Genomic DNA, 57,671 nt, shown 5'->3' on the forward strand with positions numbered 1-57,671 from the left:
AAAAGAAGAAGCAGATCGCTATGTCGTTTATACATATATGGTTGTTGGCGATTTGATCACTTTAAAATTGAGAAGAGAAACAAGTCCAGCACAGGCATAACAAAAACTTGAAACTGGACGGCACTACGTGCCGCCATTTAAGTAAAAGTTATGCAACTTATCAATTAATGAGGTCTATATGGCTGTAAGCCAGCAAAAGTTAATATCACTTAATGTCGTAAAATTGAAAAACCTGGTTAACTTAAATATAGATTTTAATGATTCATGAACTTGCCCCGCTTTAGTGGACACGCATCACTAACCGAAATTGAGGTCAATGATTCCTGCTTACATCACAGCACGTAGGTAAATATCAAAAAAGAATTGGAAGTACTGCTGGCTGATCTGGCATTGGCATATGCACAGTCGGATATCAAACAATATTGTGCTCGGCATCATGTGCAATGGCATTATGAACTGCTGACTTCGCCGCTCGTCGCCAATCGTCCCTTGATTGTCGGATTTAATTGGGGCGCTCGCGCCGACTATGTTTTCAATGCGCCAACCGGCATTAATGCCGAAAATTTCCTGAAACAGGATTTGGCCTCGTTGCGCAGGGTTGTGCCGTATTTATCGCGTTTTCTGGGCGATGACGAATTAAGGGCGATCAGCCAGAGCAATATTTGTTTTTTCCGTTCACAACGGGCATCACAAATCTCTACCCATGATCTCCAGTTGTGTCAGCCGATCTTTGCCCGCCTGGTCGCAATATTAAAACCCTCTTACCTGATTGGCTTTTCCGCACAGCTAAAAGCCAGCCTGTGCCAGCAGGATCTGCTGGAAGATATCCAGACTACTGCTATCCGTTGGCAATCGGGTACCAGGACCCTCACTTACACAGCCTGCAAGGCGTATTTAAAAGGGGGCGCTCGGATCTATTTTTTGCCACATCCAAACTATCCTCTGCCCCGCGCCGCACGCGAGCAGGCCTGGGCATTCTGCTTTGCCAATACGCATTCATCCCTCGCACTTGAGGCATCAGCACCCGACCAGCACGTAGGTTGGGCTGAATGAAATGAAGCCCAACGTTTACCGCGCGACGTTAATGCTGTCGATTGGTCGGAAGTGGATTATTTCAGTCCAAGAGGAAATACCACCTCGGTAAATATTTGGCCTCGCAAATTCAGTTCAATTTACATTACGCTCAAGGAAACGTATGCCCTGGGTTATATCCAACACCAGCACAAAACAACCGCAACTCTATTGTTTCGACGTTTTGTCTTTACATCCTGACTGGAAGCTGGCTGCGCTTCATTCTGCTCAATATGATATTGATGGCTCATTACTTCTATATCCAGAAACGCTGGCTGAACTCTCAACACTTGGCGTAGCCGTATTTGAAACAAAGAAATCAGCTAAACAAGCATTCAAGCAGTTAGGAATAGCCACCTGTCGATATGTAGAGCTGCGCTCAGCCATCACAAAAGAATTTATGACCAGACCATTCATCGGTGAATCGAGCTGGACTGATTTAAATAAAAACACCTAGCATGTATGAACAAATAATCGATACACATACTTCATCTCACATTTAAATTAAGTCAACCGACTATGCCTATGTCTTATTTAACGCTGCTGCTGACCTATGCCGCGCTCCCACGAACCCAGGCCGACACCACGATATTTGACGTTTCCGGCTACCCGCATTACGAAAATGTCTGCAGTAATGTGCTGGCCTTCTATTTCGACCCGCAACGCGAACACGGTCTAGGAAGTTTGCTATTAGATGGGCTGCTCAACGCGCTGGATTACCCGCAAACCGAACCAGTGCAACTTCAAAATATCTGGCGTGAATATTCAACCCTGCGAGGTGGCCGCCTCGACTTGCTGATAAAGACCGACCGCTACCTGATTGCCATCGAAAACAAGATTTTTCATGGGCTGAATAACGATCTGAACGATTACCGCGAGACTGTTCAACACCTCGCCGATCCTGATGTGCAACCGATTTATCTGGTACTAAGTCCGCGGCCACTCACCTTGCCGCCAGATAGTGGCTTCAAAAACCTAACCTACGGGCAGCTCTGGCAAGAGGTAAAACGCCTGCTGGGTTTTTATGCCTCAGCAACGACACAAAAATGGCTGAGTTATCTCTATGACCTGATGACGGTCACTACAGCAACAGGAAACGAAGCGATGGAATTCACTGAGCGTGAACAATTTTTCATTGAACACCACCCGATGCTGGTCCAGTTACAACAGGAGTACACCGCTTTTCAACGAAAACTGGCGTCACAGCTGACTCAGCTGCAACAACAGATGGATGACGGGATTAAGCACCTGACTCAGTTAGATAAACGCTGGATTTATGCCAGCAACTGTCTGGTGCATGATTTCGTGCTGACGGGCCACAAGATCGCCTTCGATCTCTATATCAAGCCTGACGGCTGGACCCTGCAACTCTTTGGTCGCAACCAGACCTCACAGCAATTTCTCGGTAACCGGATCGCTCAACGTCTGCAGACGCCGATTGTCGATAATAACCGTTTTGTCATCGGCACATGGCCACTACAGACTCCCCTTGATCCGATCCGAGACACCCTCAGCGAATGGATGAACTGGCTGGATGCACAGTAACCTTTTGCTCGCCAGCGCCTCCGCCGTCAACGACTAGCGGAGGCGCTGGCGACCAGGCTTAGTCCCGATCGATGGCGAACGCGGACCAGGCCTGGCGGGTGGGCATCACTTCGACGCGGTTGATGCAGATGTGGTCCGGCAGCGTGGCGATGTAGAACATCTGTTCGGCGATGTCCTCGGCCGACAGCGCCGTGGTGCCGCGGTACAGGCGATCCGACGCCGCCTGATCGCCCTTGGTGCGCACCAGGGTGAATTCAGTCTCGGCGATGCCGGGGGCCAGATCGGTGACGCGCACGCCGGTGCCCAGCAGATCGCAGCGCAGGTTGTAGCTGAACTGTTTGACGAACGCCTTGGTGCCGCCGTAGACGTGGCTGCCCGGATAGGGCCACTGGCCGGCGATGGAGCCGATGTTGATGATGCTGGCGCCGGCACCGGTGGCGATCAGCGTCGGCAGCAGCGCATGGGTGACGTTGACCAACCCCTTGACGTTGGTGTCGATCATGGTGTGCCAGTCGTCCAGATCCACGGACTGGGCCGGGTTCGGCGACAGCGCCAGTCCGGCGTTGTTCAGCAGACACTTCACCTGGCGGAACTCGGCCGGCAGCGCCGCCACCACCGCCTTGACGGCCGCGGCGTCACGCACATCGAGGCTGGCATAGTGCACCGGCACCTGGGCGCCCAGCTCATCGGCCAGCGCCTGGAGGCGATCCTCGCGCCGGCCGGTGATGACCACCCCCCAGCCGGCGGCGGCAAAACGACGCGCCGCGGCGCGACCAAAACCCGAGGTAGCCCCGGTAATAAAGACGATATCAGTCATCTGGTACTCCTTGTCCCGTGTTCCAAAAACGATCCGCATGGGGCTGCCAGCCTAACGCAACAACACCCACAACGACATCAACATCAACAGTGGCGCCACGCCACGACGAAAACCCTGGGGCCGGTAGCGGCGAAACAGCCACTGCCCCAGCTGGTTGCCCAGCAGTGACGGCAGCAGCATCAGCGCCGCCATGTGCCACACTTCGCCACCCAGCAAACCGCTGCAGCCTAACCCCAGCAACACGGCCGCGCTGCACAGCGCAAAAAACAGGATCGCCGTCGCTCGCTGCACCGCCGCGGGTAGCGGCTGGTTCAGCAAATAGACCATCAGCGGCGGCCCACCGGCCGAGGCGGTGGTCATCGCCAGCCCGGAGGCGATGCCGGCACTGATCGCAAAGCGCTGTGCCAGCGCCGGTAGCGGCCGGTTCAGCAGCAGCAACAGGCCACCGAGCAGGGATATTCCCCCCACCAGCTGCGCCATGACCCCGGCCGGCAACCAGCTGACGAACCACAAGCCGGCCGGCAGCGCCAGCAACATGCCCAACAACAGCCGCCCCAGCAAGGGCCGGTGGCAGTGGGCGGCGGCCTCACGCAACAGCCCCAGGCAGCAGGCCAGATCGAGCAGAATCGCCGTCGCCAGCGCCGCCTGCGGGCTCAGCAGCAGGTTCAGGCCGAGCACGACGATCACCGCGTAACCAAAACCGGCAAATCCCCGTACTACCCCGGCCAGCAGGGCCAACATCGCCGCGGCCACCATGCGCCTCTCCCGTCACATCCTGTCATCTGTGCCCACTCTACGGGCCGGCCGTGCCTGGCCATAGGGCCAGATCCGCGCCACCCATGGGACACAGGCTCGCGCCACGGCACGGGCCGCACGCTAAGAACACCGGGGCGGCATGCGCGTGGCCGCGATTGGCCACGCCATCTGACACGGCGACTGCCGACAACTGGCTCTACCGGTCGCCGCGCCGCCTTCTTAGTCTGGAGCCACTGGGGAGTGGCAGGCTCACCCCCCGTTATGGAATGTCATGCCAGGGGCGTGCTGGGCGCGCCGTGCGCTCTATCCCCCCGGCGCAGGGCGTGACATCACTCACCGGACACGAGGATAATTCAATGAATCAGGCACTCTCATGCGAACTGGCGGTCAGCAACAGCGATGTCTATGACCTGGATCGGGCTTATGTATTTCACTCCTGGTCGGTGCAGAGCGCACTCAAGCCGCTGGTGATCGCCGGTGGCGCCGGCTGCCGGCTGTGGGACTACGACGGCAAGACCTACCTCGACTTCAGCAGCCAGCTGGTCAACACCAACATCGGCCACCAGCATCCGAAAGTCATCGCCGCGATTCAGGAACAGGCTGGCCAGCTAACCACCATCGCCCCGGCGACCGCCAACCTGGCACGCGGCGAAGCGGCCAAGCGTATCGTCGAACGGGCCCCGGAGTGCTTTAACAAGGTGTTCTTCACCAATGCCGGCGCCGATGCCAACGAGAATGCCATCCGCATGGCCCGCCTCTACACCGGCCGCGACAAGGTGCTCTCCGCCTACCGCTCCTACCACGGCAACACCGGCGCTGCCATCGTCGCCACCGGCGACTTCCGCCGCCTGCCGAACGAGTATGCCCGTGGTCATGTCCACTTCTTCAACCCCTACCTGTATCGCAGCGAGTTCGGCGCCCAGGATGAGGCCGAGGAGTGCAGCCGGGCGCTGGCCCACCTGCGCCGCATCATCGAGTGCGAAGGCCCCGCCTCCATCGCCGCCATTCTGATGGAGAGCATCCCCGGCACCGCCGGCGTACTGGTGCAACCGGCCGGTTACATGCAGGGCGTGCGCGCGCTGTGCGACGAGTTCGGCATCGTGCTGATCCTCGACGAGGTGATGTCCGGTTTTGGCCGTACCGGCCGCTGGTTCGCCTTTGAACACTTCGGCATCCAGCCGGATCTGATCACCTTCGCCAAGGGGGTCAACTCCGGCTATGTACCGGCCGGCGGCGTGCTGATCTCCGATCCGATCGCCGCGTTCTTCAACGACCGCTACTTCCCCGGCGGCCTGACCTACTCGGGTCACCCGCTGGCGATGGCCGCCATCGTCGCCACCCTGGATGCGATGGCCGAGGAGCAGGTGGTGGAAAACGCCGCCGCTATCGGCGAACAGCTGCTCGGCCCCGGCCTGCAGGCGCTGGCCGCCAAGTACCCGCTGATCGGTGAAGTGCGCGGTCTGGGCGTGTTCTGGGCGCTGGAGCTGGTCGCCGATCCGGTCAGCCGCACGCCGCTGCCGGCCGCCACCATGGCTGCCATCAAGAGTCAGCTGGTTGCCGAAGGCCTGCTGCCATTCATCGTCGACAACCGCATCCATGTGGTGCCGCCCTGCACCGTCAGTGCCGACGAGGTACACGAAGGGCTGGCCATCCTCGACAAGGTGCTCGGTCAGATCGCCTGATCCGGCACCCTTGATCGGCGTCAAAAACAGCTCAGGCTCCCGCGGGAGCCTGAGGTTTATGCCGCAATCCGCGCCTAGAACCCGTACTCCCAGGTCAGCGCGAAGGCCACCGCCTCGGGACGGTAGTTACCGACGTTGAGCAGATAGAGCCGCTTGTTAAGGTCCTCATCCAGCAACCCCAGCAAGTTGTAGCCATTCAGTCCGAAGCGGCCATAGTCCGCGCTCTGGTAGCTCAGCCCCAGGTCAAAGAACGCCGCCAGCTTGGTGGAGTCGTAGTTGCCGGCATCGGTCAGATTGGTGGCCGACGAGTTCGGGTTATCCTCGCGGGCATCATTGGTCTGTTCAATGATGTCATGCGCCCCGGGGTAGCCCCAGAACAGCCGCAGATCGCTGTTGAGTTGCCAGCGTGGCGCAAACTGCCACTGGGAATAGAGCTTGGAGATGTGGTTGCTCCAGTTGTTCAGATCGTTGCCATAGCCGAGGTGAGAGGCGGTAATGCGCGTCGAGGCGCCATCGGCCAGGTTGAAGTCATCCAGCTTGCTCCAGGCGTGAGAGAAGCCGAGCAGCAGAGATTCGATACGGTAGTTGACCTCGAACTCGGCGCCTCCGTACTTGAAATCGCCGACCGGCTGGGTGCGCAGGGTGTTGAAGTTGATGCCCAGCAGCTCGGCCCGGTTGTAGAAGCCGGTCAGCGTGGTCGACAACGCCGGCGTGAAGGCGTGATCGTAAATCAGCTCGGCACTGTCGAGCTGCTCATCTTGCCCGCGCTCTCCCGCCAGGTGCTGGGCACGCAGCTCCTCGGCATTGTTCTTGCGCAGGGAACGGCTCAGGATCGCCTTGACGGTATCCTGCTCGCTGACACTGGCCACCCAGGCCAGGCGCGGTGACCACATCCAGCCGGTGTATTGATCCTTGTCGGCGCGCAGGCCGGCAAACTGCGTCAGCCAGCCGTTGAGCTGCCACTGGTGCTCGCCAAATACACCGATGGCCAGCGTATTCCACTCGCTCATCGCACCGAGCACCGACGAATAGGGCTGGTCATAGCCGGGGCTGGACAGCCCCCAGCGCGACAATGTCAGCTCACTGCCGAACGCGGTGGCGTGGCGGGCATTGTGGTTCCAGTTCAGGGTGCCGCGCAGCTGGTACTCCTCCTCGCGGTGGTTCTCCGGCTCGTGGTCAATTTGATACAAATTCCACAACTCGCGCACATAGACGGTGGTGTCATAACCGCCCTTGAGCTCGAACCAGCGCTGCTCGTCCAGCACCCATTGCCGCGACAAGTCCAGGCTCAACTGCTGATAACCGACACCGCCGGTGGCATAACTCTCCTCGCTGGCGCCCGGGGTTGCCGAGCCATTCGGCTTGGCATAGAGCAGCTTGTGTTCCCAGGTCAGCTGCTCACCGCCCTGGGTGTAGCGCAGCCAGGCGTTGAAATCCTGTTTCTGGTAGTGGGCATGCAGTTTCATCTTCGGCCGATCGTGGAACGCCTCGTGGTTGTTCGGCACGCTGAACGGCACCGGTTCGCCACCGGTTACCTTATCCCCCCAGACGGTGCTATCGCTCAGGCCGTAGATCAGCGGCGACGCACTGCTACCGGCGCCCTGATATTGGCTGATGCCACCGTACAGCCAGAGGCCATGGTCGCCACTGTCACTGAAACTGTGGGTCTCCCGGAATTCGACGGCTCGAAACTGCTCGCCCTCGCCCCACTGCACCTTGACGCCATCGGCGCCATGCGCGCTGAACGAATCGGTCTGGATGTTGATGACCATGGAGACGGCACCCGGGCCATACACCACCGAGCCGGGGCCGCGCACCACGTCGATCTTGCGGATATCCCCCAGCAGCGGCATGTCACGTTCGGAGAGGGCGCCAAAGTGGGTCTTCTCGTTCAACACCCGGCCATTGACCACCAGCAGGTATTTGTCATCGCGATCGCCGATCAGGCCGCGCATGCCCATGTGCGGCGCCTCCCAGTGATGTGGCAGATAGTGAAAGTTGGGCACGAACATCTCGAGCAGGTCGAACAGGCTGCGCGCGCCCGAGCTGTCGATCATGCGGCGGTCGATGCTGGTAATCGACGCCGGCATGCGCCGACTGGCGGTCGGGGTCAGCGTCGCCGAACCGTCAACCTGGACGCGCATCAGCTGTTCCAGATCCATCTGCAACAGCTCGTCTCCATAGGCCGTCTGCATCATAGCGATGACAGACAGCAGACACCCACTCCACCGCAGCTTCGACATTCCCTGCCCCTAATTGCTGACCAACCCGGCTTCTTGTGGACTGTTATAGCCCACTCTCGACGCCATACCCGCCCTCTGCGCCACAGGAAATGGCAAGGCTGTGATCCGGCTCAGCGAGCGTACCTTATTGAGTCTGTGTTTTGTGGAAATCGCCTCAAGCCTTTGAACTGGCTCGCGCTGCCGCATGCGCAAGCAAGCCGATCCCGGCAAGATCATTTATAAATAGCGGGCAGTGTGGTGAGTTGTTCACGAGCAGACGACAGGGAAGTACGATGACCAGACAGTGCCCGGGCAGGAAACGCGGCATTCGGGGCACGCCACTCGGCGGCGCCTTGCTGCTGGCATTCAGCTGCCTGCTGCTGGCCACCGGGGCCGGATTTCGCAGCGAGAAACTCAAGGCCGCCTATGTCTTCAACTTTCTGAAATTTACCCAGTGGCCGGAGAGCCTGCGTCCCAAGCCCAAGCTCACCCTTTGCCTGGCCAATGCCACCCCCGAGCTGGAGCAGGCCTTCGCAACGCTGGAGGGGCGCCAGATCAATTCCCAACAATTGGCGGTACGTAATCTGGGTAACCATTACGAATCTGCCGGCTGTCAGGTGCTGTTCCTGCATCAGGGCGGCGCACCGCTCTCCTTGCATCAGCTCAGCCGGCGCAATCCGGAGCTGCTGACGATCGGCGATGACGAGAACTTTATTCAGCAGGGTGGCCTGATTGCGCTGATCGAAGATCAGGGCCATCTGCAGTTCGATATCAATCTGGCGCAGCTGCGCCATGCCCACTTTCGCATCAGTGCCCAGCTCCTGAAGCTGGCGCGCAATACCAGGAGTCAGGGTCAATGAGCTGGAACCTGAGACAGATGCTACATCGGCCGATACACATCCGTTGGGAGTACTGGCGTCACGCCTCGCTGGCGCGCAAGACCAACTGGGTGGTCGGTATGGTCTGCGGCCTGGCGCTCTCCCTGTTCGGCCTGGCCTTTCTGCCACAGCAGTATCACCTGCTGTCGCAGCAGAACGAGGTCGCCCTCGAGGTGCTGACGCACAGCGTCGCCTTCAACAGCGCGGCCGCGGTGACGTTTCAGGATCGGGACTCGGCCCGGCAGACGCTGATGTCATTGCAAGCGGCCCCCGAGGTGGTGTTTGCCACCATCACCCTGGTACAGGGTGGCGAGCTGGCGCGTTATGTCCGCCGCCAGGCCACCCCGCAGAGCGCCAAGATAGTGCTGCGCCAGCCCATCAAGGTACAGGGTGAAACCCTCGGCTGGCTCGAGGTCCATGCCCGTAACGACGCGATCCGCACCCTGATGCAGCAGAGCCTGCTGCTGGCCCTGCTGCTTGGCTTGCTGGCTCTCGGGCTGGCCATAGTGCTGGCACGCTGGGCCGCCAACGTGCTGGTGCGGCCGCTGAACCAGCTGGCGTCCATCGTCAAGACCATCGCCGAGAACAAGGATTACAGCCTGCGCGCCGATCTGGGAGACGATCGCGACGAAACCCGCCAGCTGACGCTCAGCTTCAACGACATGCTGAGCCAGATCGAACAACGCGAACGCATCCTCGAGCAGCACAGGGATCACCTGGAGCAGATCGTGTCGCTGCGCACCGTCGATCTGGTGCAGGCACGGGATGCCGCCGAGGCGGCCAACCGGGCCAAGAGCGAGTTTCTGGCCATGATGAGCCACGAGATCCGCACCCCGCTGAACGGCGTCATCGGCATGACCGACCTGCTTTCCGCCACCCGTCTGGACGACAAGCAACGCCGCTTCGTGCGCATCATCCGTCGCTCCGGCGAAGATCTGCTGACCATCATCAATGACATCCTCGACTTCTCGAAGATCGAGGCCGGTAAACTGGAGCTGGACCGCAGCACCTTCAACCTGAATCTGCTGCTGGAGGATCTGGTGGAGCGTTTCGCTCCGGTCGCCCACGGCAAGGGGCTGGAGATCCTCTGCGCCCCGCCGCCCCACCCGTTGCTGCTACTTGGCGACAGCAAGCGCCTGAGCCAGGTGCTGACCAATCTGCTCGGCAATGCCATCAAGTTCACCGAACAGGGCCAGGTGGTATTGCGCGTCGAGGTGCTGCATCAGGATGGCCAGCATGCCCAATGCCAGTTCAGTGTGCAGGACACCGGCATCGGCATAGCGCCGGAGCGCCAGTCCCAGCTGTTCCAGGCCTTCATGCAGGCCGACAGCTCGACGACCCGCCGCTTTGGCGGCACCGGGTTGGGGCTTGCCATCTCGCAACGGCTGATCCAGTTGATGCACAGCCGCATCGAGGTCATCAGCCATCCCGGTGAAGGTAGCGAGTTTTTCTTTACCCTGAATCTGCCGATGCAGCCACAGAAGCGGGCGCCGTTGAGCCATCCGCAGCTGCACCAGCTCAAGGTGTTGCTGGTCGATGACAACCCGACCAACCTGGAAATCCTGACCCACCAGCTGACCGCCTGGCACTGCGAACTGGCACTGGCACACAGTGCCGACCAGGCGATGACGCTGCTGCAGCAGGCCATCATCGTCGGTGCACCCTATGCCATGGTGATCACCGACATGATGATGCCGCTACAAAACGGTAATGATCTGATCCGCCGCATCCAGCAGCATCCGACTCTGGCCTCGCTGCCCATCCTGCTGCTGAGTTCGGCCGGCACCGACCGTCCGCTCGAGGCCTGCCCGGTGCCGGAGCGCTGTCAGGTGCTGACCAAGCCGGTACGCCAGTCCGATCTGTACAACGCCATGGTCCAGGCCCTGCAGGCGCCAAGCAGTGCCGCCCCCGCGCCGCTGAAGGCCCAGCTGGCCAGCGTGCCCCACAGCGCACCTCTGCGCCTGCAGGGACGGGTGCTGCTCGCCGAGGACAACCTGGTCAATCAGGAGGTCGCGCTGGCGATGCTGGAAAACCTGGGCGTCGGCTACGAGACCGTCAGCAATGGCGCCGATGCGCTGGAGATCCTGGCGCGGCAACATTTTGACCTGGTGCTGATGGATTGCCAGATGCCGATCATGGACGGCTTTCAGGCCACAGATGCCATTCGTCAGCAGGAGGCGGATACCGCCGCGCCGCGCCTGCCGATCGTCGCGCTGACGGCAAACGCCGTCGCCGGTGACCGCGAACGCTGCCTGGCGGCCGGCATGGACGATTATCTGGCCAAGCCGTTTACCCAGGAGCAGTTGATCAGCCTGCTGGCGCACTGGTTACCACAGCAGGAGCCGCCGGCCACGGCGGACGCGGCCGACACCGCACCATCACGCCCGCAGGCAGAGGAGGATACCGTGGAATTGCTCGATCAGCGTGTACTCGAGAGCCTGCGCCTGTTACGGCCGGGCCTGCTGCGCCGGGTGCTGGATGTCTGGCTCGAGGAGTCGCCCCAGTTACTGCAACAGATGCTGCAGGCCCATCGTGATGCCGACAGCGAGGCGTTGCGCCGGGCCGTCCATTCGCTGAAGAACAGCGCCGCCAACGTTGGTGCTCGCCAGCTATCCCAGTGCTGCCTGCAGCTCGAACAGCTGGTTCGCCAGGGACAGCTGCGGGATCTCACCCCATTGCTGACAGATATTGAACACCACTTTATGCTAGCCAAAGAAGCCATCGACGCCTGCCGTCACCAGGAGTGCCCATGAGTGAACCGCTCGCCACCCGGCCACGTGTCCTGATTGTCGACGACGAATTCAGCGCGCGCCTGATCATGCGCGCGACCCTCGAGGAGGCCGGATTCGAGGTTGAAGAAGCCGGTACCGTCTGCGAGGCATTGCAACATTTCCATGCCAGGACACCGGATCTGATCATCCTCGATGTGCTGTTGCCGGACGGCAATGGCATCGCCTTGTGCGCCACGTTGCGTCAACTGCCGCAGGGCCATACGCTGCCGATTGCCATGGCCACCGGCCTCGATGATATCCACTCCATCCAGCAGGCGTTCCAGTCTGGCGCGACCGATTTCATCACCAAACCGATCAGCTGGGGCACCCTCGGCTACCGCGTGCACTATCTGCTACGGGCCCACCAAGCCTTCGAAGAACTGGCGATCAGCGAGGCCAAAAACCGCGCCCTGCTGTCGGCGCTCCCGGATCTGCTGTTCCTGATCCGCGACGATGGCCTGATTGTCGACCGCTTGGCCGGGACCGAGGCGCCGGACTGGGCCGAGTGGGATCTGCACCCCGGCGAGCTGCTCGATAATCACCCCAGTGCCGTCGTCGCCCAGATGCTGCGCCTGGAGATCGCCAACGTCCTCGGCAACCAGAACCCGAAAGCCGTGGAAATCGCCCTGCCACGCAATACCCTCGGCGTCTGCTGGGAGGCGCGGATCCTGCCGCGCAGCGAACATGAAGTCCTGCTGGTGTTGCGCGACATTTCGTTGCGCAAGCAGATGGAGAACCAGCTGCGCCTGTCGGCACGGGTGTTTGAGTCGAGCAACGAAGCCATCATGATCACCGACAGTCGCAACCGCATCATCTCGGTCAATCCGACCTTCGAGGCGATCACCGGTTACCGCGAGTCGGAAGTGCTTGGCCAGGAGCCCCGACTGCTGGGCGCCGGACAGGAGACCCGCAGCCTGTACCGCAACCTGTGGGCCCTGCTGTACGAGAACGGGGCCTGGCAGGGAGAGCTGGTCGATCAGCGCAAGAATGGCGACGAGTACCCGGTCTGGATCTCCATCAGTCTGGTACGCGATGGCAATGGCGATCCCGAGTACCACATTGCCAGCTTCGCCGATATCACCGACCGCAAACGACAGGAGGCACAGATCGAGCACCTGGCGTTCCATGACGTCCTGACCGGCCTGCCCAACCGCCGTCTGCTGACCGACCGTATTCAGGTGGCGATCTCGCAAGCGCAGCGCGACAACGACGGCCTGGCGCTGTTGTTTATCGATCTGGACCGCTTCAAGACCATCAACGACTCTCTCGGCCACCAGATCGGTGACCAGTTGCTGCGGGAAGTCGGTTATCGCCTCAGCCGCTGGGTGCGCAGTGGCGATACCGTCAGCCGTGTCGGTGGCGACGAGTTTATCGTCTTGTGCCCCGGTTGCAGCTCGATGGAGGATGCCGCGCTGCTCGGCGAAAAACTGCTGGAGGCCCTCGGCGAGCCGTACGAGTTCGACGGCAAGCAGCTGGTGATCACCGCCAGTATCGGCATCGCCCTCTATCCCAATAACGGCACCGATGCCAACGCCCTGATCGGCAACGCCGATGCGGCCATGTATCTGGCCAAGGAGAACGACCGCAACAACTGCCAGTTCTATTCGCCGGATCTGAACGCCCGCAACCTGGAACGCCTGCAGATGGAGCTGCGGTTGCGCCAGGCGCTGGAAAACCAGGAGTTTGTACTCTTCTTCCAGCCCCAGATCGATGCCCGTAGCGGCCAGCTCATCGGCGCCGAGACGCTGATCCGCTGGCAGGACCCGCTGCATGGCCTGATCCCGCCGGGACGCTTCATTCCGCTGGCGGAAGAGACGGGGCTGATCCAGGCGATCGGTGACTGGGTGCTGACGGCCGCCTGCGAGCATCAGGCGCGCTGGGAACGCCTCGGGCTGCCACCGCTGACGCTGGCCGTCAACCTGTCGGCGCGTCAGTTCCGGCAGCCGAACTTCGTCGAGCACCTGATCGACACCGCCGATCGCAGTGGTATCGATCCCGCCCGTCTGGAGCTGGAGCTGACGGAAAGCATGCTGATGAAGGATATTCCCCAAACCACCGGCAAACTGCAGCAGCTGAAGGCACGCGGTTTCCGCATGTCGGTAGATGATTTCGGCACCGGCTTCTCCAGCCTGAACTACCTGCGCCACTTCCCGCTCGACGTGTTGAAGATCGACCAGTCGTTCGTACGCGAGCTGTTCGAAGATGAGGCGGCGCTGGCGATCATCGACTCCATCATCGCCCTGGCCCGCGCCCTCGGCATGCGCACCGTGGCCGAAGGGGTGGAGACGGCCCCGCAACGCCAGATACTGCAGAGCCACGGTTGCGATACCCTGCAGGGCTACCTGATCGCCAAGCCGTTACCGGAGGCCGAGTTCCTCGCCTGGCGTCAGAGCTATCAGCCCGCCAGCCGCAACAAGGGCCCTGACAGCGAGTAAGCAAACGGGGCCCGCAGGCCCCGTTGTTTTCACCGGACAACTCAGGCTCGCAGCAGTGCCAGGATCTCCTGAGTCTTCTCCTGCATCAATGCCGTATCGCCTCGGGATTCGACATTCAGCCGCACCACGGGCTCGGTGTTCGAACTGCGCAGGTTGAAGCGCCACTCCGAGAACTCCAGGCTGATGCCATCGGTCTTGTCGAAGGTGTGGGCGCCATCCCAGTAGGCTGACAACACGCGGGCCATCGCTGCATCCGGTGCACTGAGCTTGCTGTTAATCTCACCGGAGGCCGGATAGGCCGCCATGCGTTCCGCCACCAGCGCCTTGAGCCCCTGCCCTTTGACGCACAACAGCTCTGCCACCAGCAGCCACGGGATCATGCCGCTGTCGCAATAGGCAAAATCGCGGAAATAGTGGTGCGCACTCATCTCGCCACCGTAAACGGCATCTTCCTCGCGCATGCGCTCCTTGATGAAGGCATGCCCGGTCTTCGACAGCACTGGCACCCCCCCGGCTTGGGAGACCACCTCTATGGTGTTCCACGACAGGCGCGGGTCATGGATGATGCGCGCTCCCGGCTGCTTCTGCAGGAAAGCCTCGGCCAGCAGACCGACAATGTAATACCCCTCGATGAAGTCGCCCTCGGCATCAAACAGGAAGCAGCGATCGAAATCGCCATCGAAGGCAATCCCCATGTCCGCGCCGTAATGACGCACGGCCTGGGCCGTGTCTTCCCGGCACTCGGGCAGCAAAGGATTGGGAATACCGTGCGGGAAGTGGCCGTCCGGCTCATGGTGCAACTTGATGAACCGCACCGGGATCTGCAATGCAGCAAAGCGCGCTTCTATGGCATCGATGACGTGGCCGGCGGCACCGTTACCGCTATTCACCACCAGCGTCAACGGGGTGAAATGCGCCGGGCTGATATAACCCATCAGGTGTTCGACATAGGCCTCCAGCACACTGATCTGCTGATAGCGCCCACGCCTGGCCGGGTCGGCCGGAGCAAAGGCATTCGCCTCAGCCAGTCGCTGGATATCGCGCAGACCGGTGTCACCGCTGATCGGACGCGCACCGTCGCGCACCAGCTTCATGCCGTTATAATCCATCGGATTGTGGCTGGCCGTCACCTCAATGCCGCCATCCACCCCGAGATGGAAGGTGGCAAAATAGATCTCCTCGGTACCGGAGAGACCGATATCCAGCACATCGGCGCCGGCATCCATCAACCCCTCGGCCAGTGCCCGCTTCAGCGCCTCACTGGTCAGGCGCACATCGCCGCCGACCACCACGCGTTGCGGACGCAGAAACTCGCCATAGGCGCGGCCGATCCGGTAGGCGATCTGCTCGTCGAGCTCCTCCCCCAGGCGGCCACGGATGTCATAAGCCTTGAAACAGGTCAGTTTATTCATTCGGCGTGCTCTCCCTTGCCAGACAGATGGTGGTCCATGCCACCAGCAGAATTAGGTTCGTCCGTATCGATCTTCAAACCGGATAATGTCGTCTTCGCCCAGATAGGGGCCGGACTGCACCTCGATCAACTCCAGCGCGACCTTGCCAGGGTTCTCGAGGGCATGCTTTGCACCGAGCGGTATGTAGACCGACTGATTCTCGGTGACGAGGGTGATCTGGTCGCCACAGGTGACCCGCGCCGTACCGGAGACCACGATCCAGTGCTCGGCCCTGTGATGGTGCATCTGCAGCGACAGCTTCTCGCCAGGCTTGACGCTGATGTGCTTGACCTGGAAGCGATGCCCCTTGTCGATGGCATCGTATTTACCCCATGGCCGGAATACCTCACGGTGCACATGGTGTTCCGCGCGCCCCTGCTGCTTGAGCTGGTCGACGATCTTCTTCACCTCCTGCACCTGATCGCGACGCGCCACCAGCGTGGCATCCTTGGTCTGCACCACCACCAGATCCTCGACCCCGACCAGGCTCACCAGCGCGCTCTCGGCGTAGACATAGTTGTTGCGGCTGGCGTGGTACAACACATCGCCCTGCTGCACATTGCCATCGTCCGCCTTCGGGCTGATCTCCCACAGCGACGACCAGGAGCCGACATCGCTCCAGCCGGCATCCAGCGGCACCACCACCGCATCCCGGGTCTTCTCCATCACCGCGTAGTCGATGGAGTCATCCGGACAGGCGAGGAAGGCCTCCTTGTCGACGCGGATAAAGTCCATGTCACTGCTCGGGTTGCCCAGCGCCTGTGCGCAGGCAGCATGAATATCCGGGCGGAAACACTGCAGCTCCTGCAGGTAGCGGCTGGCGCGGAACAGGAACATGCCGCTGTTCCAGTAGTATTCGCCGCACTCCAGATAGTGGCGCGCCGTCTCCAGGTTTGGCTTTTCAACAAACTGGGCCACCGCATAGCCGCTGTCGGCCTGTGGCGCGCCGCGGCGGATATAGCCATAGCCGGTCTCGGGCGCCGTGGCGACGATGCCAAACGTCACCAGTTTACCGGCCTCGGCATGAGGGCGGGCCGCCTCGACCGCGGCGACAAACGCCTGTGGTGAGCGGATGACATGGTCGGCCGCCAGCACCAGCAGCAGAGCATCGTCGCCTTTGGCCAGGGCCGTCATCGCCGCCAGGGCGATGGCCGGTGCCGTGTTACGCCCGACCGGCTCGAGGATGATGTTGCCCGCCAGCTGATCGATGGCACGCAGCTGTTCGGCCACCAGAAAGCGGTGCTCCTCGTTGCAGATCACCAACGGTGCACTGCAGCTGAGGCCATCCAGGCGACGCACCGTCTCCTGCAACATGGTGTAGTCACCCTCCAGGCGCAGGAACTGCTTGGGATACAGCACCCGCGACAGCGGCCATAACCGGGAGCCATTACCCCCGGCCATGATGACGGGAAAAATGTTCATTCTGTCTCTCCTGCTCACTTCGTTCGACATCGATCATCGCAGCGCACAGCCACGGTTCGTTCGGTCATTCATCCCAGTACAGCCTGGCATCAACCTCCTGCCAGCATCACTTTTTGTCTTCGTTGTTCGGTAAAGCGCTGGTAGCGACGCTGCAACCGCTGCTTGGTCCAGCGGCAGAGCGGTAACTCGATCCAGATAGAAAACAGACCGGAAAATAAAATGGAAATCACAAACACCGATACATCCACCAAATACCCTGACAGCTCGAACCTGGTTGCCAAAATATTTGAATAATAGAGAACGAAACCATGAAATAGATACACGCTAAAGCTCACTTTCCCTACCCAGCGCAGCATTTTATTTCCAAACGCCACATCGAAGCATTTAACTCCGGATAAAAATCAGTGGCGTGATAAATAAAAATAATTCATGCATTTCTCAATCTAATTAATTGGACCAAAGCCGCCACATCTTTTCGAAAACAGATAAAGTACATAACGGCATAACTCAACACGCCCAAGCCAGTCAAAAAACCAAGCCGCAGCAATGCAGAATAGTCATCAACGAGAGTCGTTTCTGTGTAAAAAACAATTACCCCCATGACTAAACTTAAAATCAATGGTTTAGAAACATTAATCAACGATCCAAGCAGCTCAATACCAAGATAGCGCTTCAGAATAAAAAATTGCACCGGGACCACTATGGCCATCAAACTTAACAAGCCCAATGCCAAAACAGTCAATCCATATGGCAGCAGAACAAAATATAACAACAATGAAATAGGCAACACAGCGATCTGGGAGTTAATAAAAACACCCAACCGATTATTGGCCCTGAAAAGCTCTCTTACCATGACACTGAAAGGAGTGAGGGCACACATGACAATAAATAACTGTAATAACGTCGTGGCACCAATCCATTTATCGCCAAAAAGACAAGGCACATAGAGAGGTGCTAACAATACTGCAAGCGTAACGAATGGAAACACGACTGACCCGATAGCCAGCAAAAACTGACTAGCCATCAAAGCCTGCCTTGATGGCTCTCCCTTCATTTTTGCGATCGCCGGATACACCACGATCAATGGTGGATTAATAATAATGTCCTGAATGGCAAATTTAATTCTGCTGGCAAAAGAAAAATAGCCCAGCCCTGTGGGTCCAAGGTAAGTACCGATGAGGAAACGAGGAAATTGCTGGTCGGCGAACTCCAGACTTTCAGTGCTCATCGCCTTGAAACCCGGAGGCAACAGACGTCGCACCGCTCGTGCCGACCACGTCCACTTGGGCCGCCAGTCAATCACCAACCACGCAATCAGGCTCATCACCAGATACAACGCCAATTGTTGCCCCACCATAGCGTATGCGCCCAGGCCCTGATAGGCCATAAAGACACCCACTACGGCACTGCACAATGAACCGATAAGACCACGGATTGCAAACAGGCGGAAATCCATATTGGCGTAAATCAGCTTGTTTGGTACCACACCGACACCAAACAACAGGAAGACCGGAGCAAACCACAACAACAGACCGGCCAGATCCGGCAAGGCCAGCCACTGAGCCAACGGCTCAGCCAGCACCAGACACAGTGCGCTCATCAATAACGCCACGCCGAGAATAAACCACAAGAGTGACGAGAGCGCTGTATCGCTCTTCTCCTGCAAGGCGATGATGCCATCACCCAGGCCATTCAGCATGATGCTGCCCAAGGCGAAAATGACAAAACACAGGCTGGCAAGCCCGTACTGTTCCGGGCCGATCAGACGGGCCACGATCAGGAAGACCAGAAACGAGATCCCCTGATTGCCAAACTTGGTCACCCAGGACCAGAGTGCACCACTAAACAAAAGCCGGTTCATATTCATCTGCCACTTCCTGTAACCTGAGGCGGACTAGCGGCCGCGTGCCTGTTGTTTCATCAATTTACGCGCCAACGATGCGGAGAGACGCCGCGCATGAATCAATCCGTTGGCACGATAGCGCCAAAACGCCGAGAACAGCTGCGCCGCATTTTTCTCGCGAACCAGCTTGAAGAGCTGATTACTTTCTTCGGCCAGTTGTAACGACTGCAGGTGTCGCTGCAACGCCGAACGATCGGCAGCCGACAGCTGGCCTGAGGTATGCAGAATCGACTGCTCGACGGCCATCAACTTGCGATGCGCCTCCAGATTGAATTTTCCGGACAGCGAGCTGTTGTAAATGAAGTAGTCATACAGCGATTCATTCAGGTAGCCAATCCGGGCCCCGGCGATCAGACATTCGACGATGAGGATGAAATCCTCGCTGTTTCTCAACTCCTCGCGGTACTGCAGTGCGTGCCGCGCCAGGAAATCACGTCGCATGATCGGCTTGAGAAAACCGAGCAAGGCGGCACTTTCGTAGGGCATGTTCAACGCGGCATACCCCGCCAGTGTCCAGGGCTCCGCCAGCTCGGGAGCCAGTTCCGCAGGCACCAGGTAACCCTCAATCTGCTGTGGTGTCTCGGCCCGGCGCATTGCCAGATTATCAAAGCAGATGTCCAGCCCCTGGGGCTCGGCCAGCGCCAGCATCTGCTTAAAGCGCGTCGGTTGAATACGGTCATCACCATCGACCACGGCAACCCAGTCGCCGCTGGCATGAGACAAGCCAAGATTACGGGCTGCGGAAGGCCCACTATTGACCGCAGTCTGCAACGGCACCAGATTAGGCCAGCGTTCACGCCACTGCTGCAGCAGCGACCAGGTTGCGTCTGTCGAACAATCATCGACGACCAGAATTTCGAGCTGCTCCGGTGTCATCCCCTGCTGCCCCTGCAGGCTGTCGATGCAGGCCTCCAGTGTGGCTGCGGCATTCCACGCCGCTATGATCACGGAAACTTTTACCATGCTCACTCCCTAGACAGCGTTGAATACATCAGTAAATTGCTGACGCAAGATGGCTTTCTGCTGCCAGCATGATGAGGCACTCGCCTGCAGAAAATTCACCAGCTGCGCCGGTTCCAAGTCGGCCAGGCGCTCCCGGGACAGCACGTTACTCTTCAGAGCCAGGTCATCAAACAAGGCAATAATCTTCTTGTTGTGCTCGGTAATCGGAGCAGCCAGCATGGTGTTGCCCACGCTGCCGGCTAACAGCAATGAATGCAGACGGTTGGAGATCATCACATCCGATCGCGAATAGAGTTGTTGTGTCGCCGCTATCGTGTTGCTGCCATCATCCACCTGCACGCTGCGGCCATGTTGTTCGCGCAACCACGACGCCAGAAACTCGTTAACAGCCCGATCTTTCTTGACTTGATAGACACAGAAGATCGGCAGCGTGTCAGGAAAGAAGGCCAGACACTTTTCCACAAGCGTCTGGATATCCTGCCGCTGCTGAGGATATTGATCGTCACGAAACGAGAAGGTAATGGCGCGGTAGCGAGGGCTGCTCTCTCTTGCCTCAAAGGCATTGAAGGCCAGATCGGGAGTCAGGCCATGGATTTTCACCGATAGCGACTCCATCGTCTGCCGACTATGGGTATCACGCACAAAGTGACGAAACATGGCGGCAGAGCGTGAGCGCAATTGCAGCTGCAGCTTGGGGCCGAGATCTTCATACGAGACCCCGAATTGGCAGATCCGCACACCACTGAGTGATAACAGATAATAGAGCGCCGTATGCAACCAGCTGCGCAGGTTCAGACGGCCATCCAGCTCTCCGATCCAGCCACCCGGCGAGAGAAACAGGTAACTCCGTTCACCACCCAGTCGACGCCACAGTATCTTCAACAGGAAGGCTGCTCGACCATGTTGCCGATCAATCTGGAACTGACGGACAAACTCGTTGCCGAGCATGGACTCAAAACTGGCCGGCACCTTGGACATACCGAGCGTAACACTGGCATGTTCATCCATCAGCCGAATCAATTCGCGGTTCAACAAGGCATCACCGAGATTGTCAAACTGGGTCTCGATAAAAAAGTACGCATGCGTCGCCGCCGGCCGCACAGGCGTTGACGGTAACTGGGTATCGGCATAGGCCTGCGGTGCCAGATAGCGGTCCGTGATCTGTTGCCAGTTCAAGACCGAGATACCGACGTTGTTACCAGCGGCAACCGCCTGCGTCAGTGCCTGCTTGATCGAGGCAGCATCGCCGGCGCGATAGCCGAATCGATGGGGATAGTCACCCGTCACCTGCAGCGGGCAAACAGCCGGAACGCCGAAGAAAGCATATTGCTGCAACTTCATCGAGGTATCGGCCAGCGACGGGGGAATCGCCTCAGGCCGGTACGGCGCCAAGCCGATCTGCGCATGCTTGACGTAGCGGATCGTCTCCTGAAACGGCATTTCGTCATAGTGACGGACATTGGCCGGCCACTCCGGCGCCCGCGCCTGACCGCAACCAATGATGTGGAAAGTCATCTCGGGGTGGGCTTGCGCCGCCAGCGTGACAAACTGCCGATCAAACAACATGGAACCCACCGACACCGCATGTATCCCGGCATCATAAGGCGACGGATCACCCTGCTCGCGGATCGACTCGTCGATGCCATGCGGAACGAAGAATCGACGTGTGCCGGGAGCAAAGTCACGCACCATGTCCCGCGAGTTGACGACCACATAATCCAGTTGTGGCGAGATACGGTACAGGATGGTCTTGATGCACTCGGCCACATCGATGGCGTCCAGCTCGTCGGCCGCAACATAGACCTTGCGCGCGGCCGGATTCAGACGTTGCGCCTTGTCATAAAACGCAGGGGCTATGCCACTTTCGAAGAAGATGACATCCGCCTCACGGATCCAGCGATTCAGCAATGCCGGACAGCAGGCGACGTACAGGCGATATAGCCAGGGCTCCAGCCAACGCAACCAGCGACGCCGGGTATTAACCGGGTGCAACGGCGGCTTCCACAGGAAACAATCCACGCCGTTCACTGTCTCCAGCCGGTTCGCCTTGTCGGCGATCACGTGACGGCCATCTGGCCGGTGGCGCGACAACCAGGAGTAGCGCATGGAAAAAAAGCGTACCGGGCCGGTCTGCGCCAGCTTGTCGGCGATGAAATGCAACGACACCTTGCGCGGGGTGCGGTAATCATGGGCAGTCAAAAACAGTACATTCATGCGGACATCCCTTCCTTGTTCATCCAGCCGCCAGCCGCTACTCGGCGCGATAGCCGGCGCTGAAACGCCAGCGCAGACACAACACGAAAAACCAGGCCATCTCGACGGTATAGCGCCGCAGCAGCCGCTTCGGTTCGCCGCATAGCCGGTAGCACCACTCCATATGCAATCGTTGCACCCAAGCCGGTGCCCGCTTGACGTTACCGGACATGAAATCCAGCAGTGCCCCCACACCGACCAGCAGCCGTGCCTGCAACTGGGACGCATGCTGCAGAATCCACCGCTCCTGTGCCGGATTGCCCAGCGCCACCAGGATGGCATCCGGGCGCAGGGCATTGATGCGCGCCAGCAACGCCGGCAGATCCTGCATGGCTCCGAAACCATCGGCATGACCGACAATCTCGATCCCCAGCTCGCCAAAGCGCCGTGCGGCCGCTTCGGCAACGCCGGGCCGGCCACCCAGCAAGAAGGTACGCCGGCAGTGCTGGCTATGCTGCAACAGGTAGGGAGTAAAATCGGTACCGTTCAGGTTGGCGGTAAAGCGGCTACCGGTCAGCGCCACGGCGACCGCATCCAGCGCTATGCCATCATTGGCAATCACAATGCCTGGGCCCTGATAGTGTGCTGCCTCGCGGTAACAGTGCTGCAGCAGGTTGCTGTTGGCGTAGAACAGGCAGACCTGACCGTGTGTCAGCTGTTGATCCAGATGGGCGACCAGTTGTTCCTTCTCGCCATCGAAGATGTCAAAACCCAGAATCCGCTTGTAATGGAGGTGTGTCATCCTGACGCTCCTTCTGTTTAGTTCTTCAGGTAGGGGATCAGCACCGTCATCTGGGGTTTATCAACCCCGTTGAGCGGCTGGATCGAAAAGGGATAACTACCCCACCAACTGCCTGCGGCCCAGTAACTCCAGCCGCGCCAGGCCGAGCCGCTCATGCTGGCCAGCATGCTGTCCAGCACCGCCAGACAGGCATCGCTACTGCCGACGCCGAACTCGCCGAGCAACAGTTGCTGGCTATTACTCTGCGCCCACGCCGTCACCTTGCCGAGTATCGACTGCATCTTGCTGCTGCTGATGCAGTCGGTCTTGGTACCGGAGTAATTGCTGTCGGCATACTGATGCACTTCAAACACCATGCGCGCCAGCGGATCGCGAAACGCGGTAAACAGCTCGGCGTTGGCCGGGTCGCTGCTTGAAGCCGAGAACCAGCTGTGGGCGCCGGACCAGTTACCACCGGGGACCACGATCAACCCGCTGGCACCGGCCGCCCTGAGTTTTGCGACTACCGACTTGGCGATATCCGCCCACGCCTGACGCGTCACCGCAGCCGGCTCATTCATCAGTCCATAGGCCCAGTAATTTTCGTCTCCCGCCAAGGCCTCATGCAGACGGCGCCAAAAATCAAACAGCAAGGCATCCGGGCTCTCATAACTGGACAGCGGCTGTTTCTGAAACTTGGCATAGTTGTGCACATCCACCAGCAAGCAGAGGTCATATTGACGAGCGTATTGCACCAGTTTTTTTAGCTGCGTCAGATTGGCGCTGTCGAGTTCGCCATAGGCTTGAGGCTGGTAGCGTTCCCAGAGAATCGGCAAGCGGATCAGGTTCATTCCTCGCAAACGGAAATAATCCAGCGTTGCCGTCCCCGGGTAGGTGTAATCGGTAAACATTTTTCCCGGCAACTTGCCGGCGTTAAACTCGGCGCCGGCCAGATTCACCCCCTGAATGCGCGCGGCGGTGAGACAGTCCGCCTGCGCCAGCAGACTGCATAGCCACAGTCCGACCCCCAGCCAGCGCATCATGACAGTGCTCCTGCTGGCTGAGCGACTTGCAGTTCGGCATACGCGCTCATGTAGCGGCGAGCCACCTGCTGCCACGAGTAGTGCTGAATGGCCGCCGCTTGCGCCTGGGCCACTGCTGCGTAATCGGCACCGATCTGCTGATGCAGGGCCAGAATCTGTGCCACATCCTGTTGCGTATTTCCACTGAGCACCCGCCCTTGGCCCGTTTCTTCGATCAGACGGACAAACGGCGGTATCGCGCTCAACAGCGGCACCAGACCACCACTCATCGCCTCGATCGCCGCCAAACCAAAGCCCTCATGTCGCGACAGGCAGATAAAGTAGCTCGCCTGCTGCAACAACTCCTTGAGGGTCTGCTGTTCCGGGTTCGGGATAATCTGTACCTGATCGCCGATGCCGAGTTGCCTGGCCTGCTCCCGCAGTTGACGGGCATCGAGGTCGTATTCCCGTCCGGCGATGGTGAGGCGCCATTCCGCATCCTGCTGCCACAACTGCTGGAACAGCTGCAGCGTCTCCGGCAAGCCCTTGTTCTCGGCCCAACGACCAAAATAGATGATGCGCTTTTGTATCTGCTGTCTTGGTGGCAAACGGAACTTGTCGACATCGACCCCGTTTTCGATCACTTCAACACGGGGGGCCGCAGTCACTTGCCGAAATAGATGGCCATCATTGGCACTGGTGGCAAAGATACGGTGGTAAGCCAGTGAGGAGAGCCGGGTAATGGTGTTGAAGAACAGCTTCTTGCCGCCACTGGCAAACGGCGTATGGAAGAAGATGCCATGGGAGCAGGCCACCAGTGGCTTGCGATGCCAGACACGGGTCCAGGCCAGAAAATCGAAGAAGAAATCGACCCCATGCACATGCACGATATCGGCATCGCGGATTGCCCCCAGAACCGACCAGCAGATCGGATAGCGGCTGGAGCCACGGTACGGCAAGCGGATGACCGGGATCCCCTCTCTCACCTCATAGGCCGACAACGTCTCCCCCTGACCACGAAACAGCCGATCGAGGGTAATGATGGTCGGCTGCTGTTCGCCGCTGGCCAGCTGCTGGCGCGCTATGTTGTAAACCACATCCTCCAGCCCCCCGATCGACGGATGGTACTGGCGCACGACATGAAACACCTTGAGGCTCATGGATACGTCTCCTTGGCTGTGATGGCAGCTGATGTACGCGAGTTCAGCGCCACGGCACACAGGGTGCCGAGCATAAACCACAGCAAACCCGCGGTTTTCAGAGCAAACAGCGAGGTGCCACTGATGGACAGAATCATGGTGATATAGATGGAAATCAGGCCTCGAAGCCGAATTGAGCGTGGCGCCAGCAACGGAATACGCCACAACACCAGCCAGGCAAACAACAGATAGAAAAGGCCGAAGCGGGTCAGGATATAGCCGTAACCCATGTCACCGTAATCACGCAGTGGTGACTGCCAACCCAACCACTCCTTGAGCGGCAGCTCAGTCAAGACCTGGCCACTGTGCATCAAACGACCGGCAAACGAATCGGTATAGACGCCATCGAAGAAAACCGCACTGTAGAGATAAAGGAATCCGATCATGGCCCAGGGGGCCAGCGCCAGCACGCCATAACCGGCCAGCGGCCAAATCAGACGCACCAATACAATCAGCCCGCTGACCACCAAACCAAAGCGCGAGTCGGACAGCGCGATCAAAAACGCCGCGGCGAACAGAAAAAACAGCGCCTGGCGTTCCTGCCAGCGATCTCGACTGATGGCCCAGATCAGCGTGATAACGGCCAGATTACCGAGCGAGACCGGCTCCAGCATCACCGAGGAGATGCGGTGTGCGCCAAATAACCAGGGCAAAATGGTGCGGCCTATGCCTTCCGGGCGAAAGCCGTTCAGCGTCAATGCCTGCCCTTCGAAGATGGCGCCGCCGTTGGCACCGATTCCGCTCTGGTTCATGAAATAGGAGAAGGTGTGGAACAGCTTCACGTAGGTATCGAGCGCCAGCCACTCGAAGAGTCCCATGCCGATGGCGAGCAACAGGATGCAGGTCAGCACCTTGTCCACCAGCTGCGGTGTACCATGCCGCCAGCCGAGCCAGAAAAACAGCAGCACGATCAACAGGTCCCGTGCCGACTTGGGTTCGACATAGCCGCGTAACAGGAACAGCAGACAGACATTGACGGCGGTGACCAGCAGCATCAGCCCCATGTAGCGCGGGATCTCCCGGGCCACGCAGGCCAAGGCCAGCGCATACACCAGCATTTCGGCCAGCATCACCAAGGAGCCGTTGATACGAAATGCCACCGTGTTCACCAGGCACAGGCTGGCCTGATAGAGCGTCGCCGCCACAACGATCAGGAACAGGCGACGTTCCTGCGCCGACACAAACAGCCGCGAGCTGAATACGGGTTCAGCTACGGCGGCAGGCTGCCACAGCAGACGGCTAGTCATGTACCACCTCGCCCGCCAAGTGTGCGCGGGTCACGGGGTCAACGGCAGATAGCAGCGCCGTCACAAAACGCCGCTGCACCTCGAATGCGCGGCTGGCATCCCGATCCAGTGTCGACACCCGGAACAGCAAGCCATCCGGAACCTGACGCTGCAAGGCATAATCAAACTGTGCCAGCTTGCGCTGCCAACCGGGGGCGATGACACGGTCACCGATCACCATCCAGTAGGTAATCGGTTCATTGCGCTCATGCAAGCGGGCTACCAGCTGGCGGGCCTGAATCTGGCGCTGCGGAAGCGCGAGCATGACATCGGCTTCGTCATGCAGCTGGAAGCCCTGGGCGACATAACAGATCTCGGGCCTGTGGGCCTGGGACTGATCGTTGGATTGGTCCTCACCATAGGCGATGGAGAGCATGACCTTCTCCCCGTCGGCATTGATATAGGTGCGGCTCAGTTGCTGGTTGTACAGGCTGTCGAGCGAGGCGCGCGTCTCGGCCGGTACCTCGACCAGGCCGCGGGTATCCAGCAGGCGCCAACCGGCAAATTCGACCGGAACCGCTTTTTCCAGCTGCAGGCGGCGTGCCGGCTCCTGGGCCAGCCACTGCTTGTCCTGTTGCATCAGTTGGCTGGCCCCCAACGCCAGGCAAAGACAGCCGCAAAATAACAGCAGCTGCCACCAGGCAGGCTGGGTTCGCGGCATCGCAAGCGGCAGACTCATCCCTGCACCTCCCGAAGTTGTGGCTTGTCTGTTGACGTGGCCCCCTCGGTCACCGCAACGGACTGCCGCACCGGCAGCACCCGATCCAGCACCCCATCCAGGGCAATGATGACACTCAGCGCCACGGCAAACAGCAGCAGACCGGACAGGTCATGCATGAAACTCTGACCGGCATCATTGCCCAGGTAATAGGTCAGCAGCGCCAGGATCAGCACCCGTATTATGTTGGCTGTGATGGAGATGGGAATGATCAACATGCCAATCAGCCAGTTGCGTAATGCCGACTCCTTCTTCATGACATGCAGATAGAGCAGGCCAATGGCCTCCAGACTGAACAGCGAGTTGATGCCGGAACAGGCATCGGCAATCAGCAGCTGGTAATCGCCAAGGATCAGGATGACGCCGTTGCGCGCCACCGGATAGCCGGCGTGATACAGCAGCCACTCGGTGGCATGGGAAATCAGCAACTTCAATGGCTGGACGATAAAGTCGGTCATCATGTACGGCAGGGGGATGACAAACAACAGCAGCGTCAATGGAAACAGGGCCGCGCGAAAGGCCTGCCAGCCCAACAGAAACAGGACCGATGCCGCCAGCACCGGCAGGATGGAACCGACTGTCAGCATCGGCAACAACAACACATTGCCGATGAAAAACAACAGCGAGCCGATCAGCATCAGCAACCAAGCTAAACGCTGGCTTGTCAGCGTCGGCTGCGGACGAAACGCCGACAGCCGATAGAGAAACAGCACAATGGCCATCACCAGCAACAGCGCGCTGGTACTGCCACCCAGGTTCTCACCGTGCTCGAAGTAGGTGCGATGCACCAATGGCAGATAGACGAGTACTAACGTCAGCAACAGGGTGCCGAGTTTGAATTTATAGGTAGTCAAAGCGTCCATCTCGTTTGCAACCACGGCGCACTCCTTGCTCAGGCATCCAGGTAGACACAGCCCAGCACTCGAGCCTGGGTGGTCGCAAAGCGCGCCAGCGCAACCCGAATGTCATCAATGCGCGATACATCCTGACGCACCAGCAACAAGGCGCCTGGCACCGCCGTAGACAATATCTGGGCGTCGGCAAAATCGGCACGTGTCGGCGTGGTGAAGATGATGACGTCATAGTCACGCTCCATCTCGCGCACGCAGCTCGGCAACGTATCTCGCGCCAGCAACTCCTGCGGATTCAGCACCTGGGTTCCACAGCCGAGAAAAGAGAGCAGCTGCAGCGGCGGAACCGCATGTACCACAGAGGCCAGGCGACAGCGGCCGGCCAGCAGGTCGGCCAGGCCCTCACCGTGGGGGACGCCCAATGCCTCATGTAACAGGCTGCTGCGCATGTTGGCATCCACCAGCAGCGTGCGCTTGCCGGACTGCGAGAAGGCGATGGCCAGATTTGCCGCTACCATGGCAGGTTCGTCGTCACCATCGACCCCCGTCACCAGCAGGCTGCGTTGCCCTTTAAGCAACCAGCTGACCTGAATCTGGCTGCGCAGTGCCTTGATGGTTTCCTGCTCATCGCTCGGCAGATTGAACGCCATGTGCAGCCGTGGGCTGATGCTGGTTTGATCCGGGGCCACAAAGCTGAACTCAAACTGCCGACCCAACACCTGGGCAATGTCCTGCGTGCTGACAAACCCCAGCGCCAATGCGACTTCACCCAGCTTGCCGCCGTGCTCCTGCTGATGGCGAATGACCTTTTCCAACTGCAAATCGGTCATCTTGCCGCTTTGTACCAGCAGTTCGCCCATGCGTTCCTGCGCCTCATTGGTCTCCAGCGCCGCGACACTCACAGCGGCATCGATCATCGTCAGGCGTTCTTGCGTTCCCATGGATCGGCTCACATTGATACTCCTTTCACGCTTGGATACTTGGCCGCGGGTCGAAACCACCGGGGCAACAGGTGGTGCTGCTTGGGTTTACGATTCAACTCGGCCAGCACCGGCAATTGCAGCAGGACTTCGATGTCGTCGGTGCAACGCACGCGACGATTCAGCATGTCCAGCAGATAGTTGACGGCGGCGCCCAGGAACAGCCCAAGGAATATGGAGATAAAAATGTTGAACGGAATATTCGGTGACGCGGCACGCAACGGCGGCACGGCACGTTGCAACACCGTGATATTGGTCAGATTGGCATTCGCCTGCAGCACGGATTCGGACCATTTTTGCATGACCAGATCGTAGTTCCGCTGGGCGTTGTCGATACCCCGCAACAGGATGTCGATCTGCGACTGCTGATCCTTCAGGTCCAGCACTTTTTGCTTCTGTAACGCCAACTCTTGCTGCTGGGCTTGCAGACGCTTTTCCATGTTCTCGACCGTACTGGCCTGCATGCTGCCGTATTTCTGCTTCAACGCCTCCAGCTGTCCGCGGGTTGCGGCAATCTGGGTCACCACCTGGCGGTATCCAGGGTGATTCGGCCCTTCACGCTGCGCCAGATCCTGCCGGTTCTTCTCCAGATCGGCCAGCTGCACGGTCAGTTGCTGGATCAGCGGGTTGGATAACGGATCGACGTTCAGCTGGCCATTGGCATTCAACTGTGAACGGGCTGCAATATAATCCGCCTGTGCCGCCGCAACCTGTGCCGCCAACGCCATCAGCTTCTGGCTTTCCAGATCGATGCGATCGCCACCGGTGGCCAATACACCCTGTTCTTTCTGGTAGTCCGACAACGCCTTCTGCTTGGACTCGAGATTTCGCTTCAACTCGTCGATCTGGGTCTTGAAGAAAGCCTCATTCTGGCTGGCGGTACCGACCCGGCTCTCGATCACCATCTGCTTGTAGGCCTCGATAAAGGCGTTGGCGATGGTGGCCGCAAACTGCGGATTCACCGACTTGAAACTGATGCTCAGCGTATTGCTGTCACGCCCGGATTCAACCGTCAGCCCCTGCAACAGTACCGTGGCCAGCCAGTCATCGATTCCGGCCCCGTCACCACCGGCGACCGCCTGGTAATTGGCCTGTACCTCGGGTGACTGACTCAACCCGAGTGTCTGCACCACCTTACGTGCCGTATTGTGGCTGGAGAGCATGCTGGCTTGCGTACCGAGATAATTCGCCACCACCATGCCACCACCGGTCATGGATAACGAACTGACCGGATCGGCACTGCCAGCGTCGACGGCGATCACCGCTTGCGCTATGTACTGCTTGGAGAGGAGAAACGACACCCCGGTTGCCAAGGCGACGACGCTGACAAACACCGCCAGCAACAGGCGCTTTCTGGACAGAATGACACTCAAAAACTGTTGAATGGTCATGTTGCCACCCTCCTAGAACAGGCTCTCGTTGACATACACGACATCCTCGGGCTGCAACAGGGTCGCCAAATCAACCTCCTGATCCTCGACCCCACCCTTGGCGGACGGACGCTGCAGCGCTATGTCATCCTTATCGGCCTTGCCATTAAATCCGCCGGCCACGGCGATTGCCTTCATCACCGTCATCTTCTCGGTGAGCGGGTAACTGCCCGGTCGCAAGACTTCACCGTACACATAAATCATCTTCTGCCGCGGGACAAACACCCGATCTCCGGGGTGTACCACCACCTGATTGATCGCCTGCCCACCCTGCCCGAGATTGGCCAGGTCGTACTCCTGGCTTTGGCCATCGCGGATCAGCGTGACCTGAGTGCCCCCATTGGCGGAAATCCCTCCTGCCGAGGCGAGCACCGCCACCAGTGAGGTATCGCCACTCAACGGATATCGGCCCGGCTGGTTCACCTCGCCTAACACCGACACCAACTGGCTGCGATATTGAGTAATCAGCAGGTTAATGTGCGGATCCTTGAGAAATCCGCCCGAGATAAAGCGACTTCGGATCAGCTCCTCCGCCTGCTTGAACGTCAGCCCTGCCACGTCGACAGCGCCCACCAGCGGAACATTCAGCGAACCGTCGGCGGCAATCTCGGCTTCCAGCGCCAGATCGGTATGGTCATAGACGGTGACACGCACCACGTCTCCGGCACCCAGCTGATAGTGGGTCATGTTTCCCGTTGCCGGGGCCTCGGCTGCGGCGGCCACAGCGCTGCTCACGGCGAGCAGCATGGCGAGTAATATCTGTCTCATTTCAATCCTTCCAGACCAGAAAGAAGATGCTCGTTGGCTTTGTCGATCTTGGCCGGCGCGGCCTGTTCGGCAGAGAAGTCCTGCAGGATCTCGACCTTGGCCTGCTTGCGCAAATCGGCCAGCGTACTGGTACCGGCCTGTTGCATGCGCGTGCCGCGCAATCGATTGGCAATCGACTCTTGCGCCTGGGCCAACGCAATGGGTGACGGCTGGATTTCCAGCAGCTGCAGCAGCACCACCTTGCCCCGTTCCGTCACCGCGGCGATATCACCGATTTTCATCTTGCTCATCTGCTGAATCAGGTCCGGCGGAAAGACTTCGGCCGGGGCCGTGTTCTGCGTATTGGCATACTCGATATGGTGACGCTTGAGGATCTCCATCGTCTGCTGCGGCGTCTGGCTGACGTTCAGGTCGGCTAACACCTCCTGCGGCACCTTGCCCAGATTCAGCAAGAACGCCTCCACGCGGAACAGTTTGCGCTCGGCAAACAAGGGGGCATTCTGCTTATAAAACGCCGCTATCTCCTCGGCGGAGGGCTCGCCAACCTGCGAGGCCACCTGACTGGCCGCGGCCTGCGCCAGCACCTGGCGGCGAGCAAACTCCATGGCCTGCAGCACGTTCGGATTACGATCCAGTTTCTTCTCCTCGGCCAGCTGCACCAGCAACTCTTGCTGCACCAGATCATCCAGAATGGCCTGCTTGCTGCGCTGCTGGGCTGCCGGCAGCGACGCGTTCTGCGCCAGCGCATAGTTCAACTGCAGAACGGTTATTTCCTTGTCATTGACCCTGGCCAGCACCTGGCTCGGTGCACTGGCTTTCCCTTCACCACAACCGGACAACGCCAATGCCAGTGGCAGGCACAGGCCAATCCATCCGCGCGCGCTCATCCCTGTTCTCTTATCCATGATGACCTTCTTGTCTCTCGTCATTTGATGTTGTTTACGCCTAGTAGGCATTGCCTTCGCGCCGCAACACCTGAAATGCGGTCATGAAGATGATTCGGATGTCCATCAGCAATGACCAGTGACGCAGATAGTCGAGGTCATAGCGGACACGTTGCTCCATCTTGTCCAGGGTGTCGGTTTCGCCACGGCAACCATTTACCTGGGCCCAGCCAGTGATACCGGGACGGACCTTGTGGCGAATCATGTAACCCTTAATCAGTTTGCGGTAATACTCGTTATGCGCATTGGCATGCGGTCGCGGCCCAACCAGGCTCATGGTGCCCTCCAGCACATTCAGCAGCTGAGGCAACTCATCGAGCGAGCTTTTGCGCAGAAAGCCGCCTATCGGGGTCAGGCGCTGGTCGTTCTTCTTGGCCTGCGTCACCACGGCGCCATCCTCCATCACCGTCATCGAACGGAATTTGTAGACCAGAATGCTCTCGCCATCGGCGCCATAACGACGCTGCTTGAAGAACACCGGCCCCTTGGAGGTCAGCTTGACGGCGAGCGCGGTCACCAGCATCACCGGCCATAGCAGCGCGAGAATGGCGCTGGCAAAGACGACATCGGAGGCCCGCTTAATCACCGCCTTCAAACCACGGAATGGCGATTCGCAGATGCAAACCACAGGCACACCCGCCAGGTGATCAACATGCGCCTGAATCAAATCGAATATGAAGAAATCCGGAACAAAATAGATTGAGCTGGTACTGTCCTGCAGCTCATCCAGTAGCTTCATCACCCGCGGCTGCGAGGACATCGGCAACGAAATATAGACCTTGTGAATACCGTGCTCGGCAAGGTAGGCCGGCATCTCGGCCAGGCCGCACAGCATCTCGCTCTCGCTGACCCCTTCCAGGCGGTTGAGTTCACGATCATCAAAGAAACCGACAAATTCCATATTCAGGTAGCTGTTAGCCAGTATGCGGTCCCGCAACGCCGTGCCGGCATGGTTGGCGCCGACGATCGCAACCTTGCGGCGCCCCTTGCGTCGGGTGGCGAGCATCAGACAGCCGCGCACCACGGCATGGCTGGCCAACAGGGCCACAGGTGCAACCACGAACCAGCTCAGGATAAACGGGGGGTAAAAATAGCTGGCCAGACCGGACACATAGCCGGTTAACACTAACGCCATGCAGATAAACAACCAGCCACCGAGGAAGCGTCCCAAGCCGCGCCATGAACGCAAACTGCCAGGCATAAACAACACGGTTCCGTCCATGAAGACGATGGTCAGCAAGAAGGCCAGTACCGCGACCAGCACCTCCATGCCGGCGAAGGTGACATCAAAGGCAAAGTGCAGCGCGTACAGTGTTATCACCACCAGAATCGGGTCGAGAAATGACTTGAAAAGCGTGGTCAGAGGCGCGATTTTTTCTAGCTCGCCCAACCAGGAGGCCATCGTCTGGGAAGGCAACTCATGCGCCATTCGGCCGGGACCGGATGCAGCAGGTTGTGCTTCCGTTATCTGTTCACCGCCCAGAACGGCGTTATCCGTCGTGATCTCGAGCATATCCCTTCCTCAATATTTGACCGTCAGGTCAAGTCCAACGCGCTCATCGCTATAAGCAGACGCACTGGAGCTTGATCTTCTGTTCTGCACCACGCCATACAGCTCACTGGCTACCATCGAATACGGTGTCCAATTCACTGACAGGCGGTAACTGTCGGTAACATCATGCTGCGACGGCAGCAAGCTGCTCTCCACCACACCGTACTGGGTACGACGCTGGGTCCAGCTCAATTGGCTCGCCACCTTCTGCGTCATCTGCCAGTCCGCCTGCAGCAGGTAGTTGTTACTGACACTGACACGCGCATTGTTGCCGGCATCGTCGGCATCCCGCTGTGCCGATGCCAGCCAACGCAGCTTGTCACTGGCCCGCCACTGCACCTCTGCGCGACCAAAACGCTCGGTACTGCTTTGATCGCCCAGTTCAAATTGCCAATTAATCCAGCCACTGCTCAACCGGGTCGTCAGCTGCGCCGTCACCGGCCATGACAATTCTGCTGACACCTTGCGCCGCCGATAATCCCGGCTCAGCAGCGAATCTTGCTCATAGGCGATCCAGCGGTCCTGATAAACCAGAGACCAATCTGTCCCCCGGGCTGTCCGCCAGCCGGCGGTCATATCCCAACCCTGCTCCACCAAGTCCAGAGATGGCCGCCGATCATGCTCGCTATCCCGACGCGCCACATCCACGATGATGCGGGCTCTGTGCCCATCACCGAGTTGCAATCCGGCCATCAGGTTTTGCTCATCCACCATGTCCTTGATGCCCTGAGCGACATCGTCAAACGACGCCAGGGTGTGACTCTGACTCAGACTGGCTCCGGGTCGCAAAAGCGATCCTGCGGCGCCTTTCCAGGTCGCAGACCATTGATAACCGCTGTAATCCATACTGCGGTTATTCATATAACGCGGCGAAAACAGTGCCGCCGACAACGCCAGGTTCTGACGGGAAAAATCCTGGTTGTAACGCGTAGAAAGCCGCGGCGTCGTGATGACATCCTCGCGCACCAAGCCGGCGGTCGACTCATCGTCAGCCAGGCGGAACAAGTTGCTGTCGTACAACGCCTCCAGTGATGCCTGCAGCGAGAACCGATCCGCCTCGTCATAGCGCGCATGTACCGGCATCCCCACCAGCAGACAACTGCAGACCCACAGATGCCGGGTCCTATCTCTGTTGCGTTGATATCTGTTCACCGTCCGTCCGTATTCTGGTTAACCGGCGACTGTCCACTGTCACCTGGGTCAGTGCCGGCCTTGGTTAAACCGGTTATCCAACCGGTTGTGTAATGTCTGCTACGTCACAACACTCAGCGCCCAAGACCGTGACTCCCGTTGGCATGCAAGGAGCCATGCGCTATTCAATACCAGGCGTGCAACCCCTGCCGTGTAGCCAGTCGACGCCGGCGCATCAACCACCCCATCAGACCGGCACCAGCCAATAGCAAGAGATAGGTAGCCGGTTCGGGAACGGGCAGTACGGTCCGCATCAGAACTTCCACGCCGTCAAAGACAAAACCCGGCTTCACGCTGACCAAAGAGCCGCTCTCAGGGGTAAACACCACGGCAGCCACGTTATTGCTCGACGCCTGCAGGTAGACCAGCGATCCGACCAGCCTGGTGGGCAACACTTGCGTCTGATAGTTGGTGAATGTGCCCTCAGTCGAAATGGCGACGTCGGTATTCAGCCAGGCCAGCAGGTGGGCATAGCTACCACTAAAGAAGGTAAAAACCAGGCTCTGTCCCAAGGTGCCGTCGGCCACATAGGCGCCCGAGGCATCGGGCTCCACCGATGCCTCGATCACCGCCGCGTGAGACAATGCCGGGCAGATCCCGCACGCTAACAGCAGCGCCAACACCCAAGATTTAATCCGCAACATACATACTCCTTCAGCGCAGCCCATCCTTGCTGCGCCGTGAATCAGAGGCGCTGACTCACCTGTTCCATGGCACGGCGAATAGAGAAGAACGCCACACCGGGATAAAGAAGAGCGGATGGGAACATCCACCCCGGCCAACACTTCGGAACACCACGTACGGCTGCGATGTTCCGGACTGAAATTAACGGTTTCGTCTAGCTAACATCAGGCCGCTCAAAAGCGGCCTATGTCCGCAGAGACCTCATGACGTCCCCAGCGGCGACGTGAGACAGAGATACCCACCAGACCCAGCGCAACTAGCGCCACCAGGCCTGGTTCAGGCAAATCGGTGGCATCCGTCAGCAACAGGGCAACGGGCGAGTCAGTCACCGAGGTTGGCAACAACTCGGACACCATGGGTAACCAGCTCAGATCACTGAAGCCCAGCAGGCTCAAAGAGGGAGAAAAGTGGGTAGGTTCGGCCAGTGTCGCGGGCAAGGTGGTCGCCGGACTGCCTTGTATCAGGGAGGCGATCGTTGACCCATGGCCATTCAGCGCAACGCCATCATAAGTCTGCGCATGACAAACTGACGACAGTGACAGCAGCAACAGCATCAGCATTTTTTTACGCAGCAACGTAGTTGAGTATTTCATCCTTGTACCCTCCGTGTTCTTCGCCACGCTGAACACCCCTCGCTTGACGACGACTGTTCAGGTTGGAATTCGAATGCGGAAATTCAAATTCCGCACTCGCACCTGCAGTAATGCAGGTTCCGTTCCTCTTCTAACGTTTTTGAAACAAAATCGGTGAAATTTCGCTCCAAACCTCGTAGGTCACCTGTCCGGGACAAGATGTGACGTACATCACCCTATTGCCAGGGTACAGAGAAAATTTAACCGAGCAATGTGACCATTTGGCGACGGCATCCTGCCATTTTTCATGGGCACACTTAGGAGGCAAACGCACCAAAAGAATCCACACAGTGCGTTACATCACAGCATCAACAACGAGCCGAGACTCTATCAGAACCAAAATCAATGCGGAAGCATAATTTCCGCAACAGCTTTATAACAAAAGCAGAAAAGGAGAAGGCGCAAACCTTTTCAAAAAAGGTCAGACCAGACAAGGAGTTAGCACAAGAATTGTGGGGATTACGACTCTACAACGCGCGTTGGCCAGCCCATCAGGGTCTGTTTTTTAGCCTCGTCCTGCAGCTCGGATGCACGCAAGTAATGCACCTGCTGCCAACCCGCAGGTAACCAGATAGTCAGGCCATCATCATTCTCACCCGCCGCCTCAAGCCGGAACTCGGGGACTGTGCCCTCGGTGCGCCGCATGCAGAGGATGATCGAGATACGCAACAGGCGGGCCAGGCGGCAGGCTTGCGCCTGGGAGACCGCGTTCTGCCGTTCGAGCGCATCCAGCTTGAATTCGTCGCGCTGATTGAACAGCAGAGCCGATAAGAGTTGCTTCTGAGCCTGGGTAAAGCCAGGCATATCGATGTTATCAATGATGTAGGCGGCATGTTGCGGGGCTTTCTTGTATTCGATACACAGCCCCAGCTCGTGCAGCATCGCGGCCCAACGCAACATGGGGCGTCCATACTGCTCGCTCAGATGCCACGGTAATTGCAACTGGGCAAAGCCCTGTAGCGCCGCATTGCGCACGCGTTCTGCCTGTTCACGATCCAGTTGATAGCGGGTGATCAGGCTCTCGGCGGTACGCTCACGAGCGTCACAGTCACGCTTCCGACCCACCATGCCATAGATGATGCCTTCACGCAGGGCGCCACCGGCCAGCGTCATGGTCTCAATGTGCAGGGCTTCGAAGATGGCAATCAGAATCGCCAGGCCGGATGGAAAGACGGTCAGTCGTTCCGGCGCCAACCCCTGCAACACCAATTGGTCGAGACGGCCGCACTGTATCGCTTGCGCTCTTAGCTCATTGAGCTTGCTCAGCGTCACGCGCTCACTGCGGCCCTGGGCCATCATGATTTCCTGCAGCGCCTGGACCGTGCCGGAAGCTCCGACACATGTGCTCCAGCCGAGAGCCACATACTGCTGGCATACGGCATCCAGCACCTCGCGCGCACCGGCGATGGCGGCATCGAAATTCGCCGCGCTGAGCAAGCCATCGGAAAAATAACGCTTCAGCCAGGTAACACAGCCCATATGCAAGCTATTGAGCAATTTGGCATCGTTCTGTTCACCGATCACCAGCTCGGTACTGGCACCACCAATATCGATCACCAGCCGCTTGCCTTCGCCACTGGAGGTCCAGGAGACCCCCTGGTAGATGGTTCTGGCCTCATCCTCACCGCTGATCACTTCGACATGATGGCCAAGGATGCGCTCCGCTTCGGTCAGGAAACGTTCCACATTTCGCGCCAGGCGCAATGTTGCCGTACCAACGATACGGGTATTTTCCTTCGGAACGTCTTGCAGCTGTTCGGCAAACAGGCGCAAACAATCCCAGCCACGCGCCATCGCCTCGTCGCTCAGGTGGTTATCCGCATCCAGGCCTGCAGCCAAACGCACCTTGCGTTTGACCTTGGCCACAGTACGGATAGCACCAGCCACCTCACGCACAACCAACATGTGGAAACTGTTGGAGCCCAGATCGATTGCGGCATAGAGCGGTGACTGATTCACGAGTGACTTCCTGTCAGGCTTTTTTCGGTCCACGACGACGTTGGCCAGAAGGCTGCCGATCGCGCATATTACGGTTCACACCAGCACGGTGACGATGGATTCGCTTCGGTGCCGCCACATCCTGCAGCAGCGCTTCACGGTCGTATTTACTAACCGGGATCGGATGGCGAATATAACCTTCGATTGCCGGCAGGTTGAACGCATAGTCTTCACAGGCAAAGCTGATCGAATGCCCGCTTTTACCCGCGCGACCGGTTCGTCCAATGCGGTGTACATAGTCCTCGCAATCGTCCGGCAGGTCATAGTTGAAGACATGGGTGACATCGGGAATATGCAAGCCTCGAGCCGCAACATCGGTTGCCACCAGAATATCCAGCTGCCCCTTGGTGAAGTCATCCAGGATCTTCAGGCGTTTCTTCTGCGGCACGTCACCGGTCAGCAACCCGACGCGATGGCCATCGGCCTCCAGCCAGGCATGCACCTCTTCGCAGCTGTGCTTGGTATTGGCGAAAACGATGGCCTTCTCCGGCCACTCTTCTTCAATCAATGTCAGCAACAGGCGCATCTTGTCGTCATTGGACGGGTAGAACAGCTCTTCCTTGATGCGCTGGCCAGTCATTTGCTCGGGCTCGACCTGCACATGTTCCGGCTGGCTCATGTGTTCATACGCCAGCTCCTGCACCCGCAACGACAAGGTGGCAGAAAACAGCATGTTCTGGCGTCTTGCCGGTGCCGGCATGCGTCGGAACAGATAACGGATGTCCTTGATAAAGCCGAGGTCAAACATGCGATCGGCTTCGTCCAGGACAACGACCTGGATCCGGGAGAGATCGATGATGCCCTGCTTGAGATAATCGATGATTCGCCCTGTGGTGCCGATAAGAACATCGACCCCTTTCTCCAGAGCCGCCAGCTGCTTGTCGTAGCCGTCGCCACCATAGGCCAGCCCGATGCGCAATCCGGTGGATTCAGCCATCGGCTCGGCATCGTTGTAGATTTGCACCGCCAGCTCGCGAGTGGGCGCCATAATCAGCGCACGCAACTGCTTGGTTTGCCGCTCTTCGCTATCCGGGTGCGTCAGCAGATGATTGAAGGTACCCGCCAGAAACGCGATGGTCTTACCGGTACCCGTCTGAGCTTGGCCAGCGATATCCTTGCCTGCGAGCAGAACCGGAATTGACAGCGCCTGAATCGGCGTACAGTAATGGAAGCCCTTGGCCTCCAGCCCGGCCAGAACCTGGGGTTCAAGGCCCATTTCGGCGAATTTTTGGTCAGTTAAGTGTGTTTTGCTCATGGCAGACAGGTTATCAGGTTGGACTTGCAATAATAAACAGGATCATTTCAAATAGGGCAACTATTTGCCTTTTATTTACATCTATTGGTGCTTTTTCCCAACAGATGATCAACATCAGACTGGAGTGGTAGATGAGTGACAAGATTGTTCAACTGACCGATGCCAGCTTCGAAGCAGACGTGCTCAAGGCTCAGGGCCCTGTACTGGTCGACTTCTGGGCTGAATGGTGTGGCCCATGCAAGATGATCGCACCGATTCTCGATGAAGTAGCAGATGAATATGCAGGCAAACTGACTGTCGCCAAGTTGAACATCGACCAGAATGCCGAAACGGCGCCGAAATATGGCATCCGCGGCATTCCGACCCTGTTGCTGTTCAAGAATGGTGCTGTCGCAGCCACCAAAGTAGGTGCCCTGTCCAAGAGCCAGCTCAAAGATTTCCTGGACGCCAACATCTGAGCGCTTCACAACAAATTTTAAAAGAGCGCATTCGCGCTCTTTTTCATTTAATGCCATCACCAGGCGTGGACGCTCTGAGTATTTGGTGCTAACTTATACAACGTTTCGACAACATCTGCGCTGATATCGTGCGCTCCCCCGTTGAACGCATTCTCAATCCAGCGACCCTAACCGCCTCACTTTCCAGATACACATCCATCAATCATGAATCTGACCGAATTAAAGAACACCCCTGTCTCCGAGCTGGTTCAACTCGGCGAATCAATGGGCCTCGAGAACCTGGCCCGTCTGCACAAGAAGGACATCATCTTTGCCATTCTCAAGGCTCATGCCAAGAGTGGGGAAGATATCTTCGGTGATGGCGTACTGGAAATCCTGCAGGATGGATTTGGCTTCCTGCGCAGTGCTGACAGCTCCTATCTGGCCGGTCCGGATGACATTTACGTCTCCCCCAGCCAGGTGCGCCGTTTCAACCTGCGTACCGGCGATACCATTTCCGGCAAGATTCGTCCGCCAAAGGAAGGCGAGCGCTACTTCGCGCTGCTCAAGGTTGACACCGTCAACTACGACCGCCCGGAAAACGCCCGCAACAAGATCCTGTTCGAAAACCTGACCCCACTGCACCCGACCCAGCGTCTGCGTCTGGAGCGTGGCAACGGTTCGACCGAAGACATTACCGCTCGCGTACTGGATCTGGCTTCGCCAATCGGCAAGGGCCAGCGTGGCTTGATTGTCGCACCGCCGAAGGCCGGTAAGACCATCCTGCTGCAAAACATTGCCCAGAGCATCACCAGCAACCATCCCGAATGCGAATTGATCGTTCTGCTGATCGACGAACGTCCGGAAGAAGTGACCGAAATGCAGCGCATGGTCAAGGGCGAAGTCGTCGCATCAACCTTTGATGAACCGGCAACCCGTCACGTGCAAGTTGCTGAAATGGTTATCGAAAAAGCCAAGCGTCTGGTCGAGCACAAGAAGGATGTCGTCATCCTGCTGGACTCCATCACCCGCCTGGCGCGCGCCTACAACACCGTCATCCCGTCATCCGGCAAGGTATTGACCGGTGGTGTGGATGCCAACGCCCTGCACCGCCCGAAGCGTTTCTTCGGCGCCGCCCGTAACGTGGAAGAAGGCGGGTCATTGACCATCATTGCCACTGCGCTGATCGACACTGGCTCAAAAATGGATGAAGTCATCTACGAAGAGTTCAAGGGCACGGGTAACATGGAGCTGCATCTGTCTCGCAAGATTGCCGAGAAGCGAGTGTACCCGGCTATCGACATCACCCGCTCCGGTACCCGTCGCGAAGAGCTCCTGGCTCCGCAAGACGAATTGCAGAAGATGTGGATCCTGCGCAAGATTGTCCATCCGATGGGCGAAATCGAAGCCATGGAATTCCTCATCGACAAGCTGTCGATGACCAAGACCAACGACGAGTTCTTCGAAGCGATGAAACGTCAGCAGAAATAATCCCGGGTGGACTGCCTCCCGAAATAAAAAACCGGCCAGCTGGCCGGTTTTTTTATTTTCAGTGCACCATCAGGTCGTTGCTGCCGCGGAGCGGATCCGTTGCAACAGAAATTGACCAAAGTCATGCCCATGGTGCTGCAACATCTTCGGAAACATGGAGATCGGTGTCATACCTGGGAAGGTATTGATTTCATTCAGCAAAATCTCACCTTCTTCAGTAAGAAAGAAGTCGATGCGCGACAAATCCTTCAGCTTCAGATGGGTAAAGGCTTTCAGTGCCAGCGAGCGAATCGTCTCGATCTGTCCGTCGGTCAGGTCGGTCACATCCAGCCGCGTGGTAGAGTGGCTGCCGGAGCTGTACTTCTCGTCATAGCTATAGAAAACATCACCCGGAGTACAGATTTCACCGGGCCGGGTGGCAACCAGCTCATCACCGTACTGATAGACGGCAACCTCCAGCTCGCGCGGTTTGACCGCTTTCTCGACCAGCACCTGCTCTGAATAACCAAACGCCTGATGGATCGCATCGGAGAGCGCAGCCAGCTCGCTGACCTTATAGCAGCCCACTGAAGAGCCCTGGCTTGCCGCCTTGACAAACACGGCTCCCCAGCGTCGCATCGCCTGATGCGCCTCGGCGTGAGCCGAACTGTCATCCGCAGACAAAAACACATACGGGGTATTGGGGATGCCCAGTGCAGTCAGCCACAGTTTGGTACTGATTTTGTTAAAGCAGAGCTTGCTGCCTTCTGCATCACAGCCCAGATACGGCAGACCCGCCAACTCGAGAAACGATTGGATATCGCCCGTCTCACCCGGGTAACCGTGAATACAAGGCACCACATAATCAATTAACTGCTGCCGATCACCCACATGCAGTAGCCGATCCAACCCCAGATGACATGCCTCACCAGCAGCGGTTTGCCAGTGATCCGGGAAAAGTTCAATCCGTGTCACCTCGATGCCTGGCAACGCCTGCAGCTGCTGCTCGAGGAAATTGGCACTCAGGAGGGAAATGTCATGCTCGCTGCCGCCACCGCCGCACATCAGGAGCACATGGAGCTTGTTCATCAGTTATTCCTTGTCATAACCGCCGTGATGGATACGGCTTATTGAAAACACCAGCAGTCTATCAACCCCCCTTGCGCGGTGAAAGAGCCGATACGGTCTATTGACCATCGAAGCGCACCGTTTGCGACCGCTGCCGGTTTTCCCTATGCTGGGCGCATGATAATTCCATCAATGGAATCGCAGATGCGCTGTTTTACTTTTCTGCTCTGTACCCTGCTCCTGGCCGGATGTGTCACCGTTTCAGATCAGCCGGAGAAAAAACCACCCAGTCGGCCGCTCGGCGAACACGCCCAGCTGAGCCTGATCTCGACACAGGACAAGGTCGATCAACTGCTTAACGGTAATAACCAGACCCTGGAGGCCGTTCTAGCCGATCCGGGTGCCTATGCGCCCCCCGTGCTGTTTGCACTTGCCGAAACGCTGTATCGACAAGGCGAGATGACGCCCGCCCTGTTCTGGTACTACACCGCCCAGTTGCGTGCCCGTTCGGATGCTAACAAGTCACTGGATCCGACAGTCGCCGCCGCCGTCACCACGTTGGGCAACCAGTTTGGCCCGAACATAGTCCGCTATGGCCTGGGTCACCTTGATGAGCTGAAGGTCATCATGGGACATGTCCTGGAGTGGGATGCCAAGAGCCGGCGTCTGTATAACCCACGCTGGGTCGCCCTGCTTGGCAAGAATGCCTATCAGAGTGAAACAATCGCCTTCCTGCCGCCAGAAAAATGGGCCGAGGTCGACAACAATACCCGCGACGGTTTCCGCCGCGGCTTCGAACAGATGATGCTGAAACTGACCGGCCAACCTTAGCGGGGATATCACCATGGAACTTAGCGCGCTGCGCTCGATGCTGCTGGCCCACCCGGGAGCTGAAGAGACATACCCGTTTGGCCCGGAGATCCTGGTCCTCAAAGTCGCAGGCAAGATGTTCGCGTTAGTCTCCTGGCAGGAGGAGCCATTACGGTTATCGCTGAAAGCGGAACCCCAGCAAGCCTTGCTGTGGCGTGAACTCTATCCCTCGGTACAGCCTGGGTACCATCTCAACAAACAGCATTGGAACACAGTGCGCCTCGACAATTCGCTTGATGCTCAGCTGATTAGCGACATGATTGCCCACTCCTGGCAGCAGGTGGTTGCCGGCCTACCGAAAACCAAACGCCTGGCGTTGCAGGGAGCTGGAGATCGAGATTGCCGAACCCAGTGAGTAGTGGCATATAATGACGCATCGAAAACAGGGGTTAACCATATGAAATACAAGGATTTGCGAGACTTCATCACCCTGCTCGAGCAGCAGGGTCAGCTCAAGCGCATCCCGATGGAAATCGACCCCTATCTCGAGATGACCGAGATTGCCGACCGCACTCTGCGCGCAGGGGGACCGGCCCTGTTGTTCGAGCGCCCCAAGGGGCACAGCATGCCGGTGCTCGCTAACCTGTTCGGCACACCACAGCGTGTCGCCCTGGGCATGGGGCAACAGGATGTCTCCTGCCTGCGCCAGGTTGGTGAATGGATGGCCATGCTCAAAGAGCCGGAGCCGCCGAAAGGGTTACGCGACCTGATGGACAAACTTCCGGTATTCCGTCAGGTACTGAATATGCCGGTCAAGCAGGTCAGCAAGGCCCCCTGTCAGGAAATCGTACTCAGTGGTGACGACGTGGATCTCACCCGTCTACCCATTCAACACTGCTGGCCAGGCGATATCGCGCCGCTGGTCACCTGGGGATTGACGATTACCCGCGGTCCCTACAAGAAGCGCCAGAATCTGGGCATCTATCGTCAGCAGTTACTCGGCCGCAATAAGCTCATCATGCGCTGGCTTGACCACAGAGGTGGCGCCCTCGACTATCGCGAGTTTCAGGAGCTGCATCCTGGGCAACCGTTTCCGGTCGTCGTCGCTATCGGGGCGGATCCGGCCACAGTGCTTGGTGCTGTCACACCTGTTCCGGATACCCTGTCAGAGTATGCGTTTGCCGGTCTGCTGCGCGGCAGTCGCACCGAGGTTGTCTCGGCGCTGAGCTGTGATCTCGAGATACCGGCCAGCGCCGAGATTGTGCTGGAAGGTTATATTCAGCCCGGTGAAACGGCACCGGAAGGACCCTATGGCGATCACACCGGTTACTACAACGAGGTCGACGAGTTCCCGGTCTTCACGGTGACGAAGATGACGATGCGCCGTGATGCCATCTACCACTCGACTTATACCGGTCGTCCGCCCGATGAACCGGCAATGCTGGGTGTGGCGTTGAATGAGGTGTTTGTCCCGTTGCTGCAAAAGCAGTTTCCGGAGATCGTCGATTTTTATCTGCCACCGGAAGGTTGTTCTTACCGGATGGCCGTGGTCACGATTCGCAAGCGCTACCCCGGTCATGCCAAACGGGTGATGTTTGGCGTCTGGAGCTTCCTGCGTCAATTTATGTATACCAAGTTTGTCATCGTCTGCGATGACGACATCGACGCCCGAAACTGGCAGGACGTGATCTGGGCCATCACGACACGCATGGATCCGGCACGGGATACCACCCTGATTGAACAGACGCCGATCGACTATCTGGACTTTGCCTCCCCCATCTCCGGTCTGGGTTCTAAAATGGGATTGGATGCCACCAACAAATGGCCTGGCGAAACCCAGCGCGAATGGGGACACCCCATAGTAATGAGCGATAGTGTCAAACAGCGGGTTGACGAAATATGGGACTCGCTTGGAATATTTGACTAAGGGCTGATGCCCCTTGAGGACTCTACATGCAACGTATCGAATGCCACCTGACAGCCATGCAGGAGTGTGCCGAACACATCTGGCACATCCAACTGACGCCGGAACAAGCCGTCACATTCCGTCCCGGACAGTATCTGCAGGTGGTGATGGGCGAAAAAGACAAACGCCCCTTTAGCATCGCCAACTCCCCTACGCGTCCCGGGCTGGAACTGCAAATTGGAGCGACACCGGGCAACCCCTACCCGGGTGAGGTGATGGAGCGGCTGCGGACCACGGGACAACTCACCGTTGAACTTCCGCTGGGCAAAGCATGGTTTCGCGAGGAATCCAGCCGCCCCGTGTTATTGATCGCCGGAGGCACAGGCTACTCCTACGCACGCTCAATACTGCAATACCTGATCGACACCGGCTTCAACAGACCGGTTTACCTCTATTGGGGTGTCCGCCAGGAGAGCCAGCTCTATGAGGGACAAGAGGTCTTGGCCTGGGCGGACGAATATGCCCATCTGCATTATGTCCCGGTCGTACAGTACCCGGAGCCCGGGTGGCGCGGTAGTCAGGGCATGGTACACGAAGCCGTATTGGCTGATTTCGCCAGTCTGGACCAGTACGATATCTATGTGGCCGGTCGCTTCGAAATGGCAGCCGTGATCCGGCAGTCCCTGCATCTGCGAGGTGTCAGCGATGAACAGTTGTTTGGCGATGCCTACCAGTTCATCTGACTTGACGCGGCGGGGCCGTTAATCCGGCCCCGAGCATGTTACTGATCTGATGGCTGGCGTGCTAACTGCGCCTCAAGCTGCGCCAGTTTTTCTTCCAGTGCCGTGAGTTTTTCGCGGGTGCGCAGCAACACCTTGGTCTGCACATCAAACTCTTCACGGCTGACCATATCCAGCTTGTTCAGCTGGGACTGCAGCACTTGTTTGACCTTCTTGTCGACCTCTTCGCCTAACGAACGCAGCCCTGGTGGCAGCGCATTGTGAACCTGGCGTGCCATCTCTTCGATTTTCTTCGGATCTATCATCTGGGATCTCCTTGCTTTGAGCGCATTGTGCCTGAGCCCGCGCCCCATCGCCAGCGGCGGTGATCACGTCTAGCGGCCACTGCGGCAATGCTCGCGAATGCAGTCGAGGAACTGTTCACCATAGCGTTCCAGCTTGCGATGCCCGACACCGTTAATCTCCAGCAACTCATCTTCATCACACGGCTGGTGACGGGCCATCTCCACTAGCGAGGCATCGTTAAACACCACATAAGGGGGTACCTCATCCTCCTCGGCAATCTGCTTGCGCAGTTTGCGCAACGCGCGGAACAGTGCGGTGTCATAATCACCTCCCACTTCCCGCTCTCGGGAGCGTCCCTTGCGCGACGAGATAACCTCCAGCCGCGGCACGGCCAACTGCAACGCTTGTTCGCCTCGCAGCACGGGGCGCGCCGCTTCGGTCAGTTGCAACGTCAGATGACGAGTAATGTTCTGGGTTAAAAGCCCCATATGAATCAACTGGCGAAACACCGATAGCCAGTGCTCATGGCTGCGATCCTTGCCAATGCCAAAGGTCGACAGCTTGTCATGTCCCTGTTCACGCACCCGCTGATTCTGCGCCCCCCGCAACACCTCGATGACATAGCCAATACCAAAACGCTGGCCAACACGATAGACACAGGACAAGGCCTTGCGGGCGTCCTCGCTGCCATCATAGGTACGTGGCGGGTCCAGGCAGATATCACAATTGCCGCAAGGCTCGCTCTGATACTCACCGAAATAGTTCAACAGCACTTGCCGGCGACACGTTTGCGCCTCGGCAAAAGCAGCCATCAGGTTTAACTTGAACTGTTCGATTCGCAGCTGATCCGGGTTGTTCTGCTCACCACTGTCCAGCATGCGGCGCAAACGCTCGGTGTCCGCTGGGTCATAGAGCAGCAACGCCTCGGCCGACAAGCCGTCCCGGCCGGCTCGCCCTGTCTCCTGATAGTAGGACTCGATGTTTTTCGGCAAGTCGTAGTGCACGACGAAACGCACATTTGGCTTGTCGATACCCATGCCGAACGCCACCGTCGCCACCACAATGTCGATATCATCGCGCAAAAAAGCCTCTTGCACGCTATTACGCTCTGCCGCCGGTAAGCCGGCGTGATAGCAGGCTGCGCGAATGTTCCGCGCACGCAGGAAGCGCGCCACCTCTTCGGTTCGGCTACGGCTGGTACAGTAGACAATACCGCACTGTCCTGGCTGGCGGTCCAGATAGCTCACCAACTGCTCATTCGGCTTATATTTGTCGATCAGACTGTAACGGATGTTCGGGCGATCAAAGCTCGCCAGATGAATGAATGGCTGCTGCAACCCCAGACGCGCCAATATGTCCTGACGCGTCGCATCATCCGCCGTCGCGGTCAATGCCACCAAGGGGATCTGCGGAAACCGCTGTTTTAGACAACCGAGCTGGGCATATTCGGGACGGAAGTCATGTCCCCATTGCGAGATGCAGTGTGCCTCGTCGATGGCAACCAACGACAGGCGCCAGTCTGCCAGGCGCTCGAGAAAATCAGGCAGCAACAGGCGCTCGGGGGACACGTACAGCAGCTTGAGGTCACCCTTTGCCAGTGCGCTATACAAATCAAATTGCTCCTCCCGCGACAAGGCAGAGTGCAGCGCGGCAGCCGCAACGCCGTTGGCGCGCAATGAATCAACCTGATCCTTCATTAAGGCAATCAGCGGTGAAACTATAACCGCCAGTCCGGGTCTAACCAGAGCAGGGATCTGATAGCAGAGCGACTTGCCACCGCCGGTTGGCATGATGACCAAGCCATCACAGCCGGAGATCACCTGTTGCACGACCTGCTGCTGCCCGGGACGAAACTCTTGATAGCCAAACACCTCCCGTAACACCTGGAGCGGTGTGGGTGCAGAGGCAGCAAGACCGGGAGCAGAGCCGGAGACGATAGCGGAGGCAGTATGCAACATAGATCGCCATTGTAGACCAGCTGGCGGTTGAGGAGAATCGGGTTTCGATGTGAACCTTGCCCTCGGCCATGATTGGAAAAGATGTCAGTTTTTGGCTAAAATTTGACCACCGTCAATTGTCCCCGGCCGCTCTAACGGACTAGACCGCCATACTTAACGTGAGGAGGAGTGCGCTATGGGTGGATTGTCGACGATGCAATGTGGCGGCCTGATCGAGCGCCTGCGGTGTCTGCATCAGACGGCGCTGGACACCGGGCTGAAACTCTGGCTCCAGCGTGAGCTGGAGGGGTATGAGCCGTCCTCACCCTTGCCATGGTATCGCATCATAGAGTGCCGGCAACGCGGCCTGTTCCAGCATCTCGGCACCGGGCGCCAGCACACTTGTCAAATCAATGAACTGACCATCAGCCAGCGGGATCTTGCCGACATCAAGTTCCTGCAGGTGCGCGGTCCTCTACTCGCCTACCTCGACTGTCATGCCTTGGTGCTTGAGCGCTGGCCCGAGCCATTGCTTAGCGAATACAGCAAGCTGCTGATTCCTGAGCACGCCTGTCTACACGCCTGGAAAGAACCCCTGGTCTCAATACGTGACAAGCTGGTGCTGGGCGTCGATCAGTTGCTGCAGGAATATGTACCTACCATGAGCAGGGAAATGAGTGATTGCCATCTGTCATTGCGTGCGATCCAGCACCGACGGTGGCAAATTTAGTCCCCATTCTCGGATCAGGTCGCTGCCAGAGCAGATGAGCAACGTTTTCATTGCCAGCTGCCGTGATCAACTGCACGCTTTTTGTTTGCTGACGCCACAGACGTTGGCATAATGCCTTCAGTTTCCATCCAGAACCAGGACGCGTCATGAGTGACATCATCAACAGTATCATCATGGGTATTGTCGAAGGCATTACCGAATTTTTGCCCGTTTCGAGCACAGGCCACCTGATCGTGACGCAAGAAATTCTTGGCTTCAAAGGCAGTGACACGTTCGAAATTGTCATTCAACTCGGCGGTGTTCTGGCGGTCATGTGGTTCTACTTCCAGACATTGTGGCAGCAGGCCAGCAACATTCATTCCGACAAGGAAGCCCAGCGCTTCTGGATGGGCGTGATTCTGGCGTTCCTGCCAGCGGCATTCGTCGGTCTGGCATTGCACAGTTACATCACCGAGTACCTGTTTAATGGTGTGACAGTGGCGATCAGCTTGATTGTCGGGGGTATCGTGATGTGGTGGATTGAAGGTCGCCCGCAGCCCGTTCAGCAGACGACCGAGTTGGCGCATGTCACACCTCGTCAAGCACTGGCTATCGGCATTGCTCAACTCTGCTCCCTGATACCTGGTGTCAGCCGCAGCGCATCAACCATCATGGGTGGCATGCTGGTTGGCTTAAACCGTCCAACCGCAACCGGGTTCAGCTTCTTCCTGTCGATCCCGACATTGGGTGCCGCCAGCCTCTATTCGTTGATGAAAGATCTCGATGGCGTCGGTGAACATGGCCTGCTGAACATCTCGATCGGGCTGATCACCTCGTTCGTCGTCAGCCTGCTCGCCATCGGCTGGCTGCTGCGTTATGTCAGCAAGAACAGTTTCCGCGGGTTTGCCGTCTACCGCATCATCGCCGGACTGGTGATCCTGGCGCTCACCTACAGCGGGTTCCTGCAAGTCTCCGCGTAAGCGACCGCATCATAGTGTTATACAGGGGCTGCCACAGGCAGCCCCTGACGTTTATGTCAGCGTAACGTTCGGAGTCTACACTTGAAGCAGACTTCCGTTCCGGAGCGCACCATGTCACCTGTTGCCCCCCCTGCAGATCTCCCCTTTGAGCGAGCGGCCCTGGCGACCAGCCGTCAGTTGATGGCATTGCCACTGCCCGATCCCGAGGACGAACAGGCGCTGGCGACACTCTGCCGACTGCTGCAAGACTGTACCCCCTTGCGGTATCTGGCGCTGGTGCTTTGCGAAGACGACGCACCTCGGCTCAAATCGGTGGCCGGCCTCAGCGGTTCAGCCCCAGAGCAACTGGTACTCAGTGAATGTCACAGCGAGCAACTCCCCCGTCAGCAAGGCTGGGGTTGGGCTCGTATCGAACACGGTGATTGGCGCGGCATCCTGGCCCAGACCCAGCCCAAGTATCAAGGCCTGCTGCAACACCTGCTGGAAGTCGTGGCCAGCCATTTTTCGTTATTGCAAGCCAATCACCTGTTGGAAATCACCAACTCACCCTTACTCAACCGGATTCCATTCTGGCAGGAAAAGATCGAGAGCTTCACCCGGTTACTCCGTCTTGGTGGTTCACTGCCCGCACGACAGCTTTTTGCGCAATTCGACTCTACCTTACGCTTCTGGATGGGCGCTCAGGAAGTGATGCTATTGCAACGCCGGGAGAGCCAGGTGATCTCCCTGTATCCGCAAAATAAGCACCTGACGGAGAGCCTGTTGCATGAGTTGGCCCAGCCTCAGGCTGTGCAGCGCGAAGAGGAGTGTTTGCACTGGTACAGCTTTCCCATCTTGATGAATCGTCAGTATTACTGCAGCCTCAGCGTGGCATTGAACAAGCCGTTAGTCACCGAAGACCGGCAGTTGTTACTGTTCATGGCCGAACAAGCGGGCCTGATGGCCGAGCTATATCAGCTACGTGATTTTAAACAGCACACCAAGGCTACATCGACACCGCAAGACAGCAGTGACAAACAGCGATTGCTGCAATTGCAACGCAGCAACCTGCGCCTGCAACGACAATTAAAACAGCGAGAAGAGCTGGAGCGGGAACTGCAACTGGATGCCCAGAAGGACCCTCTGACCCAGTTGGCCAATCGAACCCTGTTTCTGCATCGGCTCGATCACGCCCTCAAACACTACAAACGCTATCCCGAAGACGGTTTCGCCGTCCTGTTGATTGATCTGGTGTCGCTGCGCCGGGTCAACGAGCAATACGGCGATGAGCTGGGCGATCTGCTGCTTAAACACATCGCTCATATTCTGCAAATCTGTATCCGGCAGAATGATTTGGTGGCGCGCCTGAGTGGCGATGAATTCATTCTGTTGCTGGATGCCAGTGCTCATGCCGAGCATATCACGCCGGTGATCAGCCGGATTCTGAACCAGTTACAACAGCCATTGCTGCTGGATGGCAATGAAGTCACGATCCATGCCAACCTCGGCGTGGCCACAGCCTCCCCCACCGTTGACGAGGCAGCCCAATTACTGCGCCAGGCCGATATCGCCACCTTCCAGGCCAAACGACGTGGCTTGAATCAGGCGGTATTCTACTCGGAGTTATGTGATGTACCGGATCACCTGTCGCCAGAGCAATCGCTACAACAGGCCCTGCAGGACAAACGAATTCTGCCTTATGTGCAGCCAGTAATGCGTTTGAAGGACCGACGCATCAATCACATTGAACTGGTAGCCCGTCTGCTGGATAGCAGTGGAGAAGTGCAGGATGCGATGGGTTTTATTCCGCTGGCTGAACAGAGTGACCTGATTCTCGAAATCGACAGGACCATGCTGCGCCATGCCTGCGGCCTGCTCACTGGGCTCTATCTGCCACTGATGCGCGAGCATAGCTTGCGATTAAGCCTGAACCTCTCCGGGCGACACCTGATCGACCGCAAACACATCCTCGAGCTGATAGAGATCATCCAGCAGGCGGATGTTTCCGCCAAACTGTTTATTTTCGAATTCAAAGAGCGCGATCTGATGCGACGAGATAACCAGACACTGACGCTGCTGCATGAGCTCAGAGCCAAGGGCGTCGGCATCGCCGTGGATGACTTCGGCACCGGTTTTGGTTCATTGAATTCGCTGTTCCACTACCCGGTCGACTTCATCAAGGTGGATGACAGTTTCACCCACCGCCTGTTGAAATCGCAGCGCGATCGCTCCCTGGTGCGAGCTATCCGCGACATCAGCCATGACCTCGGCATGCAGGTCGTCGCCGAGGGCGTGGAGGACAGGATTCAGTATCAGAAGTTGATGGAGCTGGGCTGTGATCTGGCACAAGGCCACTTTTTCTCTGCCCCCATGCCGGCTGACGCCCTGCTCAGCATCTTACCATCCCGGAGCGAACCCAAACCGACATAGCCGTGATAGCCGTGATAGCCGTGATAGCCATTGCGGCTAATGACCCTCACCCCCCTTGTCGCGCAACAGCGCGCGCAGATTGGCAATACCGACCTGGGCTTTTTGCTGCCGCTGTTCGGCGCTCACCTCGCGTTTATCCCCTTCCCACTCCAGATCGTGCTGCGGTAGCTCCAGCAGAAAGCGGCTCGGCTCCGGACGCACCGATTCGCCGAACTGACGTCGCTCTTTGCACAGGATAAACGTCAGTTCGCTCTGGGCGCGGGTGATGCCGACATAGGCCAGCCGCCGCTCCTCATCGACATTGTCCTCGTCGATGCTGCTCTGGTGGGGCAGCAGCCCCTCTTCCATGCCGATCAGAAACACGTATGGAAACTCCAGCCCCTTGGAGGCGTGCAGCGTCATCAGCTGCACCTGATCGAGCTCAGCCTCCTCTTCATTGCGTTCCAGCATGTCGCGCAACGTCAACCGGCTGACCACTTCGTTCAGCGTCATCGGCTCAGTGCCTTCGGCCGGATCCCCCTCCAGCATGGTGGTGACCCAGCGGTAGAGGGTCGAAACGTTCTGCATCCGCATCTCGGCGGCCTTCGGGCTGGGCGAGGTTTCGTACAGCCACTCCTCGTAATGAATGTCGCGGATCAGATCGCGCACCGTCTCGATGGTGTTGCCACGTACCGCCTGATCGCCGAGGCGCACCAGCCAGTCGCAGAAGTGGCGCAGCGCCGCCAGGCCACGGCCATGCAGTACCTGCTCCAGACCGAGCTCGAAACTGGCGGCAAACAGGCTCTTGCCGCGCTCGTTCGCGTAGTGGCCGAGTTTTTCCAGCGTGGTCGGGCCGATCTCGCGGCGTGGCAGGTTGACCACCCGCAAGAAGGCGTTATCGTCATCCGGATTCACCAGCAGGCGCAGGTAGGCCATGATGTCCTTGATTTCGCTGCGGGCGAAAAACGAGGTGCCCCCGCTCAGGCGATAGGGGATGCGGTTCTGCATCAGCACCTTCTCCAGCAGCCGCGACTGGTGGTTACCCCGATACAACACCGCATAGTCGGCCCAGCGACTGCGGTTCATGAAGCGGTGACCCATGATTTCCGCAGCGACACGCTCGGCCTCGTGCTCTTCGTTGCGCGCCGCCAGCACCCGCACCGGCTGACCATAGTCGAGCTCCGAGAACAGCTGCTTGTCGAAGACGTGCGGGTTGTTGGCGATCAGGATGTTGGCACACTTGAGGATGCGCCCCTTGGAGCGGTAGTTCTGCTCCAGCTTGATCACATTCAGGCTCGGGAAATCCTGCTGCAACAGCACCAGGTTCTGCGGCCGCGCGCCGCGCCACGAATAGATTGACTGGTCGTCGTCCCCCACCACGGTGAAGCGGGCGCGCTGGCCGACCAGCAGCTTCACCAGCTCGTACTGGCTGGTATTGGTGTCCTGATATTCGTCGACCAGCAGGTACTGGATCTTCTGCTGCCAGCGCTCACGCACTTCGGCGTTGGTCTTCAGCAACAGTGTCGGCATCAGGATCAGGTCGTCAAAGTCCAGTGCATTGTACGCCGTCATCTGGCGCTGGTAGCGCTCATACAGCAACGCCAGCTGCTGCTCTTCGCTATCCCGAGCCCGCTTCAGCGCAACCCCGGGCAGTACCAGATCATTCTTCCAGTTGGAGATGGCGTTCAGCAGGCGGCCGAGTTGCTCCTTGTCGCCCTGCAGTTCGGTCTCGGTCAGCTCCTTGAGCAGCGCCATCTGGTCCTGGTCGTCAAACAATGAGAAGTTGGCCTTCAGGCGCAGCGCCTGATGCTCCTTGCGGATGATGTCGAGCCCGAGCGAGTGGAATGTGGAAACGATCAGCCCTTTTAGCAGCTTGCGATCCAGCGTCTGCGCTACCCGCTCCTTCATCTCTCGTGCCGCCTTGTTGGTGAAGGTGACGGCGCAGATGTTGCGCGCCGCATAGCCGCAGCGCTGGATCAGGTAGGCAATCTTGGTGGTGATGACCCGCGTTTTGCCGGATCCGGCACCGGCCAGCACCAGACAGGGCCCGGAGACAAACTCCACCGCCTGCTGCTGTCGCGTGTTCATTTTCATCACCCACTCCTCACTGAATAAAACGGCTGATGATTGTAGCAAAAAGTCCTGCCGTAAGCGCCTTGGGTAAGGTCATGTAAAGAGGGTCAATCTCTCACCATGGCGACCGATAGCCAGCTGTCCATGGTGAAGAACGCAAGGAGATGAAGATGCAAATCGGTAGCAGTGTAAGCACGCTCGCCAGCACCCTGACCAGTGCAAGCCAGAGCGTCTCGCAAAGCAGTACGCCTGACAGCAGCACCAGCAACACCAGTAGCAGTCAAAGCAGCAGTGATGTGGTCACCCTCTCGGCCGAAGGCAAGGCCATGCAACAGGCTGATGCCGCCAAGAGTAGCGCCAACGGCGCCAGTAGCAGTACCAGCAGTGAAGACGAGATCACCGAGTTGGAGGAAAAAATCGAGAAACTGGAACAGCAGATCGCAAAACTGGAGCAGGAAAAACAACAACTCGAGCGCCAGCAGCAACAAGGCACAGCGGCGACAGATGACAGCACGCTGCAGCAGTTGGACAGCCAGATAAGCCAGCTGAGCCGGACCCAACAGCAGTACCAGCAGGAGCTCGAAACGCTAGAAAACAGTGCTAGCTGATCACAAACTCACCTCATCGATGGTGCGGACTGACCCGCTCGCCAGTCCGCCGATGCGGCGATACGCCCATTGCCTTGCATCCAGGTTTTGCCGATCATAGAGATAACGCTTCTATACCGGATCGATGCCCGAGCATGCTCTCCACCACCCAACTGACCGAACTGCGCGCCTGCTTTCCCGCACTGCATCAGAACATTAACTGTAACCAGTTGATTTATCTTGATAATGCTGCCACGACGCAAAAACCGTTAGCTGTGCTTGAGGCCATGGACCACTTTTACCGCACCGACAACGCCAACGTTCACCGCGCCGCCCACACGCTGAGTGCCCGCGCCACCACGGCGTTCGAGGCGGCACGCGAACGGGTGCGGCGCTTTCTCAATGCCGCCAGCAGCGACGAAATCGTCTGGACCCGAGGCACGACAGAGGCGATCAACCTGGTGGCAGCCAGTTGGGGAGGCAGCCAGCTGCGAGCTGGCGACGAAATCCTGCTGTCGACGCTGGAGCATCATGCCAACATAGTGCCCTGGCAACTGCTCGCCGCCCGTACCGGAGCCGTGATCCGCGTGATCCCGCTGACCGCGGCCGGTACCCTCGACATTGCCGCCGGTCTGGCGCTGATCGGCCCACGCACCCGCATGCTGGCTATCAGTCAGGTCTCGAACGCCCTTGGGGTGATCAATCCGCTCGGTGAGCTCTTGGCTGCCGCCCGCCACGTCGGCGCCCTGACACTGGTGGATGGCGCCCAGGCGGTCGGCCACCTGCCCGTGGATGTCCAGGCCCTCGGTTGCGATTTCTACACCTTCTCCGGCCACAAGGTGTATGGACCGACCGGTATCGGCGTGCTGTATGGCCGCCGCGACGTGCTCGAAGGCATGCCCCCATGGCAAGGCGGTGGCGAGATGATTCGCCACGTCAGTTTCGCCGGCAGCACCTGGAATCGCATCCCGCTGCGCTTTGAGGCCGGCACGCCGCCCATCGCCGAGGCCATCGGGCTGGCGGCGGCGCTGGAGTTTATCGCGACCCTGCCCGTCGGCTGGCGTGAACATGAGGCACGGTTGCGCGATCGGCTGCTGGCCGGTCTCGCCGCCTTGCCATTTGTCGAGGTGCTGGCTCCCACCGCCGAGCGGGTCGGGGTAGTGTCACTGCGGCTGGGCGATATCCACCCTCAGGATGCCGGTGAGCTGCTGGATCAGATGGGGATTGCCAGCCGCGTCGGCCACCACTGTGCCATGCCGCTGATGCAGGCGCTGGGTGTGGAGGGCACCTTGCGACTGTCGCTGGCCCTGTACAATACCGAGCAGGAAGTCGACGCCGTACTGGCGGCGCTGGCCCGCTTACCCGATTTTTTCTGAGCCGAGGAGCCCGCCAGATGACCGATCACACTGCCTTTTTACGTCAGCACCCGCTAGGACAGGCGGATTTGAACGCCGACAGCGTGCTGGCGCGGTTCCGTCAGGCCGGAGCCTGGGAGGCGCGCTACCGCGAGCTGATCCTGCTCGGCAAACAGCTGCCGGCGATCCCGCTGGACTGGCGCGGCGAGGAACAGGAGCTGGCCGGCTGCGAGAGCCAGGTATGGCTGCTGGGCGAACAGGATGACGAAGGTATCTGGCACTTTGCCGCCGACAGTGAAGCACGCATCGTCCGCGGCTTGCTGGCGGTCGTGCTGGCAGCGCTAAATCATCACAGCGCCGCCGCGATTCAGCAGTTCGATATCGAGGCCTACTTCGACGCGCTGCAGTTGGCCAAACACCTGAGTCCGTCGCGCGGCAATGGCTTGCGCGCCATGGTAGATGCGATCCGCGAGCGCGTTTCCGCAGCGACAGACATCACTTAATTTAATGAAAAATAACAAAAAATATTGCTGATGCCCGCTAATTTACTATGCTGGTCGGCCAACAAAATACAAGGATAAAACGATGCTCTCCCAATTCAAAACTCCCCTGCTGCTACTCAGCAGCCTGGCGTTGTGTGCCTGCTCGGCGGTGACACAACTGAGTTCAACCCAGAGCGATGCGACCATCACCATCAAGGAAGGCAAACACTCCGGGAACCCACGCAGCGAGACATTGAAAACCACCAGCTTTGGCAACTACGAGTTCAAGGTCGAACAGCCACAGGGCAAAGTCCTGTACGGGGTGTTGCCGCTGAAATTCAATGGCGGTTATCTGGCGGCCGACATTCTGTTCTTCGCACCCGCGGCCTTCTTCAATCTGCGCGAAGTCTATCCATATTACGAGTTCGATACCGAGAAAGGCGTCGTCCGCTACAAGAACAAACCTCAGGACTCCTGGCTGGAATATGCCCCCCTGGCGGCGGAATCCGAGCGCGCTAAAGCCTACTTCAACGCCAAGCCATAAGGTTGGTGTGCCAAGGACCATTAACCAGATGTCCAAGGGCCAAGACCCTGCACTCAAGGAACAGGCTGCAAGGTTGTCCGTACCAACAGGCCGTCAACCCCTCATGGGGCCCGATGGCGGCATTCTTGCCGCCATCGGTTGGATCAATGGGAACAGCACCTGCCTGTCTGCTCACCATTCGGCTGTGGGCCGCTATCGTCACGCATAGCAGCAGCCTCAATCACACCAGCGGCGGAAGATCAGAGAGGTATTGATGCCGCCAAACGCAAAGTTGTTCGACATCAGGTACTCCACCGCCAACTGCCGTCCCCCGGCCTCAAGATGGTCCAGTTCGGCACAGGCGCTATCTGGCTGTTGCAGATTCAATGTCGGGGCAAACCAGCCATCACGCATCATCTCGATGCCCAGCCAAGCCTCGATGGCACCACAAGCCCCGAGGGTATGACCAAAATAGCTCTTCAGTGACGAGATAGGTGTCCGGTTGCCAAAAATGGCATGGG

At 58.4% G+C, this 57,671-nt stretch carries 51 protein-coding genes (2 of these 51 running past the window's edge); 21 read left to right on the forward strand and 30 right to left on the reverse strand.

What is annotated here, in order from left to right:
• From ACFOSS_RS08500 to ACFOSS_RS08515, 4 genes are all read left to right on the forward strand, one after another.
• Positions 1–100, forward strand: partial view of an AbiTii domain-containing protein gene (locus ACFOSS_RS08500; RefSeq protein ID WP_377151873.1) — the 3' end only. Its footprint begins 935 nt before the window's first position; only the last 100 of its 1,035 coding nucleotides appear in the window; its start codon lies beyond the left edge, outside the window; it ends in the stop codon at positions 98–100.
• Positions 101–363: 263 nt separating this feature from the next.
• Positions 364–1,053, forward strand: a complete 690-nt coding sequence (locus tag ACFOSS_RS08505) for a hypothetical protein (RefSeq protein ID WP_377151875.1) — start codon at positions 364–366, stop codon at positions 1,051–1,053.
• A 142-nt stretch (positions 1,054–1,195) separates the two neighbouring features.
• Positions 1,196–1,528: a hypothetical protein gene (locus tag ACFOSS_RS08510; protein ID WP_377151876.1), complete on the forward strand. Its 333-nt coding sequence runs from the start codon at positions 1,196–1,198 to the stop codon at positions 1,526–1,528.
• A 68-nt stretch (positions 1,529–1,596) separates the two neighbouring features.
• Positions 1,597–2,616, forward strand: coding sequence for a PD-(D/E)XK nuclease family protein (locus tag ACFOSS_RS08515; RefSeq protein WP_377151877.1), 1,020 nt, complete (start codon positions 1,597–1,599; stop codon positions 2,614–2,616).
• A gap of 58 nt (positions 2,617–2,674) precedes the next feature.
• On the opposite strand, the gene ACFOSS_RS08520 is transcribed toward ACFOSS_RS08515, so the two are convergent.
• Together ACFOSS_RS08520 and ACFOSS_RS08525 are read right to left on the reverse strand one after the other, a co-directional pair.
• Positions 2,675–3,433: an SDR family NAD(P)-dependent oxidoreductase gene (locus ACFOSS_RS08520; RefSeq protein WP_377151879.1), complete on the reverse strand. Its 759-nt coding sequence runs from the start codon at positions 3,431–3,433 to the stop codon at positions 2,675–2,677.
• Between the two features lie 51 nt (positions 3,434–3,484).
• On the reverse strand, positions 3,485–4,189 hold the full coding sequence (locus ACFOSS_RS08525) for a TSUP family transporter (protein ID WP_377151880.1): 705 nt from the start codon (positions 4,187–4,189) through the stop codon (positions 3,485–3,487).
• A 356-nt stretch (positions 4,190–4,545) separates the two neighbouring features.
• Between ACFOSS_RS08525 and ACFOSS_RS08530 the strand changes: the two genes are divergently transcribed.
• Positions 4,546–5,871 carry an aspartate aminotransferase family protein gene (locus ACFOSS_RS08530; protein ID WP_377151881.1) on the forward strand — a complete coding sequence of 442 codons (1,326 nt, stop codon included), beginning with the start codon at positions 4,546–4,548 and terminating at the stop codon, positions 5,869–5,871.
• Between the two features lie 74 nt (positions 5,872–5,945).
• On the opposite strand, the gene ACFOSS_RS08535 is transcribed toward ACFOSS_RS08530, so the two are convergent.
• Entirely contained in the window at positions 5,946–8,114 is a 2,169-nt protein-coding gene (locus tag ACFOSS_RS08535; RefSeq protein ID WP_377151882.1) for a TonB-dependent receptor plug domain-containing protein, read from the reverse strand.
• Between the two features lie 272 nt (positions 8,115–8,386).
• Here ACFOSS_RS08535 and ACFOSS_RS08540 point away from each other — a divergent pair, with 272 nt between their 5' ends.
• From ACFOSS_RS08540 to ACFOSS_RS08550, 3 genes are read left to right on the forward strand one after another with little or no spacing between them, the layout of a single operon-like run.
• On the forward strand, positions 8,387–8,953 hold the full coding sequence (locus ACFOSS_RS08540; RefSeq protein ID WP_377151884.1) for a YfiR family protein: 567 nt from the start codon (positions 8,387–8,389) through the stop codon (positions 8,951–8,953).
• Positions 8,950–11,724, forward strand: a complete 2,775-nt coding sequence (locus ACFOSS_RS08545) for a response regulator (RefSeq protein ID WP_377151885.1) — start codon at positions 8,950–8,952, stop codon at positions 11,722–11,724. Before ACFOSS_RS08540 ends, ACFOSS_RS08545 begins: the two co-directional genes overlap by 4 nt.
• On the forward strand, positions 11,721–14,177 hold the full coding sequence (locus ACFOSS_RS08550; RefSeq protein WP_377151886.1) for a two-component system response regulator: 2,457 nt from the start codon (positions 11,721–11,723) through the stop codon (positions 14,175–14,177). The genes ACFOSS_RS08545 and ACFOSS_RS08550 overlap by 4 nt, the downstream gene beginning before the upstream one ends.
• 41 nt (positions 14,178–14,218) lie before the next feature.
• Here ACFOSS_RS08550 and cpsG read toward each other — a convergent pair whose 3' ends face one another.
• The 22 genes from cpsG to rhlB form a co-directional block, all read right to left on the reverse strand.
• Positions 14,219–15,589 (reverse strand): phosphomannomutase CpsG, encoded by a 1,371-nt coding sequence (gene cpsG / locus ACFOSS_RS08555; protein ID WP_377151888.1) that lies wholly within the window; start codon positions 15,587–15,589, stop codon positions 14,219–14,221.
• Positions 15,590–15,640: 51 nt separating this feature from the next.
• Positions 15,641–17,050 carry a mannose-1-phosphate guanylyltransferase/mannose-6-phosphate isomerase gene (locus ACFOSS_RS08560; protein WP_377151889.1) on the reverse strand — a complete coding sequence of 470 codons (1,410 nt, stop codon included), beginning with the start codon at positions 17,048–17,050 and terminating at the stop codon, positions 15,641–15,643.
• A gap of 89 nt (positions 17,051–17,139) precedes the next feature.
• Positions 17,140–17,406 carry a hypothetical protein gene (locus tag ACFOSS_RS08565; RefSeq protein WP_377151890.1) on the reverse strand — a complete coding sequence of 89 codons (267 nt, stop codon included), beginning with the start codon at positions 17,404–17,406 and terminating at the stop codon, positions 17,140–17,142.
• 71 nt (positions 17,407–17,477) lie between these two features.
• Positions 17,478–18,917: an oligosaccharide flippase family protein gene (locus ACFOSS_RS08570; RefSeq protein WP_377151891.1), complete on the reverse strand. Its 1,440-nt coding sequence runs from the start codon at positions 18,915–18,917 to the stop codon at positions 17,478–17,480.
• Between the two features lie 27 nt (positions 18,918–18,944).
• A complete protein-coding gene (locus ACFOSS_RS08575; RefSeq protein ID WP_377151892.1) occupies positions 18,945–19,916 on the reverse strand; it encodes a glycosyltransferase family 2 protein in 972 nt (323 codons plus the stop codon).
• A 9-nt stretch (positions 19,917–19,925) separates the two neighbouring features.
• Positions 19,926–22,130 (reverse strand): GumK N-terminal domain-containing glycosyltransferase, encoded by a 2,205-nt coding sequence (locus tag ACFOSS_RS08580; RefSeq protein ID WP_377151893.1) that lies wholly within the window; start codon positions 22,128–22,130, stop codon positions 19,926–19,928.
• A gap of 37 nt (positions 22,131–22,167) precedes the next feature.
• Entirely contained in the window at positions 22,168–22,911 is a 744-nt protein-coding gene (locus tag ACFOSS_RS08585) for a WecB/TagA/CpsF family glycosyltransferase (protein ID WP_377151894.1), read from the reverse strand.
• A gap of 17 nt (positions 22,912–22,928) precedes the next feature.
• A complete protein-coding gene (locus ACFOSS_RS08590; RefSeq protein ID WP_377151895.1) occupies positions 22,929–23,933 on the reverse strand; it encodes a glycoside hydrolase family 5 protein in 1,005 nt (334 codons plus the stop codon).
• The gene (locus ACFOSS_RS08595) at positions 23,930–25,072 is read right to left on the reverse strand and encodes a glycosyltransferase family 4 protein (protein WP_377151896.1); all 1,143 of its coding nucleotides are present in this window, start codon (positions 25,070–25,072) and stop codon (positions 23,930–23,932) included. The genes ACFOSS_RS08590 and ACFOSS_RS08595 overlap by 4 nt, the downstream gene beginning before the upstream one ends.
• Positions 25,069–26,358 (reverse strand): hypothetical protein, encoded by a 1,290-nt coding sequence (locus ACFOSS_RS08600; RefSeq protein ID WP_377151897.1) that lies wholly within the window; start codon positions 26,356–26,358, stop codon positions 25,069–25,071. The genes ACFOSS_RS08595 and ACFOSS_RS08600 overlap by 4 nt, the downstream gene beginning before the upstream one ends.
• Complete coding sequence (epsI, locus tag ACFOSS_RS08605) at positions 26,351–27,076, reverse strand: exosortase-associated protein EpsI, B-type (protein ID WP_377151898.1); 726 nt, start codon at positions 27,074–27,076, stop codon at positions 26,351–26,353. Before epsI ends, ACFOSS_RS08600 begins: the two co-directional genes overlap by 8 nt.
• The gene (gene xrt, locus ACFOSS_RS08610) at positions 27,073–27,993 is read right to left on the reverse strand and encodes an exosortase (RefSeq protein ID WP_377151899.1); all 921 of its coding nucleotides are present in this window, start codon (positions 27,991–27,993) and stop codon (positions 27,073–27,075) included. Before xrt ends, epsI begins: the two co-directional genes overlap by 4 nt.
• A 14-nt stretch (positions 27,994–28,007) precedes the next feature.
• Positions 28,008–28,919 carry a CpsD/CapB family tyrosine-protein kinase gene (locus ACFOSS_RS08615; RefSeq protein ID WP_377151900.1) on the reverse strand — a complete coding sequence of 304 codons (912 nt, stop codon included), beginning with the start codon at positions 28,917–28,919 and terminating at the stop codon, positions 28,008–28,010.
• Entirely contained in the window at positions 28,916–30,337 is a 1,422-nt protein-coding gene (locus ACFOSS_RS08620; RefSeq protein WP_377151902.1) for a Wzz/FepE/Etk N-terminal domain-containing protein, read from the reverse strand. The genes ACFOSS_RS08615 and ACFOSS_RS08620 overlap by 4 nt, the downstream gene beginning before the upstream one ends.
• 12 nt (positions 30,338–30,349) lie before the next feature.
• Positions 30,350–31,144: an SLBB domain-containing protein gene (locus ACFOSS_RS08625; protein ID WP_377151903.1), complete on the reverse strand. Its 795-nt coding sequence runs from the start codon at positions 31,142–31,144 to the stop codon at positions 30,350–30,352.
• A complete protein-coding gene (locus ACFOSS_RS08630; protein WP_377151904.1) occupies positions 31,141–32,049 on the reverse strand; it encodes an EpsD family peptidyl-prolyl cis-trans isomerase in 909 nt (302 codons plus the stop codon). The genes ACFOSS_RS08625 and ACFOSS_RS08630 overlap by 4 nt, the downstream gene beginning before the upstream one ends.
• Positions 32,050–32,089: 40 nt before the next feature.
• Complete coding sequence (locus ACFOSS_RS08635) at positions 32,090–33,601, reverse strand: undecaprenyl-phosphate glucose phosphotransferase (RefSeq protein WP_377151905.1); 1,512 nt, start codon at positions 33,599–33,601, stop codon at positions 32,090–32,092.
• Between the two features lie 9 nt (positions 33,602–33,610).
• On the reverse strand, positions 33,611–34,792 hold the full coding sequence (locus tag ACFOSS_RS08640; protein ID WP_377151906.1) for a hypothetical protein: 1,182 nt from the start codon (positions 34,790–34,792) through the stop codon (positions 33,611–33,613).
• A gap of 164 nt (positions 34,793–34,956) precedes the next feature.
• Positions 34,957–35,475 carry a PEP-CTERM sorting domain-containing protein gene (locus ACFOSS_RS08645; RefSeq protein WP_377151907.1) on the reverse strand — a complete coding sequence of 173 codons (519 nt, stop codon included), beginning with the start codon at positions 35,473–35,475 and terminating at the stop codon, positions 34,957–34,959.
• A 213-nt stretch (positions 35,476–35,688) separates the two neighbouring features.
• Positions 35,689–36,108, reverse strand: a complete 420-nt coding sequence (locus ACFOSS_RS08650; RefSeq protein ID WP_377151908.1) for a PEP-CTERM sorting domain-containing protein — start codon at positions 36,106–36,108, stop codon at positions 35,689–35,691.
• A gap of 498 nt (positions 36,109–36,606) precedes the next feature.
• On the reverse strand, positions 36,607–38,106 hold the full coding sequence (gene gppA / locus ACFOSS_RS08655; protein ID WP_377151909.1) for a guanosine-5'-triphosphate,3'-diphosphate diphosphatase: 1,500 nt from the start codon (positions 38,104–38,106) through the stop codon (positions 36,607–36,609).
• 13 nt (positions 38,107–38,119) lie between these two features.
• Positions 38,120–39,400 carry an ATP-dependent RNA helicase RhlB gene (gene rhlB, locus ACFOSS_RS08660; RefSeq protein ID WP_377151910.1) on the reverse strand — a complete coding sequence of 427 codons (1,281 nt, stop codon included), beginning with the start codon at positions 39,398–39,400 and terminating at the stop codon, positions 38,120–38,122.
• Between the two features lie 131 nt (positions 39,401–39,531).
• On the opposite strand from rhlB, the gene trxA reads away from it, so the two are divergent.
• The gene (trxA, locus tag ACFOSS_RS08665) at positions 39,532–39,858 is read left to right on the forward strand and encodes a thioredoxin TrxA (protein WP_377151911.1); all 327 of its coding nucleotides are present in this window, start codon (positions 39,532–39,534) and stop codon (positions 39,856–39,858) included.
• A 204-nt stretch (positions 39,859–40,062) separates the two neighbouring features.
• Complete coding sequence (rho, locus tag ACFOSS_RS08670) at positions 40,063–41,328, forward strand: transcription termination factor Rho (RefSeq protein ID WP_377151912.1); 1,266 nt, start codon at positions 40,063–40,065, stop codon at positions 41,326–41,328.
• Positions 41,329–41,397: 69 nt separating this feature from the next.
• Here the strand turns inward: rho and ACFOSS_RS08675 are convergent, their stop codons facing one another.
• Positions 41,398–42,396 carry a D-alanine--D-alanine ligase gene (locus ACFOSS_RS08675; RefSeq protein WP_377151913.1) on the reverse strand — a complete coding sequence of 333 codons (999 nt, stop codon included), beginning with the start codon at positions 42,394–42,396 and terminating at the stop codon, positions 41,398–41,400.
• A gap of 183 nt (positions 42,397–42,579) precedes the next feature.
• On the opposite strand from ACFOSS_RS08675, the gene ACFOSS_RS08680 reads away from it, so the two are divergent.
• Genes ACFOSS_RS08680 through fre form a run of 4 tightly spaced genes read left to right on the forward strand, consistent with a single transcriptional unit; the run spans position 42,580 to position 45,834 of the window.
• The gene (locus ACFOSS_RS08680; protein ID WP_377151914.1) at positions 42,580–43,206 is read left to right on the forward strand and encodes a hypothetical protein; all 627 of its coding nucleotides are present in this window, start codon (positions 42,580–42,582) and stop codon (positions 43,204–43,206) included.
• Between the two features lie 13 nt (positions 43,207–43,219).
• A complete protein-coding gene (locus tag ACFOSS_RS08685; RefSeq protein WP_377151915.1) occupies positions 43,220–43,600 on the forward strand; it encodes an MmcQ/YjbR family DNA-binding protein in 381 nt (126 codons plus the stop codon).
• Between the two features lie 42 nt (positions 43,601–43,642).
• Entirely contained in the window at positions 43,643–45,112 is a 1,470-nt protein-coding gene (gene ubiD / locus ACFOSS_RS08690; protein ID WP_377151916.1) for a 4-hydroxy-3-polyprenylbenzoate decarboxylase, read from the forward strand.
• A gap of 26 nt (positions 45,113–45,138) precedes the next feature.
• Positions 45,139–45,834, forward strand: a complete 696-nt coding sequence (fre, locus tag ACFOSS_RS08695) for an NAD(P)H-flavin reductase (protein ID WP_377151917.1) — start codon at positions 45,139–45,141, stop codon at positions 45,832–45,834.
• Between the two features lie 38 nt (positions 45,835–45,872).
• On the opposite strand, the gene ubiK is transcribed toward fre, so the two are convergent.
• Together ubiK and recQ are read right to left on the reverse strand one after the other, a co-directional pair.
• Entirely contained in the window at positions 45,873–46,136 is a 264-nt protein-coding gene (gene ubiK, locus ACFOSS_RS08700) for a ubiquinone biosynthesis accessory factor UbiK (RefSeq protein WP_377151918.1), read from the reverse strand.
• 69 nt (positions 46,137–46,205) lie between these two features.
• Positions 46,206–48,074, reverse strand: coding sequence for an ATP-dependent DNA helicase RecQ (recQ, locus tag ACFOSS_RS08705; protein ID WP_377151919.1), 1,869 nt, complete (start codon positions 48,072–48,074; stop codon positions 46,206–46,208).
• 175 nt (positions 48,075–48,249) lie between these two features.
• Here recQ and ACFOSS_RS08710 point away from each other — a divergent pair, with 175 nt between their 5' ends.
• The 3 genes from ACFOSS_RS08710 to ACFOSS_RS08720 all read left to right on the forward strand — a co-directional run bounded on the left by ACFOSS_RS08710 (position 48,250) and on the right by ACFOSS_RS08720 (position 52,151).
• Entirely contained in the window at positions 48,250–48,783 is a 534-nt protein-coding gene (locus ACFOSS_RS08710) for a hypothetical protein (protein ID WP_377151920.1), read from the forward strand.
• 146 nt (positions 48,784–48,929) lie between these two features.
• On the forward strand, positions 48,930–49,742 hold the full coding sequence (locus ACFOSS_RS08715) for an undecaprenyl-diphosphate phosphatase (protein ID WP_377151921.1): 813 nt from the start codon (positions 48,930–48,932) through the stop codon (positions 49,740–49,742).
• 111 nt (positions 49,743–49,853) lie between these two features.
• Positions 49,854–52,151, forward strand: a complete 2,298-nt coding sequence (locus ACFOSS_RS08720) for a putative bifunctional diguanylate cyclase/phosphodiesterase (protein WP_377151922.1) — start codon at positions 49,854–49,856, stop codon at positions 52,149–52,151.
• 36 nt (positions 52,152–52,187) lie between these two features.
• Here the strand turns inward: ACFOSS_RS08720 and rep are convergent, their stop codons facing one another.
• The gene (rep, locus tag ACFOSS_RS08725) at positions 52,188–54,224 is read right to left on the reverse strand and encodes a DNA helicase Rep (protein WP_377151923.1); all 2,037 of its coding nucleotides are present in this window, start codon (positions 54,222–54,224) and stop codon (positions 52,188–52,190) included.
• A 149-nt stretch (positions 54,225–54,373) separates the two neighbouring features.
• Here rep and ACFOSS_RS08730 point away from each other — a divergent pair, with 149 nt between their 5' ends.
• From ACFOSS_RS08730 to ACFOSS_RS08745, 4 genes are all read left to right on the forward strand, one after another.
• Positions 54,374–54,811 carry a hypothetical protein gene (locus ACFOSS_RS08730; RefSeq protein ID WP_377151924.1) on the forward strand — a complete coding sequence of 146 codons (438 nt, stop codon included), beginning with the start codon at positions 54,374–54,376 and terminating at the stop codon, positions 54,809–54,811.
• 134 nt (positions 54,812–54,945) lie between these two features.
• Positions 54,946–56,166, forward strand: a complete 1,221-nt coding sequence (locus ACFOSS_RS08735) for an aminotransferase class V-fold PLP-dependent enzyme (protein ID WP_377151925.1) — start codon at positions 54,946–54,948, stop codon at positions 56,164–56,166.
• Positions 56,167–56,183: 17 nt separating this feature from the next.
• Positions 56,184–56,648, forward strand: a complete 465-nt coding sequence (csdE, locus tag ACFOSS_RS08740; RefSeq protein WP_377151926.1) for a cysteine desulfurase sulfur acceptor subunit CsdE — start codon at positions 56,184–56,186, stop codon at positions 56,646–56,648.
• A gap of 82 nt (positions 56,649–56,730) precedes the next feature.
• A complete protein-coding gene (locus tag ACFOSS_RS08745; protein ID WP_377151927.1) occupies positions 56,731–57,171 on the forward strand; it encodes a hypothetical protein in 441 nt (146 codons plus the stop codon).
• A gap of 216 nt (positions 57,172–57,387) precedes the next feature.
• Here the strand turns inward: ACFOSS_RS08745 and ACFOSS_RS08750 are convergent, their stop codons facing one another.
• A protein-coding gene (locus tag ACFOSS_RS08750; protein ID WP_377151928.1) for a beta-ketoacyl-ACP synthase crosses the window boundary here: on the reverse strand, positions 57,388–57,671 show its 3' end. Its footprint extends 949 nt past the window's final position; only the last 284 of its 1,233 coding nucleotides appear in the window; the start codon falls outside the window, past its right edge; the stop codon is at positions 57,388–57,390.

Origin of the sequence: Pseudaeromonas sharmana (assembly GCF_042649925.1) — a bacterium.
Taxonomy (GTDB): Bacteria; Pseudomonadota; Gammaproteobacteria; order Enterobacterales; family Aeromonadaceae; genus Pseudaeromonas; species Pseudaeromonas sharmana.

Coding starts and splice junctions, on each gene's coding strand:
- ACFOSS_RS08510 (WP_377151876.1), top strand. CDS start 1,196: ATGCCCTGGGTTATATCCAACACCAGCACAAAACAACCGCAACTCTAT.
- ACFOSS_RS08515 (WP_377151877.1), top strand. CDS start 1,597: ATGTCTTATTTAACGCTGCTGCTGACCTATGCCGCGCTCCCACGAACC.
- ACFOSS_RS08520 (WP_377151879.1), bottom strand. CDS start 3,433: ATGACTGATATCGTCTTTATTACCGGGGCTACCTCGGGTTTTGGTCGC.
- ACFOSS_RS08525 (WP_377151880.1), bottom strand. CDS start 4,189: ATGGTGGCCGCGGCGATGTTGGCCCTGCTGGCCGGGGTAGTACGGGGA.
- ACFOSS_RS08530 (WP_377151881.1), top strand. CDS start 4,546: ATGAATCAGGCACTCTCATGCGAACTGGCGGTCAGCAACAGCGATGTC.
- ACFOSS_RS08535 (WP_377151882.1), bottom strand. CDS start 8,114: ATGTCGAAGCTGCGGTGGAGTGGGTGTCTGCTGTCTGTCATCGCTATG.
- ACFOSS_RS08540 (WP_377151884.1), top strand. CDS start 8,387: ATGACCAGACAGTGCCCGGGCAGGAAACGCGGCATTCGGGGCACGCCA.
- ACFOSS_RS08545 (WP_377151885.1), top strand. CDS start 8,950: ATGAGCTGGAACCTGAGACAGATGCTACATCGGCCGATACACATCCGT.
- ACFOSS_RS08550 (WP_377151886.1), top strand. CDS start 11,721: ATGAGTGAACCGCTCGCCACCCGGCCACGTGTCCTGATTGTCGACGAC.
- cpsG (WP_377151888.1), bottom strand. CDS start 15,589: ATGAATAAACTGACCTGTTTCAAGGCTTATGACATCCGTGGCCGCCTG.
- ACFOSS_RS08560 (WP_377151889.1), bottom strand. CDS start 17,050: ATGAACATTTTTCCCGTCATCATGGCCGGGGGTAATGGCTCCCGGTTA.
- ACFOSS_RS08565 (WP_377151890.1), bottom strand. CDS start 17,406: ATGCTGCGCTGGGTAGGGAAAGTGAGCTTTAGCGTGTATCTATTTCAT.
- ACFOSS_RS08570 (WP_377151891.1), bottom strand. CDS start 18,917: ATGAATATGAACCGGCTTTTGTTTAGTGGTGCACTCTGGTCCTGGGTG.
- ACFOSS_RS08575 (WP_377151892.1), bottom strand. CDS start 19,916: ATGGTAAAAGTTTCCGTGATCATAGCGGCGTGGAATGCCGCAGCCACA.
- ACFOSS_RS08580 (WP_377151893.1), bottom strand. CDS start 22,130: ATGAATGTACTGTTTTTGACTGCCCATGATTACCGCACCCCGCGCAAG.
- ACFOSS_RS08585 (WP_377151894.1), bottom strand. CDS start 22,911: ATGACACACCTCCATTACAAGCGGATTCTGGGTTTTGACATCTTCGAT.
- ACFOSS_RS08590 (WP_377151895.1), bottom strand. CDS start 23,933: ATGATGCGCTGGCTGGGGGTCGGACTGTGGCTATGCAGTCTGCTGGCG.
- ACFOSS_RS08595 (WP_377151896.1), bottom strand. CDS start 25,072: ATGAGCCTCAAGGTGTTTCATGTCGTGCGCCAGTACCATCCGTCGATC.
- ACFOSS_RS08600 (WP_377151897.1), bottom strand. CDS start 26,358: ATGACTAGCCGTCTGCTGTGGCAGCCTGCCGCCGTAGCTGAACCCGTA.
- epsI (WP_377151898.1), bottom strand. CDS start 27,076: ATGAGTCTGCCGCTTGCGATGCCGCGAACCCAGCCTGCCTGGTGGCAG.
- ACFOSS_RS08620 (WP_377151902.1), bottom strand. CDS start 30,337: ATGACCATTCAACAGTTTTTGAGTGTCATTCTGTCCAGAAAGCGCCTG.
- ACFOSS_RS08625 (WP_377151903.1), bottom strand. CDS start 31,144: ATGAGACAGATATTACTCGCCATGCTGCTCGCCGTGAGCAGCGCTGTG.
- ACFOSS_RS08630 (WP_377151904.1), bottom strand. CDS start 32,049: ATGGATAAGAGAACAGGGATGAGCGCGCGCGGATGGATTGGCCTGTGC.
- ACFOSS_RS08635 (WP_377151905.1), bottom strand. CDS start 33,601: ATGCTCGAGATCACGACGGATAACGCCGTTCTGGGCGGTGAACAGATA.
- ACFOSS_RS08645 (WP_377151907.1), bottom strand. CDS start 35,475: ATGTTGCGGATTAAATCTTGGGTGTTGGCGCTGCTGTTAGCGTGCGGG.
- ACFOSS_RS08650 (WP_377151908.1), bottom strand. CDS start 36,108: ATGAAATACTCAACTACGTTGCTGCGTAAAAAAATGCTGATGCTGTTG.
- rhlB (WP_377151910.1), bottom strand. CDS start 39,400: ATGAGCAAAACACACTTAACTGACCAAAAATTCGCCGAAATGGGCCTT.
- trxA (WP_377151911.1), top strand. CDS start 39,532: ATGAGTGACAAGATTGTTCAACTGACCGATGCCAGCTTCGAAGCAGAC.
- rho (WP_377151912.1), top strand. CDS start 40,063: ATGAATCTGACCGAATTAAAGAACACCCCTGTCTCCGAGCTGGTTCAA.
- ACFOSS_RS08675 (WP_377151913.1), bottom strand. CDS start 42,396: ATGAACAAGCTCCATGTGCTCCTGATGTGCGGCGGTGGCGGCAGCGAG.
- ACFOSS_RS08680 (WP_377151914.1), top strand. CDS start 42,580: ATGCGCTGTTTTACTTTTCTGCTCTGTACCCTGCTCCTGGCCGGATGT.
- ACFOSS_RS08685 (WP_377151915.1), top strand. CDS start 43,220: ATGGAACTTAGCGCGCTGCGCTCGATGCTGCTGGCCCACCCGGGAGCT.
- ubiD (WP_377151916.1), top strand. CDS start 43,643: ATGAAATACAAGGATTTGCGAGACTTCATCACCCTGCTCGAGCAGCAG.
- fre (WP_377151917.1), top strand. CDS start 45,139: ATGCAACGTATCGAATGCCACCTGACAGCCATGCAGGAGTGTGCCGAA.
- ubiK (WP_377151918.1), bottom strand. CDS start 46,136: ATGATAGATCCGAAGAAAATCGAAGAGATGGCACGCCAGGTTCACAAT.
- recQ (WP_377151919.1), bottom strand. CDS start 48,074: ATGTTGCATACTGCCTCCGCTATCGTCTCCGGCTCTGCTCCCGGTCTT.
- ACFOSS_RS08710 (WP_377151920.1), top strand. CDS start 48,250: ATGGGTGGATTGTCGACGATGCAATGTGGCGGCCTGATCGAGCGCCTG.
- ACFOSS_RS08715 (WP_377151921.1), top strand. CDS start 48,930: ATGAGTGACATCATCAACAGTATCATCATGGGTATTGTCGAAGGCATT.
- ACFOSS_RS08720 (WP_377151922.1), top strand. CDS start 49,854: ATGTCACCTGTTGCCCCCCCTGCAGATCTCCCCTTTGAGCGAGCGGCC.
- rep (WP_377151923.1), bottom strand. CDS start 54,224: ATGAAAATGAACACGCGACAGCAGCAGGCGGTGGAGTTTGTCTCCGGG.
- ACFOSS_RS08730 (WP_377151924.1), top strand. CDS start 54,374: ATGCAAATCGGTAGCAGTGTAAGCACGCTCGCCAGCACCCTGACCAGT.
- ACFOSS_RS08735 (WP_377151925.1), top strand. CDS start 54,946: ATGCTCTCCACCACCCAACTGACCGAACTGCGCGCCTGCTTTCCCGCA.
- csdE (WP_377151926.1), top strand. CDS start 56,184: ATGACCGATCACACTGCCTTTTTACGTCAGCACCCGCTAGGACAGGCG.
- ACFOSS_RS08745 (WP_377151927.1), top strand. CDS start 56,731: ATGCTCTCCCAATTCAAAACTCCCCTGCTGCTACTCAGCAGCCTGGCG.